Origin of the sequence: Streptomyces sp. NPDC052236 (assembly GCF_044548015.1) — a bacterium.
Taxonomy (GTDB): domain Bacteria; phylum Actinomycetota; class Actinomycetes; order Streptomycetales; family Streptomycetaceae; genus Streptomyces.
In genome coordinates this window covers 115,343-173,013 of sequence record NZ_JBIUBL010000018.1, presented here as the reverse complement: position 1 = coordinate 173,013, position 57,671 = coordinate 115,343, and the positions used below count along the sequence as shown (strand labels likewise).

Genomic DNA, 57,671 nt, shown 5'->3' with positions numbered 1-57,671 from the left:
CGTCACCGGAGGCGGCACCATCGCCGTGGCCGCGGACGGCTCGGCCGCGGTATGGGCACCGGCGGGCGCGGCGGTGCAGCGCACCACAACCCACGGAAGCTCCTGGACCGCCGCCTCGGGCATCCCCCAAGGCGCACAGGTCCGTGCCGACCGGGGCAACCCCCGGAAGTTCTACGGCTACGCGGCGGGGACGTTCTATCTCTCCACCGACGGCGGCGTCGGCTTCACCGCCACTGCCGCCACCGGACTGCCGTCCGACGAGGCGCTTTTCAAGCCGGTGCCCGGCAAGGAGGGCGAGATCTGGCTCACGGGCTCCGGCGGCCTGTGGCGCTCCGCCGACTCGGGGGCCCGCTTCACCAAGGCCGCGGGCGTCGACTCCGGCGTGGGCCTCGGCTACGGCAAGGCCGCCCCAGGCAGCACCTACCCCGCGCTCTACCTGGCCGGCAGCGTCGGCGGCGTGAACGGGGTGCACGCCTCCGACAACGTGGGCAGCACCTGGCGGCGCATCAACGACGACCAGCACCAGTTCGGCAACATGGGCGACGCCATCACCGGCGACCCCCGCATCCACGGCCGCGTCTATCTCGGCACCAACGGCCGCGGCATCCTCTACGCCGACGTCTCCGGCGGCAGCGGCCCGGGCGGCGACACGACGCCACCGACGGTCCCCGCGGGGCTCACGGTTGCGGCGGTGACCGGCAGCACGGTGTCTCTGTCGTGGACGGCCTCGACGGACGGCACGGGGGTGACGGCGTACGAGGTGCTGCGCGGCGGGGTCCCCGTGGGCACGAGCGCGACCACGTCGTACACGGACACCGGCCTGTCCGCCGCGACCAAATACGGGTACGCGGTCCGGGCGATGGACGCCGCCGGGAACGTCTCTGCGGCGTCGGCGGCCGTCACCGCCACGACCACGGGCGGGGGGAGCGGCACCGGCACGGCCAAGGTCCAGTACAAGAACAACAGCGCCAGCGCCGCGGACAACTCCATCGCGATGGGCCTGAAGCTCTTCAACACCGGCGGTGGGCCGATGGACCTGTCCGGCACCACGATCCGCTACTGGTTCGCGGACGCCCCGGGCTCCGCCACGTACCAGACCTGGTGCGACTGGGCGCGGTTGGGCGCAGGGACCATCACCCACCGGGTGGTCTCCGCCTCCGGTGCGCCCGCCGGCGCGAACAGGTATCTGGAGATCGGCTTCACGGCCGCAGCGGGCGGCCTCGCAGCCGGTGCGGACACGGGCGAGATCCAGGTGCGCCTCAACCGCTCCGACTGGACGAACTTCGACGAGACCGACGACTACAGCCGCGGCACCAACACGGCCTACGCCGACGCGCTGAAGGTCGGGGCGTACACCGGCGGCACCTTGACCTGGGGAACGGCTCCCTGAGGGCCCGCACCTCTCCACGTAACAGACCCCACCTCTGACAGGAGTCGCACCTGAGAGCGCGATCCCGCACGCCCGCGAGGCCGCCGCCTGCGCATCCAGGCCGCCGCGCTGCTGGGCGCGGCAGGCGCCCTGCTGGCGGCCGGCCTGGTGGCCGCCCCTACTGCGCAGGCCGCCCCCACCGGCATCCACGTCAGCAACGGCCGGCTCGGCCAAAACGACGGCAGCGATCTGATTCTGCGCGGCGTCAACCACGCCCACACCTGGTATCAGACCCAGACCTCCGCCCTCGCCCAGATCAAGGCCAAGGGCTCCAACGGCGTCCGCGTGGTACTCGCCTCCGGCCGGCGCTGGGCGAAGAACGACACCGCCGACGTCGCGGACACCGTCTCAGCCCCGCCGTCGGGCGGCGCTCGCCGCGGTCCCGGGCCACCGGTATGAGGCGGAGCCGGGAGAAGGCGGAGCCTTCCAGGGCGCTCAGAGCCAGGTAGGTGAGCATCTGTGAGCGGGCGACATCGAGCAGGGCGCTGTCGGTGCCGACCTCGTCGAGAGCCTCCTCCGCGGATCGCGCCCCTCCGGGCGGCGAACCGTCATTACTCGCGGAGTTGAGGGAGCCGCCCTGTGTTCCAGGGTGGTGCTCGTGGCGGATGGTGACGAACACGTCGTTCCTGGGGCCGATGCCGCGTTTGAGGGCGGTGCCGCACAACACGATGCGCAATGCCGCGGACTTGCCTCGGTCTTGGCTGGTCAGGAGTGCTGCGGCGCGACGCCAGTCGGAACGATCTACGTGGTGGAACCCGCGCGGTTGCCGCGGAGGATCGCCGGGACGCCACACATGAGGTCACGCGTGTGTCGACCATTCGCCGGCCATCCCCTGATTCGGCCACCGGCAGATGGTTACCCGGGTAGCCATGACGGAGTTCGTTGAAACCGAGGTGCTGCAGATCGCCTACGACGTGAGCGGCCCCGAACGCGGGCAGCCGGTGGTGGCGGTGCACGGCTGGCCTGATGACATCCACTGCTGGGACGAGGTGCTGCCGCACCTGCACCGGGCGGGCTGCCGGGTGTACCGGCCGTATCTGCGCGGCTTCGGGCCCACCCGGTTCCGCTCCGCGGACCGGCCGCGCAGCGGACAGATCGGGGCGCTCGGCCGGGACCTGGCCGACTTCATCGAGGCCCTGGAGCTGCGCGGCGCGGTGGTGGCCGGGCACGACTGGGGTGCCCGCGCCGGATACGTCCTCGGCGCGCTTTTCCCCGGCAGCGTCCACGCGCTGGTCGCGATATCGGCGGGCTACTCGACAAACCGCCCCGATGCCCCGGTCCCGTACCCGCTGGCCCACGCCTACTGGTACGAGTGGTTCGTCGCCACCGCCCGCGGCCGCCAGGCACTCGCCCACGACCGCCGCGGTATCTGCCGCTACCTGTGGACCACTTGGTCCCCGGGGTGGGACTTCACGGAATTCGCCTTCGGGCAGGCGGCCGAGGCCTGGGACAACCCCGACTGGGCCGAGGTGAGCGTGCACGCCTACCTGCACCGTTGGGGCGAGGCCCCCGGCGACCCCGCCTACCAGGGTATCGAGGACCGCCTCGCCGAACCGCCGCCGATCCGCGTACCGGCCCTGGTCCTGCACGGCGAACGCGACGGCGACAACTTCGCCGGCACCACCGAGGGCAAGGACGACTTGTTCGCGGACTCCTACCAGCGTGTGGTGCTGCCCGGCGTCGGCCACTTCCCACCCCGCGAGGCACCACGCGCCACCGCCGAGGCCATCCTGCGCCTCACCCCGGCGACGACCGCCTCATGACGGTGTCCCGCCGGTGGCGGAGGCCGGTGGCAGAGGCCAGGCGTTCGGTCCGGTGGCCCGGCGAAGGGGTGCGGTCCAGGATTTCTGGGGTACGGCGGAACGGGCGGCGCGCCCGTGTGTGGAGGTGACAGCCATGACCCTGACAGTCGGCAACAGCGCGTTCGGACCCGGCGGCGGAGAGTTCGCCAGCAGCGCGAGCGCGGGCAGGGCCCGGCATTCCGGTTACGTCTCCGCCCTTGGGAAGACCGACCTGCCGATGGACCCCGACCTGGTGGTGAAGACCCAGCTCACGCGCGAGCACGGGTACGCCGCCGCGCGGGAGCTGCTGTCTCGCCCCGATCGCCCCCACCGCCGTGTTCACCGCGAACGACATGCAGGCGCTCGACGTCTACCAGGCCGCGCGTGAGCTCGGATTGCGCATCCCGCACGACCTCAGCGTGGTGGGCTTCGACGACGTACCGGCCGTGGCCTGGATGGATCCGACCTTGACCTCCGTGCATCAGCCGCTCGCCGAGATGGCGACAGTCGCCACTGAGCCGGCCCTGGCGTTCGGCCGGGGCGAGGAAGTGCCGCAGGTGGGAATGGAGGTCGCCCGCAGGATTCCCCTCGACGGCCCCGGACGAGGTCACGCTGGATTGCGCCCGTTTCCAGGGAGCCCGGTTGGCGCGGTTCGCGACGCTGCTCGCGGCGGACAGGGCGCAGGCGTCCGCCGCACAGGGCTGAGCGGGCAGTCAGGACGCGTGACCGTCACACCGGTCCCGGAGGGCGCCCGACGTGAACCGACGACGCACCGCGCCCCGTGAGTTGGGACGTCGACTCCTCGCCGGGCGTGGCGGCGAGACGTCGGCGTGCGGCTGCGGCCCCGTCGCGGGGATCTGCCGTCCCGCGACGGGGCCTGCCCGTCGGTCACACGGAGTCGACGTCGGTGGTGGCGAGCTTCGCGTAGACCTCCGGCCGCTTGCGGCCGATCCGCACCGCGAGGACCGCGCCGATCGTGAAGACGACCGGGGTGAGCGCGATGAGCATCCAGTTGACGGCGGGCGGGGCGCCGGTGAAGAGATTGAGGCGGGTGCAGACCAGCCCTGTGATCACGGCCAGGAGGAGTGCGGCGGTCGCGGGTGCGGCGACCGTGCGCAGGTGTCCCGCCCCGCCGGCACCGGGGTTGCGGCGGAAGAAGGCGACCACGGCGCAGGCGGCCAGCGTCTGCAGCGCGAGGATGCCGACCACTCCAGGGGTGTTCACCCACAGCAGGAACTCGTTGTACGGGTGCGCGCCGATCGCGGCGAAGACGGCGGTGACGACGGCCGCCAGCACGGTCTGTGCGATGCCGGAGATCCAGGGCGAGCCGTGCCGGGGGTGGATGCGGCCCAGGCGGGCGGGGGCGGCGCCCTCGACGGACAGCGCGTAGCCGTAGCGGGTGATGGCGTTGTGGAAGGCGAGCAGGGAGGCCAGGAGGCTGCTGACGATCAGGACGCGCTGGAGGTCGGCGGCCCAGCCGCCGACGTACTGGGTCATGGCGGTGAAGAACATCTCGGCGGGGTTCTGTGCCGCGGTCCCGACGGCTTTGTCGTCGCCGAAGGCCTGGACGATGACCCAGACGACGAACGTGTAGAAGAGGCCGAGGAAGCCGACGGCCAGGTAGGTGGCGCGGGGCACGGTGCGGTCGGGATCGCGGGCCTCCTCGCGGTAGAGGACGGTGGCCTCGAAGCCGATGAAGGCGGCGGTGGCGAGGCCCAGCGGTGCGCTCATCTGCGAGGTGAAGACGTTGGAGGGGGCGAAGGAAGCCAGGCTCAGGCCGTCCGCACCGCCCTTGACGAGGATCGCGCCGGCCAGCAGCACCAGGATGGCGGTCTCCGCGATCAGCAGGACGGCGAGGACCTTGGCGCCCACGTGGATCGACCGGAAGCCGAGGAACCACACCGCGGCGATCGCGGCGAAGGCGTAGACCGGCCAGGGCAGGTCGATGCCCAGGAGGTCGTTCGCGGTGCCGGCGGCGAAGAAGCCGAAGGCGCCGTACGTGCCGATCTGCAGGGCGTTGTAGGAGAACACCGCCAGCAGCGCCGCTCCCAGTCCGGCAGGGCGGCCCAGGCCCCGGGCGATGTACGAGTAGAAGGCGCCCGCGTTGCGGATGTGGGGCGTCATGGCGGTGAAACCGATCGCGAACAGGCACAGCACGACGCCGACCGTCAGGTAGGCGACCGGGGCGCCGATGCCGCCGAAGAGGATGGCGAGCGGGGCGATACCGGCCATCACGGTGAGCGGGGCGGCGGCCGCCACGACGAAGAAGAAGATGTCGGTGACGCCGAGCGTGGCCCGCTGCAGCTGGCCGGTCGGCTCCGTCCCGGTGGCCGCTGGGGGCTGTTGGGGAGTGGTGGAGGTGTGGGGCTCGGTCATGGAGGTCTCCGCGTGATGCGTGAGGTCGACGGGTGGGTTACTGACCTGGTGCGCGGTCCGGCCGTGACGGCGTCTTTCGGCTACCGTCCTGCGGCAGGAACGGGGGAGGGGATGTGGGAGCCGTGCGTGCGCCGGCCGGCGAGCCAGGTGCCCAGGACGGGCAGGTGCGCGAGGCCGCGGGGATCCGTCTCGACCGGGTCGGCGGCGAGATGCACCAGGTCGGCGCGCATTCCGGGGCGCAGGACGCCCCACTTCTTCTCCTCGAACGCCTGGTAGGCGCATCCGGCGGAGTAGGCGGCCAGGGCGGTCGCGGTGTCGATCCGCTCCTGGGGGAGCCAGCCGCCGTCGGGGATTCCCTCGGGCGTCTGGCGGGTCACGGCGGTGGTGATGCCCCGCAGTGGTTCGTAGTCGGTGACCGGCCAGTCGCTGCCGAAGGAGATGCGGGCGCCGGAGGCGAGCAGCGCGGCGATCTGGTACTGCCGCGCGCCGCGTTCCGGGCCGATCTTCGGCAGGATGAGCTCGGTCATCAGCCTGTCGGGCTGGGCCCACAGCGGCTGGAGATTGGCGATCACCCCGAGTTCGGCGAAGCGGGGAAGGTCGGCGGGGTCGATCAGCTGGGCGTGGGCGATGACCGGGCGGCGGTCGTGGGTGCCGTTGGTGCGCACCGCGGCCTCGATCGCGTCCAGGGCGACGCGGACGCCGCCGTCGCCGAGCGCGTGGATGTGCGGCTGGAAGCCGAGGGCGTCGACCGCGGTGACGGCTTTCGCCAGTTCGGCCGGTGTCCAGTTGGCGATGCCGTGGGAGTGCGGGCAGTCGCTGTACGGCTTGAGGAGGGCGGCCGTGCCGGATTCGATGACCCCGTCGGCGAAGAACTTCACGGTGTGCGCGGTGAGCAGCCCGGGGGCGGCACTCTCCACCCGTTCACGCTCGGCAGCGAGCAGGGCGATCCGTTCGCGCCAGTGCTCCGGCCCCAGGAAGAAGCCGAGGTCGGCACGGATGGGAAGCCCTGGGCCGCTGGTCGCCGCTGTGATCCAGACATCGGCGTGGTGCGGTTCCACCCAGGCATCCTGCACCCAGGTCACGCCGGAGGCGGCGAATCGGGCGGCGGTCTCGCGCAGCGCCTCCACCTGCGCGTCGTGGGACGGCTGGGGTACGAGGTTGAGGACGGGCAGCACGGCACCGAACTCCCGCAGGGTGCCCAGCGGTTCGGTGGAGCCTTCCCGGCGCACGATCTCCCCGCCGTCCGGGTCGGGCGTGGCGGCGGTGAACCCGACCCGGCGCAGCGCCTCGCTGTTCACCCACGCCGTGTGGTGGTCCATCGTGCGCAGCACCACGGGCCGGTCGGGGACGGCCGCGTCCAGCCGGCGGGCGTCGAACCTGCCGCCGGGGGCGAGCCAGGCGTCGAAGCCGTCGCCGCTGATCCACTCGGCTTCGGGATGCTCGTCGGCCCAGTGGCGTACGGCCTCGACGATCCCCTCCACGGAGGTGCACTCGCGCACGGGTGCTCCGAGCAGGCCCAGACCGCCCATCACCGGGTGCACGTGTCCGTCGCCGAACGCGGGCAGCAGCGCGCCTCCTCGTAGATCGACCACGGTGGTGCCCCTGCCCCGGGCGGCGAGCGCCTCCGGCCCGAGCGCGCTGATCCTGCCGCCCGTGACGGCGAGCGCGTCGAGCACCGGGCCTTCGGCGGCCCCGGTCCTGACGGTCCCTCCGGTGAACACGATGTCAGCCTGCATGGCGGTGACGCCCTCCCGTCGTACGACGACCTAACTGAAACCGATTCGGTTTCGGTAATGTAGGGGTCACTCGAACAGCCGGGAAGAGTTTTACTGAAAGTCGTTCGGTAAAGTTCCGGTGACAACCCGCGGGCGGCCGTGCCGTCGCCCGGCGGAGGAGACGTACGAAGAGGAGCCCTCTTGGCAAGGCCGCGCACCCCTCTGCTGGACCGCCGACGTATCGGCGCCGCAGCGCTGAGACTCGCCGACGACCAGGGCGTCCTCACCATTCCCGCCCTGGCCGGGGCGCTCGGCGTCGCCCCCTCCGCGCTCTACCACCATGTGTCCGGCCGGGACGAGATCATCTCGCTCATGAGGGAAGTGCTGGCCCTGGAGACCAGCCCCGATGCCTGGGACTCGTCACAGCCCTGGGAGCAGGCCCTCGAGGAATGGGCCCGCTCCTATCGCGCCGCCTTCGCCGCGCACCCCGGGGCGGTACCCCTGCTCGCCACCGCCTCGCTCGCCGAACCCTTCATGCACGCGATGTACGAGAAGGTCGCCGAACTCCTGCTGACCGCCGGTTTCACCACGAGCCAGGTCATGCCCCTGATCAACGCGATGGAGAACTTCATCCTCGGCTCCGCCCTGGACCTCGTGGCTCCGCCGGTGATGGTCTCCGACGTGACCCGCGAAACCGCCCCGCACCTCACCGCCGTACTCGACGACACCCCCGCCGACCACCGCCGCGCCGAACTCGCCTTCGACGTTGGTCTCCGCGCCCTGATCACCGGCTTCCGGGCGCTCCTTCCCCGGTGACCGGCTCGCACCGCCCCACACCTATCACTCAAGGCCTCACCGGAGGAGCCCCGTCATGACCGCCTCGTTCCACGTCCTGACCACCGGCTACGCCGACACGCGGGTGGCTGGCACCGTCACCCTGCTCGTCGACGGCGCGACCGTCGCGATCGTCGATCCCGGCATGGTCGCGGACCGCCGGCTCATCCTGGACCCGCTGGCGCCCCACGGACTCGCCCCCGAGGACGTCACCGACGTGATCTTCAGCCACCACCACCCGGACCACACGCTGAACGCCGCCCTGTTTCCCGAAGCCCGCTTCCACGACCACATGGCCATCTACCACGACGACGTCTGGGAGGACCGGAACGCCGACGGATACCGGCTCTCCTCGTCGATCACGCTCATGACCACCCCCGGCCACACCGCCGAGGACGTCAGCACCCTGGTGACGGCGGACGAGGGCCTGGTGGTCCTGACCCATCTGTGGTGGACCGCCGAGGGGCCGGCCGACGACCCCTTCGCGCCCGACCGCGATCAACTGCGGGCGGCCAGGGAGAGGGTCCTGGCTCTCGGCCCGGCGCTGATCGTGCCGGGACACGGTGCGCCCTTCGTGCCGTCGTCGTCGACGCCCCTCTAGCCCGGCCTGTCCCCGAGGCCCGTCGGCCGCCTGGCCTGCTGCGGCCGGTTGAGCGCCGTGCCCCGCGGCGGGATGCTGGAGGCAGCACCCGTGACGGGTGACGCGGCGCCGTGCCGGGGCGCGGCAGGAACGAGGTCGGGATACCCCATGGACAATGAGCCCGACACGACCATAGGAGCAAGGGGGCCGCACGAGCGCCGGAGCCGGGCGGCTGCTCGGGTACGAGCCGGAGGAAGTGACGGGGAGGCCGGCCGCCGACCTGAGACCGTGTCACCGTGCAGCTCCGGGGAACGCCGCCGGCGGACGCGGACGGCAGGAACCACTGGGTCGTCACCCCGGCGGCGCTGACGTATTCCTCCCTGCCGACCGATGCGGGGACAGCGGAACTGTGGAACCTCACGCTCGCGCAGCTCCCGTTGCCCGTGGCCATCTATGACAGTGAGGCGCGGTTCGTTACCTGCAACCAGGTGATGAGCCAGGCTGCCTTTTCGAGCCTCCGGTGAGGTCCGCGATCACGCGTGGTCTCTGTTCCTCTCCCCGCTGAAGGACCGGGCGGGCGCGGTGCTGGGGTTGTCGGCGCTGGCGATCGACATCACCGAGCAGTACTGGGCCCGGCGTCGCCTCGCCTCGCCTCGCCGTGCTGAACGACGCCGGCGTGCGCATCGGCAGCACCCTGGACGTGACTCGCACAGCCGAGGAACTGGTCGAGGTGGCGGTGACGGGGTTCGCCGACTTCGCCACCGTCGATCTGCTGGAGTCGGTCGTCCAGGGACACGAGCCGCAACCGACACCTCACGCCACGCCGGTCGTCTGCCGCCGTACCGCGCAACGGTCGGTGCTCCCGGGGTGCCCGGAATCCGTGGTCCCGGTGGGCGACACCGACCTCTGCCCACCCGGCTCACCACCGGCCCAGGCACTGATCACCGGCCGGGGGAGCCACCACGCTGTGGGCGACCCGCTGCTGCGCGAGTGGTCGACGGCATCCCCGGCCCGTGCCGAGAGCATCAGGCGATTGGAAGATAAGATCCATTCGGTGATGATGGTGCCGCTGAGCGCGCGGGGCGTCACCTTGGGCGTGATGCACCTCCTGCGGGGTCAGATCGAGCGAGGGTAAGTGTCCATCAGGGGGCGCTGAACGTCGCGGCCCGCGGCCTCGACGCGGGACTCGTACGCTCCACGCGAACCTGCGCCCCGTGTCGTTCCAGAACAAGGCGGGCCGTACGGGCCATGGCCTCGTCGACCATCTCACCTTGGAATGTCACGGCGCCCGTCCCTTCTCTCTGTGCCGCCTCGACCGCCGCGATCAGCTCTGCGCAGCGGGCGAGTTCGGCGGAGCTGGGAGAGAACACCTCGTTGATCACGGGGACATGGGAGGGATGGATCGCCATCATGCCCTCGTAGCCGAGGGAGCGGTTCTGTTCGGCGAAGGCGCGTAGCCCCGGCAGGTCGGTGATGCGCGTCCACAATCCGCTGACCGGGCATGGCACTCCGGCTGCCCTGGCGTCCAGCAGCACGCGGGAGCGCAGTGCCACCGTTTCGGTTCCCTCAGGGCTCCAGCGGTAGCCGACGGCGCGTTCCACGTCACCGCCGGGGGCGGTGAGAGCGCCCAAGTAGGCGATGCGCGAGGCGGCTTGCGCGATGTCGTAGGCCTCGCGAAGGCCGCGCGCCGTCTCCAGCAGGGGCACCAGGGCGACCTGTCCCGGCGGCAGGCCCTGTTCCTGTTCGCACCAGCCCAGCAGCCGGTCGGCAAGCTTCACGTCCTGGGCGCAGTGGACCTTGGGAAGGATTACACCGGCGAGCCCGGGCCGTACGACCGCCCGCAGTTCCTCGGCCCCCGCCCAGTCGTCCAGCGGATTGACACGGACGAACAGCGCCATCCGTCCCGCCTGCTCGGCCGACGTGGCGGCGGCCTGTGCGACGGCGTCGGCCACCTGCGCACGGGCGGCGAGCTTGCCCGAGGCGGGCACCGCGTCCTCCAGGTCGAGGATGGCCGCGTCGGCGCCCGCCGCCCGGGCCTTGGGCAGCCAGTCGGTTCTGGTGCCGGGGACGAAGAGCAGGGAGCGCAGCGGGGGCCGGTCGACCGCTCCCGTGTCCACCTCGGCAGGGCTCTTCGAAGACTCCCTAGATGACATCGCTCTTCTCCAGGTCGGCCAGCTCGTCCGCACTGAGTCCGAGCCACTGCCCGTAGACGAGGTGGTTGTCCTGCCCGAGGGCGGGCCCCGTCCGCCAGACCCGGCCGGGCCGCTGCCGGAAGTGCGGGATCACCGCCTGCATACGTACCGGACCGAGATCGGGGTCATCGACGGTGATGATGTCTTCGCGTTCGGCGTACACGGGGTCGGCGGCGATGTCCGCGGCATCGAACACCCGTGAGGCCACGACTTCGGCGCGGGTGAACTCCTCCAGGCACTCGCCGGTGCCGCGCTCCGTCACCCAGTTCCGCAGGCTCTCGTCCAACTGTTCGCGTCGGTCGTACTGTTGCTGAGCCGTGGTGAACTCCTTCTCGGGGAGTCCCAGCAGCCGGACGATGTTGCGGACCGAGCGCAGCGTCGCGGAGGTCACCGTGATCCACTCGCCGTCGCGGGAGCGGTAGGTGTTGATCACGGCCCCCGGGGCGACCGCCAACTGGTTGCCGGAGCGTTGGGGTACTTGTCCCAACTGGTCGTGGACGATGACCTGCCACTCGACGAGACGGAACAGGGACTCGAAGAGAGCGAGGTCGATCCACTCGCCGTCGAAACCGGGGTCGTGGTCACGGCGGTGGAGAGCGGCCAGGACGGCGTAGGCGCCCATCAGGCCGGTCACGGCATCGCCGTGGGAGAAGCCGGTGTGGACGGGCGGGCCGTCGGGAAAACCGGTCAGGTGGACGACTCCGCTGCGCGCCTCACCCATCTTGCCGAAGCCGGGGGCGTCTGCCTGCGACGAGGTGGCGCCGAAGCCGGAGATCTGCAGCAGTACGGCCCGGGGGTTGATCCGGTGCACGGAGTCCCAGTCGAGTCCCCAGCTGCGCAGGCGTCCCGCGCGCAGGGTGACGATGACGACGTCCGCCCAGGCGACGAGTCGGCGGGCGACGAGTCGGCCGGCCTCGTGGTGCAGGTCGAGGGTGACCGAGCGTTTGTTGCGGCCGGCGACCTTGAACCACAGGGGAACACCGTCACGTTGAGGTCCCATGGCGCGGGCCGCGTCTCCGGCGCCGGGGGGTTCTACGTGTACCACGTCGGCCCCTTGGTCGGCGAGCATCGAGCCTGCCAGCGGCCCGGCGACCACATGGGCGAACTCGACCACTTTCAGCCCCTGCAACTGCCCGCTTCCGGTGGTGTTCCGCTCGTCGTCCGACACCGATGCGCTCCTTTGCCCCTGCTGTTTCGCGTGGGTCCCCGACAGCGTCGTCCGCGTTGGTGCGGCACGGCCGTCGCCGTCCGGGTCTTCAGACTGCAGGAGCGGGGAAATGCTTGTCGAGCAACAGAAGGCCATCAATCAATGCGAAGAACGCATGAATGGGGGAGGGGTTGGTACGCGGCCTCAAGCCCACGAAACCCCGGGCGGAAGTGGACGCCCCTGGAGGCGGAACTCTTCGAGCGTCTCCAAGAACCGCTCCGTCACGGTCGGGAGCGTTCGCCGAGCGCGCAGCGCGATGTCCAGGCGCCGGTCCACCACGGGGTCCACCAGAGGACGGCAGACGACGGGTCCGGCACCCATGAGCGGGAGCACGAGGGCGGGCATCGCCGACACCCCGAGGCCGGCGGTCACCAGTCCCCCCACGGTCGCGATACTGCCCGCCTCGGCCGCCGGTACCGCGTGCGCGTCGATCTGGGCGAACGCCGCGTCGGTGAGCCGGCGCACGCTCGAGTCGCGCCCGACGGCCAGGAACGGCTGACGAGCCAGGTCGTCCCAGGCGATCTCGTGGCGGTCGGCGAGCGGGTGGCCTTCCGGCAGCACCGCGACGAAGCGGTCCCTGACCAGGGGGCGGTGCTCCAACTGCTCCGGTGGGTTACCGACGGTGGTGATCGCGAAGTCGGCGTCGCCGGACAGGACCCGGTCCAGTACCGACCGCTCCAGGCCGTCGAGGAGTCGTACCGACACCTGTGGCCGCCGCTCGCGGAAGTCGGAGATCACCTGCGGCAGGAGCACCGCGGCGACGGAGGGAAGGGTGGCCACGGCGACCGTTCCCGATTCGCCGAGCAAGTATCGCCTGAGCTCCTTCATGCCCGCCCGGTGCGCGGTGACGATCTGCTCGGCGACACGCAGGGCCTCGACGCCCGCCGCGGTCAACTGCACGTTACGGGTGTCCCGTTCGAGGAGTTGCACGCCGAGCTGTCGCTCCAGATCCGCGACCGCGCGGCTGAGCGAGGACTGGGACACGTACATCTCCGCGGCGGCCGCAGTGAAGCTCGCGGCCCGGGCGACGGCCGCGTATGCCGCCAGTTGACGCAGGGTGGTGGGCTCCATGACCGACGAGCATAGGGCTTGCCCGCTGAATTGATGCGCTTATCGCATGGACAGATCTCGGTTTGATGCTGGACACCGATCCGGTAATGCTCCGAAACTCTCGCGTAACACCTCGGCCTGCCCCCGCCCAGCTCCCGCCCCGCCGCCGAGGGCCCTCCCCGAGAAAGTGAGCGCCGCCATGCTGGCAGCCCTGGGCTTCGCCACGATCGCCGTTCTCCTGCTGCTCACCATGACCAAACGCGCCTCAGTACTGGTCGCTCTGATCCTGCTTCCGGTGCTGGCGGCGCTCATCGGCGGCTTCGCGGGCGATCTGGGCGAGCTGATTCTCGGTGGGCTGTCCAAGGTGGCCCCCACCGGCATCATGATCGCCTTCGCGGTCCTGTACTTCAGCCTGATGGTGGACGCCGGGCTCTTCGACCCTCTGATCCGCGGTCTGTTGCGCGTGGCGCGCGGCGACCCGTTGCGGATCACCGTCGCCACGGCCGTCCTCACCCTGTGCGTGGCCCTGGACGGCGACGGCGCCTCCACCTTCCTCATCACCGTCTCCGCACTGCTGCCGGTCTACAAGAGGCTCGGCATGAACCCCCTGGTGCTGTCCGGAGTGGTCTGCCTGGGCGCGGGCGTGATGAACATGGTCCCCTGGGGTGGCCCGACCGTACGCGCCATGGCGGCGCTGAAGCTGGAGAGTTCCGAGGTCTTCAACCCCGTGCTGCCCGCGATGGGATTCGGTGTCGTCTGGGTGCTGGTGGCCTCGTACCTGCTCGGCCGCCGGGAGCGCAACCGTCTTGCCGCGCTGTCCCCGCAGGGTCCGGCCACGGACGTGCGCGAGAGCGAGGACGAGCGGGACGGCCGTGAACCCGCCGCTTCGACGACGGTCACGGCGACCATGGAACCCGAGTCGAGTCGGCACGCCACTCCCGCGACGGCTGACGGGGAGCGTCAGGCCCTTTGGGCTCTTGGGGACGGGCCCGGCACCGTCCGGGTCCCGCCGCTGCCGCAAACCTGGCTGAACATCTTCAATCTCCTGCTCACCATCGCCCTCGTGGTCTGCCTGATCCAGGAAGTGCTGCCGCTTCCGGTGCTGTTCGTCCTCGGGTTCGCGATCGCGCTGCTGGTCAACCACCCCACCTGGGAACAGCAACAGGCGCTGCTCGACAAGCACGCCAAGAGCGTGGTCCTGGTCACCACGATGATCTTCGCGGCCGGCGTCCTCACCGGGATCCTCACCGGCACCAAGATGATCGACGAGATGGCCGAGGCGCTCGTCTCCGTCGTCCCCGACTCCTTCGGCTCGCACCTGCCCGTCGCGGTGGCCGTCACCGGCATGCCGCTGAGCCTGGTCCTCACTCCGGACGCCTACTACTTCGGCGTACTGCCCGTACTCGCCGAGACCGCGCAGGGCTTCGGCACGGACCCGGCCGAGGTCGCCAGGGCTGCCATTCTCGGCCAGATGACCACGGGGTTCCCGCTCAGTCCGCTCACCGCGTCCACGTTCATCCTGGTCGGCATGAGCGGTGTGTCGCTCGGCGAACACCAGCGCTTCATCTTCCGCTGGGCCTTCGCCACCACCCTGGTCATGACCGCGGGCGCCCTGCTGACCGGTGCGTTCCCCCTGTGACCGGTGTCCCGGTCCTGAGCAAAGTCCCCGCCGGCCGTGGGCTCCCGGCAGCCACCGCACCTGCCGCTCAGACCTCCAACGTGCCGCCCGCTTCCGGGAGTCCGGTGAGGGCGAACACCTCCACACACACCAGGCACCCGGCCCGGGTGTCCCACCGACCGAGACGAGGACCCATGAGAGGGATCACCAGACGTACGGCGCTCGCAGTCACAGCAGGTGCGGTCGCGGCGCCGGCCGTGAGCACGGCAACCGCCGCGGCCGCCGACACCACGACAGCCACATCTCAAGGACGACGAGCGACCTCCGGGCGCAATCCGGTCCTGCGAACGGACCTCGTCACGCGGGTGACGCCGAGCAACAACTGGCTGGTCACAGCCGTCGCCATCCAGTACTCGTACCGCATCGACCTACGCGGCGGGGTGATCCCGCCCTCGGCCTTCCAGGTGAAGGCCACTGTGGGCGGGAAAACAGCGGCTCGCACGGTGACCCGGGTCTACTCCAGCACCACCGCCGAGGTGGACGACCGATCTCACCCCGGACGGCCGGGGGACCGCCTGATCATCGAACTCGACCCGAACGACTCCAACGCACGGGCCGCAGGCACCGACCCCCTTCCGCTCGACCGCGCATACTCCGTCAGACAAGTGGCGGACGTGCATACCCCGGAAGGCGAACCAGTGCTCAAGGCCGGCCCGTTCGCGAGCCGGAACGACGACGTCCTCACTCCCGTGGTCGACGACTTCGCCGCCGGTTCCTTCACCGACTCCGCAGGTTTCGAACTGGACTTCCGGCTGTACCGGCCCGAGGGATTCGTACGGAACCCGCAGACGCGCAAGCGGTACCCACTCGTCGTCACCCTGCACGGCGGTGGCGAAGTCGCGGACAACAACATGACCCAGCTCACTTCCAACCGGATCGCGGTCACGTTCGCCAAACCGGAACGACAGCGCCGCGACCCTGCGTTCGTCCTCTCTCCGCAGATCCCCCTGCCCCGTCCCATGGACGGACCCGACGGCACGGACTGGACCGACGCCAAGGTCCAGGCCGCTCTGATCGAACTCATCGACACCTTCGTGAGCGAGCACTCCCGTAACGTGGACACAGCCCGGCTCTATCTCGTCGGCCTGTCCTCGGGTGGGCGCGGTATCTACAGCCTGCTGGGGAAGCGACCCGACGTGTTCGCGGCTGCCCTGCCCACGGCCGGCTGGGGCGACTCGGCCACCATGGACAGGATCACGCACATCCCGATGTGGGCCGACCACTCCATCGACGACGCGGTCGTCCCCTACCGGGAGGGCCGGTTCGGTAATCCCGGCACCTGGACACTGATGAACGCGCTGGAGACCGCCGGTGCTCGGGTCAGCCGTGGGGAGTGGGCCAACGATCTGCCGAAGGCACAGTTCGAGGCCCGGTCCCGGGCGCTGCTACGGCAGGCCCGGGCCACGCGCAGTCACGTACTGTTCACGAGCTACACGCCCGGAACGACACCGGTGAACCCACACCTCGCATGGGCCCAGACGTATGAGAACGACGTGGTCATCGACTGGCTCTTCGAACAGTCCCGGTAGCCGCCGCACCCCGCTGTCCGATTACCGCGCTCTCACCGCTTTTCGGAGGTAAATCAATGGATCCAACCAGCCGTTCAACCCACACGACCGTGCAGTTACGGACCCGATCCCGTGCCATGTCGGCACTGATCTCTCTGGCAATCACCATCGGCTTGGCGCTGACTCTGCTGACAGCCGCCGCCCCGCCGGCGGCCGCCGCCGACCTGCTGTCCCAAGGCAAACCCGCGACCTCCTCGTCCACCGAGAACGCGTCCACTTCCGCGTCGGCGGCGGTGGACGGCAACACCGGGACGCGCTGGTCGAGCACGTTCAGCGATCCGCAGTGGCTGGGAGTGGATCTGGGCGCCACCGCCACCATCAGCCGAGTGGTGCTGCGCTGGGAGGCCGCGTACGCCCGCGCGTTCCAGATCCAGACTTCCGACAACGGCACCACCTGGACCACCATCTACTCGACCTCGACCAGCACCGGCGGCGTGCAGACCCTCGACGTGAACGGCGACGGCCGGTACGTTCGCTTCCAGGGCACCCAGCGGGGCACCGCCTACGGCTACTCGCTGTGGGAGTTCCAGGTGTACGGCTCCGGTGGTGGCACCCCTCCGGGCAACGGGATCCCGGACCCGACGGCCGCTTCCCTAGAGGCCACCAACGGGCCGCTGACCACCGCCACCTACACCGTTCCCAGCCCAACCGGGTACGGCTCCGGCACGGTCACGTACCCCACGGACAGTGGCTCGTACCCGGGCGTCGTACTGATGCCTGGCTATCAGGGCACACAGCAGAACCTGCAGTGGCTCGCACCCCGCCTCGCCTCCTGGGGCTTCGTCGTCATCAACGTCGGCACCAACACACTCACCGACGATCCCGCATCGCGCGGCCGCCAGATCACCGCCGCCGGCACCCAGTTGCTCGCGCTCGGCGGCGCCGCCGGTAACCCGATATCCGGGAAGGTCAACGGCACGCTCGGCGCGGTCGGTCACTCGATGGGCGGCGGTGGTGTCATGGCGGCCCTCCGGGACGACGCGCGCTTCCGGGCGGGCGTGCCCACGGCCCCGTACTACCCGAACGCGAACTTCTCCGCAGTCACCGAGCCCACGTTCTTCCTGACCTGTCAAAGCGACCCTGTCGCCCACGGCAACAGCTACGCGGTGCCCTGGTACAACTCCATGTCCCAGGCCGAGAAGCTCTACATCGAGGTTCCGGGCGACCATCTGTGCCCGATGACGGGCTCCGGCAACAAGGCCAAGCAGGGCAAGTGGATCGTGTCGTTCCTCAGCCTCTGGCTGCGTGCCGACGCCCGTTTCAGCCCGTTCCTGTGCGGTCCCGTACGTGACGCCGACAAGAACAACACATCCCTGGTCACGCGCTGGACGGACACCTGCCCGTTCTGACCGGCTCGCTCGGAGCGCTCCGCGGCCCGCCGGCGCAGTGCTCCGAGCCTGCTGCCGGAGCCGTCGACGTCCCGCCCGTTGGACCTGGCAGGCCGACGTCACGCTCGGTGGCCGCAACTGGATCGCCTACACCAAGGGCTGGATGCCCGGCAACGAGATCCCCGGCGGTGAGCGGAGGCACCATGCGGTCGGCTTCATAGCGTGCCGGCGGTGGGATCAGTGCCGGGCAAACTGGACCTGGGTGGGTTGCACGACGTTCGGCCGCACCGCGATTTCGGTGATGGTCAGCCGTTCGCCGTAGATGTCGGTGAGTCTGATCGCCCTGCCGCACCCGCCGCCGTCTGCGGAGATGAAGTAGTTGTATTCGGTGCGGGGCAACTGCCGCCAGCCCCCGCTGGTCCGGACCTCCAGGCGCGCGACCGGGTTACGGTGGCCGATCGCCTGGATGGCGCACCAGTAGGGGCTGGAGCCGGTCTTGTACCGGATGGAGATCGTGTCGGAGTTGCTGGGGCTCACCAGGCTCCAGGTGATGGGGATCCGGCCGACCTTGAGGTCGGCGAGTTTGGCGAAGGCCTGTTGGCTGAGGTCGAGTTGCCCGGGTGCGCAGGGCAGGGGGCATTCGTTGGTGATCCGTACCGTGATCGACTTGCCGTTGGCCGCGCGGACGAGCACGTACGCGCCGCACGCCTTGGACGTCTCGTAGTCGGTGGTGTTCATGGCCGCGATCATGAGGTCGGGGCTCGGGCCGAACAGGCAGGCGCCGTCTCCGTTCCCGGCCTCGTAGGCGGTGGCGACGCCCTGATAGGTGGTGTTGGGCTGAAGCCGTCCTGCCTGCGAGGTCGTGGCGGACTTTCGCTGGGGCCGCGGGGTGTCAGTGGGTGACGGCCGTGCTGACGTGGTGGTCGCGGCACCCGTCGGGGTGGGGGAGCCAGTCGGGCTCGCCGTCGCCGTCGGGGTGCCTGTCTCGCTGGCGGCGGTGGCTTTCACTTGGGTGGTGGCGAGGGGTGTGGCTGCGGCAGGTCCTGCATCGGCGTCGCGGTCGGGGAGCAACGCCATGACCAGGTAGGCGAGAACGCCCGCGGCGATCAGCGCCGATGTGGCGCCCAGTATGAGCCTGCGTCTGTGTCTGCGCTGCCGCGCGGCCTGCCTCGGTGTGTTCATTTCCTGTCCGTTCGCAAGATCGAGCCGATGGTGCACTGCTGAGTGACCGCCGGAAGCGCAAAGGTTGCCAACGATTTCTCACAGGAAGTGGCCGAGTCTCGCGGGAGGACGGCTACGGGCGGCTTGGCACGGTCGCGCGCGTGCCCATGAGCTGCGGGCTACCGGTGGTGAGTACGGACTGCCACCACGGGCCTCGCGAGCTCATCACGCACGGCTGGGACAGGCGCACCGGCCCGGTGCGGGCGCCGTATTTCCGGCGCTGCGGTGGTGGGGCACGTCCGACGAAGCAGGCCCGGAAGTGTCTGATCAACGGCGGATCTGCTGGACGAGGGCCTCGGCCAGGGCCCCGTACTCGTCTCGCAGTGCATGTTCGGCCCGGCGCACTCCGGTGTGCCCGAACGAGGCGAGCGGGGCGTCAGGCCTTAAGGACGCAACCGGGCGCTCGACCTGGCACTGGCTGGGAGAAACGACATCCTGGCCGACCAACCGGCCATCGCCGACACGGTCCGCGCCTACGCCGACACCGGCTACTCCGTCTCGGCGTGCGCTCGCCGGCTGCACATCCACCCCGGCACAGCGGCATATCGCCTTGAGAGGTGGCGCACATTCACTGGACTCACTGGCCTGCGTGAACCGCCTCGAAGCGCGGCCTCGGCCAGAGAACGATCAGGATTGACCGAACGCGGGGCGCGCGCCTGGATCGGGTCGCCCAAGGGCACAGAATCAACTTTCCCCGAGCGTGCCCGGACTCGCTCTGCTCGTGAGCCCGGAGAGCTTCGGCAAGCGGCCAGGCTCGCGGAGCCGACGGGTTGGCGGAGGGAGCGTGGGCATGGGCCCCGCACGAGCGGCGGGGCCCACATGGTCAGCAGGTCGAATTGGTCTGGGTGAGCAGGCTCAGCCGCCACGGCAGGCTGTTGTAGTCACCGCCGGCGTTGGGGTCCTTGCCCTGGTACAGGTACTGCAGCTTGCAGGCCGGGATCGTGAGCGTCTGGTCGTAGCCCGCGCGGATCATCTCGCCGTGACTGATGTCCCGGGTCCAGGTTCCGGCGGGGAACGTCACGTTGCTCGACTTGGCGAACGGGTTGCCCTCGGACGCGGCCAGTGGTGACCACGAGCCGGCGAGGCTGCTCGCGGTCCAGGAGCGGAAGTAGCGCCGGCCGTCCGAGCCGATGGCCTCGACGAGGAGCAGGTACTGGTTGCTGCCCTGCACCTTGTACACGTTGCTCGCTTCGAACAGGGCGTATTTGGAGTCCTGGGCCGCGATGACGGTGTTGGTGAAGCCGTTAGGGAACTGGCCGACGGTCGTCTGGGAGCGGTACAGGTGCCCGTTGTCGTCGGAGGAGAACAGGTAGCAGTTGGCGCTGTCGCAGATCACCCACATGTCGACCCAGTAGCCGTTGCCGATGTTCTGCCGGATGATGTCCGGCATCGACGAGTAGAAGTTGCGCGGGGCGCTCCACCCGTTGGGGTTGCTGATGTCGGGGTTGGTGGAGTACGAGGCGTTGCCGGTCTGGTAGACGAGGTACCACAGGCGTTGCGGTGCGTTGTAGAAGACCTGCGGCGCGGCCCGGTAGCCGGCCCCGATGGCACTGCGGTCGAGGTAGTGGTGGGTGGCCGACCCGGCCTGCGACCAGTCACTGAAGCTCAGGTACACCAGGTTGTACCCGGAGGAGCTGCCGACGCTCGCGAACACGTGGTACTTGCCGTTGTAGTAGACGACCGACGGGTCCTTGATCCCGGCGATCCTGTGGGTCGCGTCCGGCTTGGGGGAGATCAGTGCTCCGCTCGAGTTCCAGCGGAAGGAGGAGGGGAGTGCGGCGGCGGACCGGGCCGAACGGGCGTCCGTCCGCTGTGCCGCGGCCCTGCCGCCCAACGCGGTGAGGGTTGACTGATAGGCGGGCTTCTTGTTCCCGTTGCGGTCGAACAGCAGCGGGTTCTCTCTGCTGCGCCAGGAGTCGCTGTCTCGGATGCCCCAGACGGTGATGCCGGTGCAGCGCGCCACGTTCATGCAGGCCCTGACGGTGTTCGCGTACGCGGCCGTCGGCGCCTGCGCGATGTCCAGTTCGGTGATCTGTACGTCCACGCCGAGGGCGGCGAAGTTCGACAGCGTCGTCTGGAAACTGGCGGGTGGACCGCCGGTGCCGAAGTGGGCTTGGAGGCCGACGCAGTCGATGGGCACGCCGCGCGCCTTGAAGTCGCGCACCATGCGGTAGACACCCTGGGTCTTCGCGGCGTTCCAGTCCTCGATGTTGTAGTCGTTGTAGCAGAGCTTGGCCGCCGGGTCGGCCGTGCGAGCCGTGCGGAAGGCCTGCTCGAGGAAGCCGTTGCCCAGCACGTCCCGGAAGACCGAGCTGCGCAGCTGGCCGCTGCCGCCGTCGGCGAAGGCCTCGTTGACCACGTCCCAGGAGTGGATCCGGCCCTTGTAGCGGTTCATCACCGTGGTGATGTGGTTGTTCATCACGCCGCGCAGCGTGTTCGCGTCCCTGATGGAGCTGACCCAGCCAGGCAGCTGGGAGTGCCACACCAGCGTGTGGCCCCGCACGCGCTGACCGCGGGCCGTCGCAGGGTTGACGATCTGGTCGGCGGCGCCGAAGGTGAACTGTCCGCGGGACCGCTCGGTCGCGTCCCACTTCATCTCGTTCTCGGGGGTGACCGAGTTGAACTCGCGGCCCAGGATCCCGGTGTACGTTCCGTCGCCGAGCCGTCCGGCGGCCACGGCGGTCCCGAAGTACCGTCCGGACTCGGCCGCTTGGGCCCCGAGAGTGGAGGCCCGGACGGCGTCGGGTGCGGCGGTCGCGGCGCCGGGCGTCACCAGGGCGCCGACGGCCAGCAAGGATAACAACACCGACGCTCGGCGACGGCCGAGCCGCGTCAGCGGGTTCATGGTTCTCCTCTACGGATGGCGGGGGGTTGGGTGGTGCGGTCGGTGGGATCGGGTCAGGGCGTGGACAGCTCGAACCGCGGGATGCGGACCGCGCCGCCGAGTGCCTGGGTGGCGTGGTTGAAGAGGGCGAATCGGTAGCCCATGAAGAACCGCCAGTCGTTGCCCATGGAGAAGGCGGGCCCGAGGCGGGTGAAGTTGGTGCCGTCGGTGCTGTAGGAGAAGGTTCCGGGGCGTGCCGCGCCGGGACGGATGTCCGCGGCCGCGCGCAACCGGACGCGGCTGCCGGTCAGGGGCGCGCTCGCGACCTCGGTGCCGGTGCCGGTGGTGTTCCAGTTGCCGTCCATGGTCAGCCCGTTGACCATCACCACCCGCGTCGCGCCGCCGTCGCGTTTGACACCGATCCAGGCGGAGGAGTCCCGCAGCAGCGCGAGTCCGGCCCGGTCGCCGTCGCGCATCGTCGAGAAGTCGAGTTCGACGGTGGCGGTGGAGGTGGGGCCCTGGATGCGGTGGGTGAGCGTGTTGCGGGCCCAGTACAGGTCGTTGGTTACGGTCGCGGTCCGCAGGGTCAGGCCGTTGTTCACCGACCACTTGGTGTTGTCCGGGTTGTGGTTCCACTCCCACTTCGGCTTGAGGGTCGTGCCGTCGAAGGTGTCGACACCGACCATGGGGGTGACCTGGCGGGGTGGAGTGGGCACGGTCGGGCTGGGATACGAGGTGCCCCATGCGCCGTTCACGAGTTGCACGACGGGCCAGCCGTCCGAGGTCCAGGTGACCGGCGCCAGGGCAGGCATCCGGCCGCCGGGGTACGCGTCCACGAAGGCCATGTAGTACCAGGCGCCGCTCTGCGTCTGGACCAGCCCGCCCTGGTGCGGGACGCCACCGCCGGGGATCGGCCCGCGCAGGTCGAGCAGGACCTGGCGCAGCGTGTACGGACCGAAGGGGCCGCTCGACGACTTCAGAATGTACTGGCCGTTGGCGGGGCGGGTCAGGAAGATGTAGTACTGCCCGTTGATCTTGTAGAAGCGGGCGCCCTCAAGGGTGCCGACGCTCGGCGGTGTGGTGAAGACCTGCTGCGTGCGGACCTGGTTGCGCCCGTCGGGCGAGAGCTGGGCCACGCTGATGGTGGTGTTCCCGTACGCCACGTAGAGGGTGTCGTCGGTGTCGACGAGCAGTCCCGCGTCGTAGTAGGGCGTGCTGATCGTCGTGAGTCGGCTCCACGGACGCTCGACGTCGGTGGCGGTGTAGATGTACGTCCTGGCGAAGTCGATCTGGCCGAGCCAGTAGAAGGTCCTGTTGCTCGGGCGATAGGCCAGCGACGACGCCCAGATGCCCCGGACGTAGCCACGGGCGCCGTTCAGGTCGTACTTGGCGCCGAAGTCGAGGACGGGCACCGAGTGACCGGCGATCTCCCAGTTCACCAGGTCGTACGAACGCAGGAGGGGCGCGCCCGGCGAGTAGTGCATCGTCGAGGCGGAGGCGTAATAGGTGGCGCCGACGCGGATGACGTCGATGTCCGCGAAGTCCTGCCAGATGACCGGGTTCGTGTACGCCGGGGCGGCCGCGAGGGGCGACTCCCGGGCGGGGGCGGCCACGGCGGTCCGGGAGGCTCCGGCCAGAGGCAGGAAGGCACCGGTGACCAGGCCGGTGCCGGCGGCGAGCGCCCGGCGGCGGCCCATAGCTTGACGAGAGCATGACATATCCATGTGTCGTTCCCTCTGCGGGTGATGCGCTTCGGTGGGTGGATCCCGCGGTGTTCGAGATTTCGAACGGTAATCGACTGGCCAGCATTTTGGATGGTAGGTGGTTGAGAGCTCCCGTCAATACGTCTCGCATGTTTCGTTAGGAATGCCGAAATATTTCGCCGTTCTGTGCGCCCGTACGGGTGGTGCCGATAGAAATTTGAACGGCTGAAGGAGTTGACAAGCTCGGGAATCTCCCTAATATCCGTGACGTCGGCGATCCGAAAGTAGATCGAAATTTCGAACCATCCGTAAGTGTCATGCACCTGCCATAGGTCGGCGGCAGTGGAGCAGTCATCCGCTGTTTTGTGTCGGCCTGCCGACGACCGCATCACCCGCCAAGCCCCTCGCGAGCGCCGTAGGTGTCCAGCCGACGGTGCCGCCCCGAAAGGAGCCCACGGTGCCCAGACGATCAGGCAGACGACTGCTTCGTCTCTTCGCGGCCGTCGCGCTGACGGTCACCGCGTCCTTCACGGCCGCAGTCCACTCCACCGCTTCGGCCGCGCCCGGCAGCCCGGCGCTCACCCCACCGTTGGGCTGGAACAGCTGGAACAGCTTCGGATGCGGGATCACCGAGGCTCAGGTCCGTCAGGCCGCCGACGCGATGGTGTCCTCGGGCATGCGGGACGCCGGCTACCGGTACGTGGTGGTCGACGACTGCTGGTTCGACCCGCAGCGCGACGCGGCAGGCAACCTGCGGGCCAACCCGACCAAGTTCCCCAGCGGGATGAAGGCGCTCGGGGACTACATCCACGGCAAGGGCCTGAAGTTCGGGATCTACCAGGTGCCGGGCGAGCGCACCTGCGCGCAGACCAGCGGCGCCTATCCCGGGTCGACGGGCAGCAGGGGGCGCGAGGCCCAGGACGCCGCCACGTTCGCCTCGTGGGGCGTCGACTACCTCAAGTACGACTGGTGCTCCTCCAGCGGCACCCGCGACGAGCAGATCGCGCGCTTCGCGCTGATGCGCGACGCCCTGCGCGCCACCGGGCGGCCGATTGTCTACAGCATCAACCCCAACAGCTTCCACGCCATCACCGGTGCCACCTACAACTGGGGCGAGGTCGCCGACCTGTGGCGGACGACCGAGGACCTGCTCGACATCTGGCAGAATGGCAACACCAACAGCTATCCGATGGGCGTCGGCAACGTCCTGGACGTCACCGCGCCGCTGGCGGCGCAGTCGGGTCCAGGGCACTGGAATGACCCCGACATGCTGGTCGTCGGCCGCCCCGGCCTGTCACTGACCGAGTCCCGCTCGCACTTCGCCCTGTGGGCGCTGCTGAGCGCACCGCTCATGGCCGGCAACGACATCCGAACCATGTCCGCCGACGTGAGCGCGATCCTGCGCAACCCCCGTCTGCTGGCGGTGAACCAGGATCCGCTGGGCGCGGGCGGGCGCAGGGTGCGCGACGACGGGGGCACCGAGGTGTTCGCCAAGCCCCTGTCCGACGGCTCAGTCGCGGTGGGCCTGTTCAACCGGGGAGGCGGCACGGCGACGGTCACCACCACGACGGGACAAGTCGGCCTGTCCGGCGGGCCGTTCACGCTCACGGACCTGTGGACCGGCGGTACGGCGAGCACGTCCGGGCAGATCTCGGCGAGCGTCCCCGCGCACGGCGTGGCCGTGTTCCGGGTGAGCGGTGGCAGCCCGCTGGCCGCCACCACCTCGCGGCTGCGCGGCAACGCTTCCGGCCGCTGTCTGGACGTCGACAACGCCTCCACCGCGGCCGGGGCCACGGTACTGATCTGGGACTGCCACACGGCCGCCAACGAGCTGTGGACCACGTGGGCCGGCGGCGAGATCCGCGTCTTCGGCGACAAGTGCCTCGACGCCTACAACCAGGGCACCGCCAACGGCACCCGGATCACCACCTGGCCGTGCAACGGCCAGAACAACCAGAAGTGGACCGTCGGCGCCGACGGGTCGATTCGCAACGTCCACTCCGGACTGTGCCTCGACGTCGACCGGGCCGGTACCACCAACGGAACCCCGCTGGTCCTGTGGACCTGCAACGGCCAGGCCGGCCAGAAGTGGACCCGCGCGTGAAGGACGTCGCGCCCCGTCCGGCGGCTCAGCCGCCGGACGGCTCTCTCCGGAGGGCATAGTGATCACGGCTCGACCGTTCCCCACCACCGGCACGAGGCTCACCCGGGCAGCCGCCTGGGTCCATGACGGACGGTCCACCTCTACACCGGGCACGTCGAGGACGGCTCCACAGGGCGGACGTACGGTCGAGCCATGAAGGCAACTGCACACGACGCGACGGTCCTCGGCATGGCGGGGACCGTCGTCTACCGGCTGGCGCGGTCCGAGGACGGCGAGGCCCTTGCGAGGCTCGACGGGTCGTTTCACAACGGATTCCGTGTTCGAAGTGGCCATGACGGACGAGGGTTTCAGGATCTGTGAGACTCCGGTGGAACCTCCCATCCACAAGGTCTTCCCCGCTGAGGACGACAGTGAGGACGACGGCGATCCCGAGCTGCGCCGTACGGTTGATCCGGCCGCGCCACGGGAGGCCTCGGCGGTGGCGGGTGCGGTCAGCGGGGTGGGTCCACCGGCCGCAGCCGTGGGCAATCGCACCGCTGCAGCGACGCCCCGACACACCGCGCTGGGGCTGCCCGATCCGGACAACGAACCCGCCGTCGACCGGATCGCCCGGCTTCCGGCCGACCGGCGGACCCTGCTTGTGCTGGACAACTGCGGGCCCTAGTTCCCCAAGATGCGCCAACGGTTGTCGGCAGTGCCATTGTCCGAGTCCTGGACTGCGAACGCGCCGACAGCGGTGGAGTTGTTCGCGATGGCGAGCAACTTGCCGCTGTGCGCGTTGCGGATCTTGTGGGTCCCGTCTCCCTGGTCGAGCAGCGTCCATCTGTGGTCGGCGGTGCCGTTGTCCGACCACTGCAGGACGGTCGCGTTGTCTGTCGTGGACATGTCCTGGACGCCGAGCACCTTGCCGCTGTGGGCATTGCGGAAGCGGACCGCGTTTCCGTCGGTGATCATTTGCCAGTTGTGGTCGGCGGTGCCCGAGTCGTTCCACTGCAGAGCGCGGCCACCGTCGGCCGTGGACATGTTCTGGACGCCCAGCACGAGACCGCTGCCCACGTTGGTGAGACGGACGGTGCTGCTGCTGGGGTTCCAGTAGACGGTGTAGTTGTGGCCATGCGCGTCGTGGAACGGGCCGAGGTTGACGGTGGAGCCGTTGGCGGTGGCGGTAAAGGCGAGCGAACTGCTGCTGGTCCGTGTGATCGAGGACGTGTTCAGCGACGGGAGGGAGCTGAGCGAGGAGTTGCCGTAGTTGCCGGACAGGACCACCGGGCCGTAGGTGATCGCGGCGACGTTCGCGTTGTCGTTGGCCGCTCGCATGATGATCCGCATGGGCAAGCGGACGGTGACCGTGTCGCCGGAGGCCCACGAGCGGCTCAGAGTGGCGTAGCTGCCGGGGGTGGTGGTGATGGTTTGCGCGACGCCGTTGACGCTGACAGTGGCCTCGGTGGTCCAGCTCGGGATGCGGATGCGCATCGCCCAGGTTCCGCTGACGTTGCCGGTGACCTGAAGGGTCGTGCTGTCGCTGTTCGGGTACGACGTGGTCTGGGTGACCGTGATTCCGCGCTGTGACCAGTTGAGCACCGAGGGCACGAACAGGTTCACGATCAGCGTGTTGTCACTGCGGAAGTAGATGGAGTCCATCAGCCTGGTGTGCATCTCCAGGCCCGTGCCCTGGCAGCACCAGAAGGTGCCGTAGTCGGTGCTCCAGGTGCCGCCGCCCCACGCCGGGCCCACACCGCGTCGGCCTCCCGGTTTGAGCGGGGTGAAGTAGGTGACGTGGCCGTGGTCGTCGGCTGGGTTCTGCTGGCCGATCATCTGGTTCAGCCACGCCCGCTCGTAGTAGTCGAACAGCGCGACCCGGTTCGGGTCCAGCGCGAACAGTTCCCGGGTGAGGGTGAGCATGTTGAAGGTGTTGCAGCTTTCGCACGTGTCCTGGTTCAGGTAGCCGGCGATGGCGTTCGGGGCGCGGAAATGCTCCGCCTGGCTGTTGCCGCCGATGGCATAGGTGTGCGTGTTGACGCAGATGTTCCAGGCGTTGGTGGCGATGTCCCGGTAGCGGGTGGTGCCGGTGGCCTTGTACTCCCGGGCGGCCCCGATCCACTTGGGTACCTGGGTGTTGGCGTGCAGTCCGTTGAGCTGATCCTGGCTGGACGCCAGAGGGTCGAACACCGCGGCGTGGTCGAACCGCCGGGCGACGGTGAGCCAACGCGCGTCGTTGGTCTGCTGGTAGAGATCGGTCAGCACGGTGTTCATGCCGCCGAACTCGGTTCCCAGCATGGTCTGCATCTGCTGGCTGCTCAGCCGGCCGGTGCGCCAGTCGACCCATCCCGCCAGGGCAAGCAGCACGTCCCGGGCTTGTGTGCTGCCGATGTGGCGCCATACGTCCAGCAGGCCGACGAGGGTCTTGTGGATGGTGTAGTACGGCACGTTGCCGTTGGTCAGGGTCCGCTGCTCGAGAGCGGTGAAGTCGGACTCGGGGTAGCCGGAGAGGTACCCGGCGTTGAAACCGGCGGCACTGTTGTTGGCCTGGCATCTGGCCAGCTCCGCGACCATGGTGGTTGCCTTGTCCCGGCAGGTGGTGTCCCCGGTCACGGCGTACAGCTGTGCCCATGCCGTGAGGAAGTGCCCTTGGGCGTGGGTGCGGAAGGGGAACGTCGGCGCGTCCCAGCCGCCGTTCGCAGCCGCGCCGTTGGTGGACAGCCGATGGTTGGCGCGGAAGTTGTACAGCAGCCGGTCGACATCGACGAACCGCAGGTAGTTCCGCGTACGGTTCTGGTTGTCCAGCCACCGGCTTGCGGTGAGGCGGACCTGGTCGAGTTCGAAGGGGTGCGCGGAGACCCCGATGTCGGCCCTTGCGGGGGGGATGGCCGCTCGGGCGGGAGAACTGCCGATGAGGGACCCGGTGGCAGAGGCGACGGCGGTGGCCCCGGCTACTTGCAGGAGGCGCCGTCTGCTGACGGAGGAGGACATCTTGCACCCTTTCGGTGACGGGAGAGCGATTGCTCGGTCGTTGGTGCGTTGGGTCACGTGTCCGGCGGTCGGGGGGGACCTGTCGGGCGTGGGACGGCTGCGCGCGCAGCGGCACCCGCGCTGCGGGCGCTATCGACCACAGCTGGGCGCTGTGCCGCGCGGCCGAACGACTGCTGTGGAACCCGAGACCGGAAGGGGCTCGGGTCCCGGGGGCGCGGGTCATCCGGCGGTCAGAGTGGTCCACTTCTGGTTGGAGCCGCCGTGGCAGTCCCACAGGTGGAGCTGCGTGCCGTCGGCCGTGGAAGAGCCCGGAACGTCGAGGCAGCGGCCGGAGGCGGGGTTGCGGTAGCCGCCGTTGTAGGGCTGCCAAACCTGGTTGGAGCCGCCGTTGCAGGCCCAGGTCTGCACCTTGGTGCCATTGGCGGTGCCCCGGCCGGCGGCGTCGAGGCACTTGCCCATGGAGCGCAGGGTGCCGTCCGTGTAGGCGGACCAGAGCTGGTTGGCGGTGTCGCCGCAGCTCCAGATCTGGACGGCGGTCCCGTCGGCGGTGTTGGCGCCGTTGACATCCAGGCACTTGCCGGCGATGCCGGACTGCACGCGTGAGGCGGCGGGGGCGGGGTTCCTCAGCCACCCGGCGCCATCCGCGGCCTGGATGCCGCGGTGGAAGGCGTCGGCCATTTTCTGGTATCCCGCGTCGTTGGGGTGCAGGGCGTCGGCCAGGTCGGCCGTGGTCAGGCTGCTCATATCCACGTATGCGACGTGCTTGCCCGCGGCCTGTGCCTCGCTCACGATTTGGGGGATGGCCTGGTTGTACGCGGCACGGTACTGCTCCTCCGAGCCGCTGGTGGACACGACCAGGGAGGCCACGAGGACGGTTGCGTCGGGGACGTCGGCGGTGATCTGGTTGACCAGCGACTTCAGCCGGGCGGTGGCGGTGGAGACCTGGTAGCTCTCGTTGAGGTCGTTGGTGCCGATCATCAGCGTCACGACGTTGGGCCGGTAGCGGGTCAGCGAGGCGTCGGCGAGTGCGGCGATCTGGTGGATCTTGTATCCGGAGTGACCTTCGTTGTCGGGGTCGGACATCGAACCGCCCCGCAACGTGCCCACGAAGTCCAGCGGCTGGCCGCTTGTCGCAAGCTTGTTCCGTAACGGACCCCGGTAGCCGTTGCCCGTACTGCTTCCCACGCCCCAGGTTATCGAGTCGCCCAACGGCATGACCCGCAAGGGCGTGGTCGAGGCAGCGGAGGCAGGGGTCACACCAGCCGCCGTCACCCCGAGCGCGGCAACGACAAGCGCGATCAGGGGTAGAAGCCAAGGCTTTCTCATGCAGACGTCCTCTTCTGCGAGTGATTGCTCAATCAACGGGGGCTGAACGCCGTTCCCTCCGCAGTCCGGCTGCAGCGCCTTCCCGTCGGCGTCGGCGGCCGGCTGACGTGCTGGCAGAACGGCGTGGGTGGGGAGCCTCTTGCGCTGTGAGCGTTGACAACACCGAGCCTGCCCGGCGTCCCGTCTGCCCCGGCCCTCCTGTACCGAGCGGTTCGGCCCTGACCGGCCCCTCAAGCGCACTGGTACAGATACCACGCAGATCCCTGCCTGGACATCCCATGGATGCCAGAACTTAGGGATCGGCGGCACAGAGGCGAGTTCTGTGTCGTTTCGTCCCGTCGAGGGCGCCGTACCCGGCGGCGACCGCTGCTCCGACGGCCTGCTCGCCGCTCTCTCCCTCTCCGGCGCTGACCCATTAACATCCCATGTCTGGTTGTTGGTGTTCGACCCCGCCGATCGCGCCCGGCCCACGATCGGCTCCCCGTCGTGCTGGGTCAGCACACGGTCCCCGCCCTCCAGCACCGCGTCTGGTCAGGCCGTTGGTTGGAGTAGCGCTGCCGAGGCCGCAGCTCGTTCCGCGTCAGTGGGCTCGAAGCACATCGAGTGCTGTGAGAGCCGCGTGGAGTTCGGTGCGCTGTTCGCCGGACTCCAGGTCGCGGTCGAGGAGACTCTCGATGGTGCGCAGGCGTTGGTACATGGTTTCGCGGGAGAGGCCGCCCCGGCGTGCGGCGGTGGTCTTGTTGCCGGCCGCTTCGAGGTAGTGGCGCAGGGTCGTCAGCAGTTCGGTGCCGTGCTGGGTGTCGTAATCGATGAGTCGCCCGAGCTGCTGTTCGGCGTACTCCTGGATCCGGGTGTCCTCGCGGAGGGCGTACAGCAGGCGGTGCAGGCCGATGTCGGACAGCTCGTGGAAGGACCGGTCCGGGGGGAGGGGCTGGCCGGGTGGGGTGGCCTCGGCGACGCGGGCCGCCTCGCGGAACGAGCGGGCGGTGTCGGAGAGGTCCGTGATCTCCGAGCCGACGCTCACCACTGCTTGCGGGGCCAGGCTGAGTGCGGTGCCGCACAGTCGTTCGACGATGGGGCGCCAGGGTTGGGAGGGACGCAGAGCCAGCAGGATGCCGAGGCGGTCGGGGGCCAGCTCGCCGACGAGGGCCGGGATGCCTGCCGTCCGGAGGTCCTGGAACAGGCGGGTCTCGGGCTCGGTTCCCCCTCTGCCGGTGCGGAGGTCCACCAGGGTCGCGACGAACCGGCTTCGGTCGGTCGGCAGGCCCAGTGCGGCGCAGCGGGCGTGGGCGTCCTCGGCGGAGCGGTGGCGCTGGTCGACCAGGTCGCGCAGGGCGTTTCGGTGTGCGGTGCGTTCCCAGGGGGTGGGATGGATGAGGCGGGCGACGGTCAGTGCCATCGCGGTCCTCTCCAGCACGGTGGTGTCCTCCGGCCCGAAGGCGGGGCCGTCGGTGCGGGCCGGGAGCATGACCACACGGCCCCAGCGCTCGCCCTGGTACTCGACGGGTGCGGTGAGCCAGCCCGCCGGGCCGCGTGTCGCCGTGTGGTCGTCAGCCCCGGTGGCTCTGGAGCGCTGTTCCCAACCGGTGAGCGCCTCCTCCACCGTGCCTCCGGACGGTTCGCAGATCAGTGCCTGGTGCACCAGGTTCTCCAGGATGACCGTGCGGCCGCACATCTCCGCCGCCGCACGCACCACGTCCTCCGGGCCGGCACCGCGCAGGGTCAGGGCGGTGAACACCTCGTGGATGCGCTGGGTGCGGCGCATCGCGTCCGCCTGGTTGCCGAGCAGGAGGGCGTGCACGACCTGGGTGACCTCCAGGAAGTTGACGTCCTTGGCGAGCGTGACGAGGGGAAGGCCACGCAGGCGGCAGGCGTCGACGAGTGCGTCCGGCGGGCGGTGATAGCGACGTACGAGTTCGATGACCAGCGCCGCGGCCCCGATGTCGGCGAGTTCGTCGACGTACCGGCGCACGCCGGCCACGTCTTCCGGGAGCGGCATTCCGGTGGTCAGGACGAGTTCGCCGCCCTTGAGGAAGGACGCGGGGTCGGTCAGTTCGGTGATGTGGACCCACCTGACCGGCCGGTCCAGGTGGGGCACGCCGGTGACGACCTGGGGCTGTCCGGCGGCCAGGACGGGAAGGGCCAGGACGTCGGCGACGGTGACTGCGCGGGTGGGCCCATGGCCGGCCGGGTGGTTGTCGTTCACGGTGTCTCCATGGGGTCCCTTGCTCGAGCACGGCTCAGCGCCCGGGAGTGCCCGGCCACTGTGACAAGCGTCGCTGACCTGCGCAAGAGCGGTCCGTGAGCGATCGGCACCCGGTATGCCCCCGATGAGGCTGACACAACGTCCGGATGTCGCGGCCCGGCCGGACAGATCGTACGTTGGCGCACCCCCGCTCCGCGGAGATGCTCGGGATACCGCAGCAGACCGAACACCGAGGCCGGGAGACGAACATGACCGCACTGTCGCCGCACCTTCGCCAGGCCACGCCCGTGGTGGCGGTCCGGGGCGAGGGCGTCCACCTCTACGGCGAGGACGGCCGCCGCTATCTCGACTTCACCGCCGGCATCGGCGTCACCAGCACCGGACACTGCCACCCCAAGGTCGTGGCGGCCGCGCAGGAGCAGGTCGGCACGCTGATCCACGGCCAGTACACGACGGTCATGCACCAGCCCCTGCGCCGCCTCGTCGACAAGCTCGGCGAGGTACTGCCGGCCGGCCTGGACAGCCTGTTCTTCACCAACTCCGGCAGCGAGGCCGTCGAGGCCGCGCTGCGCCTGGCCCGCCAGGCCACCGGCCGGCCGAACGTCATCGTGTGTCACGGCGGCTTCCACGGCCGTACGGTCGCCGCCGCCTCCATGACCACCTCCGGCACCCGCTTCCGGTCCGGCTTCTCCCCGCTGATGAGCGGTGTCGTCGTCACCCCGTTCCCGTCGGCCTACCGCTACGGCTGGGACGAGGAGACCGCCACCCGCTTCGCCCTCCAGGAGCTCGACTACACCCTCCAGACGATCTCCTCGCCCGCCGACACTGCCGCGATCATCGTCGAGCCGGTGCTCGGTGAGGGCGGTTACACGCCCGCGACCCGCGCGTTCATGGAGGGTCTGCGGGAGCGTGCGGACCGCCACGGCTTCCTGCTGATCTTCGACGAGGTACAGACCGGCGTCGGCCGCACCGGCCGCTTCTGGGGCCACGACCACTTCGGCGTCACCCCCGACATCCTCGTCACCGCGAAGGGCCTGGCCAGCGGCTTCCCCCTGTCCGGCATCGCCGCCTCCGAGGAGCTGATGACCAAGGCGTGGCCGGGCTCGCAGGGCGGCACGTACGGCGCCAACGCCGTCGCCTGCGCCGCGGCCTGCGCCACCCTCGACGTCGTACGCGACGAGAAGCTCGTCGAGAACGCCGAGGCGATGGGGGCCCGCCTGCGGCAGGGCCTGGAGGCGGTGGCCGACCGCACGCCGGGCATCGGGGATGTGCGGGGCCTGGGGCTGATGCTGGCCACCGAGTTCGTCACCGAGGACGGCAGCCCCGACCCCGAGACCGCCGCCCGCGTGCAGCGCGCCGCCGTTGACGAGGGCCTGCTCCTGCTGCTGTGCGGGGCCTGGAACCAGGTCGTGCGGATGATCCCGGCGCTGGTCATCGACGAGACGGCGGTGGACGAGGGCCTTCAGGCGTGGGCGACCGCGGTCGAGGCCGGCACATCGGGAGCGGCACGGCGATGACGGACACCACCACGGCCCTGGAGCCGCTGGTCGCGCGGCTGACTGAGACCGCTCCCGGGCTGCGGGTGGAGACGGGCCCGGGCTCCACCGGTCCGTATGCCTACGACGCCTCCAACTACCGGGTCCCGCCGCGGGCCGTGGTCTTCCCCCGCAGCGCCGACGACGTGGTCGCGGTGGCGCGGGCCTGCCGGGAGGCGGGCATCCCGGTCACCGCGCGCGGCGGCGGCACCAGCATGGCGGGCAACGCGGTCGGACCGGGGGTCGTCCTGGATTTCTCCCGGTACATGAACCGGATCCTGGACATCGACCCGGTGGCGCGCACCGCACGTGTCGAGGCCGGCGTGATCCTGGACGCGCTGCGCGGCGCGACCGCCCCGCACGGGCTCACCTTCGGCCCCGACCCCTCCTCGCACAGCCGCTGCACCCTCGGCGGCATGATCGGCAACGACGCGTGCGGCAACCGGTCGGTGCGGCACGGACGCACCAGCGGCCACGTCGAGGCGCTGGAGATCGTCACGGCCGCCGGCGTGCGGGCCGTCGCCGACCGCACCGGACTGCGGGCCGCCGACCCGGACGACACGGACGCGGTCCGGCGTGTCGCCCGCCTCGAAGCGGACGTACGCCACCTGATCGATGCCAACCTGGCGCCGATCCGCACCGAGCTGGGCCGCATACCGCGCCAGGTCTCCGGCTACCAGTTGCACCACCTGCTGCCCGAGCACGGCTTCGACATGGCCCGCGCCTTGGTGGGCACCGAGGGCTCCTGTGCGGTCGTCACTGCCGCGACGGTCCGCCTGGTGGCGACCGCACAGGCTTCAACACTCCTCACCCTCGGGTACGACGACGTGGTCGACGCCGCCGAGGACGTCCCCGAGATCCTGCGCTGGGATCCCACCGCCGTGGAGGGCATGGACGAGGCGATCGTCGCCACCATGCGCGCCCGGCGGGGACCGGACTCCGTGACCGGCCTCCCCGAGGGACGGGCCTGGCTCTACGTCGAACTCGACGGCGACGACCAGGCGGAGCTCGACGCCCGCGCCGCCGAACTGCTGCACGTGCTCAAGGCGCGGGCTCGGATGACCGGTGGGCGGGTCGTTCAGAGCCCGGCCGAGCGGCGTTCGCTGTGGCGGGTCCGCGAGGACGGGGCCGGGCTCGCCGCCCGTCTGGTGGACGGCGGGGAGTCGTGGCCCGGCTGGGAGGACGCGGCGGTCGCGCCCGAGAACCTGGCCTCCTACCTGCGCGACTTCCGCAAGCTGCTGGCCACGCATGGCTTGACCGGCGTGCTGTACGGCCACTTCGGCGCGGGCTGCGTCCACGTGCGCATCGACTTCGACCTGGCCACGGACACCGGCCGGGGCGCCGCCCGCCGCTTCCTCGGCGAGGCGGCCACGCTCGTGGTCTCGCACGGCGGCTCGCTGTCGGGCGAGCACGGCGACGGGCGGGCGCGTGGTGAGCTGCTGGAGGTCATGTACAGCCACCGGCTGATCCGGGCGTTCGCCGCGTTCAAGGAGATCTTCGACCCCGAGGGGCTGCTCAACCCCGGTGTCATCGTGGCCCCGGCGCGACTGGACGCCGACCTGGCGCTGCACACGCCCTCCGATGTGCTGCCCGTCGAGACCCTCTTCTCCTTCCCGCACGACGAGGACGGCTTCGCCGGCGCGGTACGCCGCTGCGTCGGCGTCGGCCGCTGCCGCAGCGACGCGGGCGGTGTGATGTGCCCCAGCTACCGGGCCACGGGCGAGGAGAACGCCTCCACCCGGGGCCGGGCCCGCCTCCTCCAGGAGATGGTGCGCGGCGGGGCGGTCCAGGACGGCTGGCGCTCGACGGAGGTGCGCGACGCCCTCGACCTGTGCCTGTCCTGCAAGGCGTGCTCCAGCGACTGCCCGGTCGGCGTCGACATGGCCACGTACAAGGCGGAGTTCCTGCACCAGCACTACAAGGGCAGGATCCGGCCGCGCTCCCACTACTCGCTGGGCTGGCTGCCGCTGACCTCGGCCCTCGCCGGATTCGCCGCCCGCCCGATCAACGCGCTGCTGCACGGCCCCGTCGGCAAGCTGCTCGCCCGGCTCGGCGGCGTGACCACGAAGCGCCGGATCCCAGCCTTCGCCTCCCGGCACGCGCTTCGCCAGGCCCTGCGCAAGGCGAGCACCGGCGAACCGGCGAAGGCCCTGCTCTTCGTCGACAGCTTCACCCGCGCCTTCCGCCCCGAGGTGGCGGGCGCCGCGAGCCGTGTGCTCGCCGACGCCGGCATCCCCTGCACGGCGGAGGACGGCCTGTGCTGCGGCCTGACCTGGGTGAGCACCGGCCAGCTGTCCACCGCGCGCCGCATCATGGCCCGTACGGTCGCCCACCTGGACAACGGCGACGACCGGCCCATCGTCGTGGCCGAACCCAGCTGCGCCGCCGCCCTCAAGCGTGACGTGCCCGAACTGCTCGGCACCGACGCCGCCCAGCGCGTCGCGGCCCGCGTCCACACCCTCACCGGCGCCCTGACCGACCTGGCCGCGCCGGACTGGACCCCGCCGGAGCTGCCGGACCAGGTCGTCCTGCAGACCCACTGCCACGAGTACGCCACCTTCAAGGGCCGCCATCCCCGCGATCTGCTCGGCCGCCTCGGCGTACGGAAGGTCGACGAGGCGGAGGGCTGCTGCGGACTCGCCGGGAACTTCGGCTTCGAGGCCCAGCACTACGACACCTCGATGGCCGTCGCCGACCTGGCCCTGAAGCCACGCCTCGACGACATCTACGCCATCGACGGGGCCACGCCGACGGTCGTGGTGGCCGACGGCTTCAGCTGCGCCACCCAGATCGACCACCTTGCCGGTGACCGGGGCATCCGGGCCCTGCACCTCGCGGAACTGCTCGACCCCACCGCCGATCAACCAGGAGGAACCCCATGACCGACACACCCACGCAGTTGTTCATCGGCGGGGCCTGGGCGGACGCCGCGGACGGCGCCACCATGCCCGTGGACGACCCCGCGACCGGTGAGATCCTCTGCCGTGTCGCCGACGCGGGCGCCAAGGACGCCCAGCGCGCGGAGGACGCGGCCGTCCAGGCGCAGGAGGAGTGGGCCCGTACGGCGCCGCGGGTCCGCAGCGAGATCCTGCGCCGGGCGTACGAGATCATCGTCGAGCGCACCGACGAGCTGGCCCACCTGATGACGGCCGAGATGGGCAAGCCGCTGGCCGAGGCCAGGGGAGAGGTGGCGTACGCGGCCGAGTTCTTCCGCTGGTTCTCCGAGGAGGCGGTCCGTATCGAGGGCGGCCACGGCGTCCTGCCCGACGGCCGCAACCGCATGCTGCTCTCCCGCCGCCCGGTCGGCCCCTGCCTGCTGATCACCCCGTGGAACTTCCCGCTGGCCATGGGCACCCGCAAGATCGGCCCGGCGATCGCCGCCGGCTGCACGATGATCCTCAAGCCGGCCCCGCAGACCCCTCTCTCCAGCCTGGCCCTCGCCGCGATCCTCAAGGAGGCCGGACTGCCGGACGGCGTGCTCAACGTCGTCACCACCTCCCGTGCGGGGGAGGTGTGCGAACCGCTCCTGCGCGGCGGGCGGATTCGCAAGCTCTCCTTCACCGGCTCCACCAACGTCGGACGCCTGCTGCTCGCCCAGAGCGCGGAGGCGGTCGTGCGGACCTCGATGGAGCTGGGCGGGAACGCGCCGTTCATCGTCTTCGAGGACGCCGACCTGGACAAGGCGGTCGACGGAGCGATGGTCGCCAAGATGCGCAACATGGGCGAGGCCTGCACCGCCGCCAACCGGTTCTTCGTCCACAGCTCCGTGGTGGAGGAGTTCGGGCGGCGCCTGGCCGAGCGCATGGGCGCGCTGGTCGTGGGCCCCGGCACCCGGGGCGGTGTCGACGTCGGCCCGCTGATCGACAGGGTCGGACGGGCCAAGGTCGAGGAACTGGTGGCCGACGCGGTGGAGCGCGGCGCCCGGGTGCTCGTCGGCGGCCGTACGCCCGAGGGGCCGGGCTGCTTTTACCCGCCGACCGTGCTCGCGGACGTCGCCTCCGACAGCCGCCTGATGGACACGGAGATCTTCGGCCCGGTCGCGGCGATCCTCACCTTCGACGACGAGGATGAGGTGATCCGCCGGGCCAACGACACCCCCTGGGGCCTCGTCGGCTACGTCTTCACCGAGGGCCTGGATCGCGCCCTGCGCGTCAGCGAACGCCTGGAGGTCGGCATGGTCGGCCTCAACACCGGCCTTGTCTCCAACCCGGCCGCCCCCTTCGGCGGCGTCAAGCAGTCCGGGCTGGGCCGCGAGGGCGGCCGGGTCGGGATCGACGAGTTCCTGGAGTACCAGTACCTCGCGGTGCCTGTGCGATGACGGCGGTCCTGCCCTGACATACGCCCCATCGCGCACCGCGCGGGCCACCCCGTGCCCGGCCGAACCGTCCTCCTGGCCGGGTACGGGGTCAGGTCGGCCCCGCCGCAGAGGGGTGGGCCCGCCCTCAGCGCAGGTGGCGCGCGGTGATCTCCGCCGCCGTCTCGGTCACCAGCCGCCCCAGCTCCGCGAGCCGGCCGGGCTCGAAGCGCGAGTCGGGCAGGGAGACGGCCACGGCGGCCAGCGGGACGCCGTCACCGTCCAGGACGGGGGCCGCGATGGCGCAGACACCCTGGAGGTACTGGTTGTGGTTCACGGCGTATCCACGCTCTTTGACCCGGTGCAGCTCCGTGCGCAGCTCCTTCGGGTCGGTGATGGTCTCCTCGCCGTACCCCTCGAATGTGCCCGTCGCGAACTCGTCGACCTCGGGATTCGGGAGATGCGCGAGGATCGCGTGCCCGGCGGCCGTGGCGTGCAGGGGTGAGGTGTCGCCGATGGTGTGGAAGGTCCGTACGGCGTGGTCGCAGTCGACGCGGTCGACGACGACCATGCTGTGCAGGGCGTCGGGCACCGAGAGATGGATGGTCTCGTTCACCGTGTCCCGGAGGCGGATCATGGGTTCGCGGGCGGCGGCGAACAGGCTGGAGCCCTGGAGGGCGGCGGGTCGTACGGCGAGGATGCGGGCGCCGATCTCCCAGCGCGTAGTGTCCCTGCGGTTGGCCCGGAGCCAGCCCGCCTCGTTGAGCGTGACCAGGGTGCGCTGCACGGTCGACTTCGGCAGGCCGAAGAGCTTCGTCAGCTCACCCAGGGTCACGGGCTGATGCCGGGCGACCGCCTCCAGGATGCGCAGTGACCTGGTGACGCTCTTCATTTCCATCCGGGCCCCCGCCAGTCGTGGTTTCGTCGTGCTCACCTCATGACTCCCTTCCGGAGTCATGGGCATGATCCGTGCCGGATTCTAGCACGGCGTTCCACGATGCGGCATGGCGGTGGAGTGGGTCCGATGACCTTTGCGGCGATGAACGGCGGGAGCGCCCTGGCCCCGCCCCGCCGTGCCGCGCGGGGCGGCCGCCCTGGGCCCGGGACCTCCCCCCGGCCGGCCTCAGGGCGAGGGCTGCCCTGACATGCGGCAAGGGCCGGCCCGCACGCTCCGACGCGTGCAAGCCGGCCCTTGCCGGTCCGGGGCCCTCCTGGGCCCCGCCTTCCGTCAGGCGTCCAGTAGGCGCCCGCTGATCTCCGCTGCCGTGCCGGCGACGAGGCCGCCCCACTCGGGCACCCGGTTGGCGTCGTACCGGGAGTCGGGCATCGAGACCGCCACGGCGGCCAGCGGCGTCCCGCTTTCGTCGAGCACGGGGGCGGCGAGGGCGCAGACGCCCGGCCGGAACTGGTTCCGGTTGATCGCGTAGCCGTCGGTGCGGATCCGGTCCAGCTCGGCGCGCAGTTCGTCGGGGTCGGCGGGGGTGGTGTCGCTGAAGCGCTCCAGTCCCCGCGTGATGAGTTCCTCGACGTCCTTCTTCGGGGCGTGGGCGAGGATGGCGCGCCCGACGGCGGTGGCGTGCAGCGGAGAGGTGTCGCCGATGGTGTGGAAGGTCCGCACGGGGTGGTCGCAGTCGACGCGGTCCACCACGACCATGCACTGCAGTGCGTCGGGCACCGACAGGTGGATGGTCTCGTTCACCGTGTCCCGGAGGCGGATCATGGGTTCGCGGGCGGCGGCGAACAGGCTGGAGCCCTGGAGGGCGGCGGGTCGTACGGCCAGTACCCGGGCGCCGATCTCCCAGCGGGTGGTGTCCCTGCGGTTCGCGCGCAACCAGCCCGCCTCGGCCAGGGTGACCAGGGTGCGCTGCACGGTCGACTTGGGGAGACCGAAGAGTTTCGTCAACTCCCCGACGGTGACCGGCTGATGCTGGGCGACCGCCTCCAGGATGCGCAGCGATCTGGTGACGCTCTTCATTTCCATCCAGTTTCCCCCTGTTAATCCTCGGAATTTCTGATGAACACCCTCTTGACTCCCGCCCGAGCCACTGTCATTGTCTGTGCCAGATTCTAGCACGGCGTGCCACAATGTGGCACGACCCAAGGGATCCCGAAGAAATGGGCCGACATCGCGAGACATGGCGGCTGTGAGCCGAGGGCCCGAAGAAAGGGCCCGGCCCCCGTCCAAACCACCTCGAATCGACCAGCCTCACGTCGGGCGCCCAGCATGCGCCCCGGCGATACGAAAGGAAAGTCCTGTGTCAGCTGCCAGGAAGCGCGTCGCCGTCGTCGGCGTCGGAACGATGGGCAGCCAGGCCGCCTGGCGGCTGGCGGCCCGCGGCGCCGAGGTCGTCGGGTACGACCGGTTCGCCCCCGGCCACGACCGCGGTGCCGCCGGCGGTGAGACCCGGATCTTCCGCAGCGCGCACTTCGAGGACTCCCGGTACGTTCCGCTGCTCAAGCACGCCGACGCCCTGTGGGAGCAGCTCCAGGAGGAGACCGGCCGTGAGCTGCGCCGACTGACCGGATGTCTGCTGATGGGGCCGACCGGGCACCACCAGATGTCCACCGTCCTGCAGTCCATCGCGGAGCACGACCTCGACCACGAGGTGCTCGACGCCGAGCTTCTCGCGAAGCGATTCCCCCAGTACCGCATCGAGGACGGCGACGCGGCCGTGCTCGACCGCCGCGCCGGTTTCATCCGCCCTGAGCTGACCATCCAGACCGCCGCCCGCCGCGCCGAGCAGCTGGGTGCCGTGATCCACCGCTACAGCACGGTCCGCGAGATCGTCCCCGTCGCGGGCGGTGTCGAGATCCGCACCGACGCCGGCAGCGAGCGCTTCGACACTGCCGTCGTCACCCCCGGCCCCTGGGTCAACGACCTGCTGCCCGACCTGCCGTGGGAGGTGGACGTCCGCCGCCTGGTCAGCGCCTGGTACGTGCCCACGACCCCCGAGGCCTGGTTCGGCGAGGAGCGCCCGGCGTTCATCCGTACCGCGCCCACTCACTGCTACGGCCTGCCCTCCCCGGACGGCATCTCGGTCAAGCTCGGCCTCTCTCGCGCCCTGCACCGGCCCGCGGGCGATCCGAACCAGCTGGAGCGGACGGTGCGGCCCGAGGAGCTGGAGATCTTCTCCGAGTTGATTGGGCGTCACATGCCGGACCTGTACCCGGACCCGACCCGGCTCTCCGTCTACATGGAGGGCTACACCGAGAGCAGCCGCCCCTTGGTCGGACCGCTGCCCGGCGCCGAGAACGTGATCCTGCTCGCCGGTTTCTCCGGCCACGGCTTCAAGCTCTCGCCCGCTTTCGGCGACATCGCCGCCGACCTGGCGCTGGACGGCACCTCGCCCCAGCCCATCGACTTCATCTCCACCGTCGGCCGTACGGAGGCATGACCATGAACGACGCCACCCTCTCCGTCGGCGCCCTGCACGCCGAGCCCGGCACCAAGGCGCGCGGCACTGTCCGGGCCGACCTCGGCACCCTCACCCCGGACATCCCGCTGACCCTGGTCAACGGCTCCCGCCCCGGCCCCCGGGTCGTCATCACCGCGGGTGTGCACGGCGGCGAGTTCACCCCCATCGACGCCGTCGTACGACTGGCGGACAGGCTGGACCCCCGCGAGGTGCACGGGCAGGTGATCATCTGCCCGGTCGCGAACCCTCCCGCCGTGTACCAGGGCCGGCTCAACGTCTCCCCGGTCGACGGCGTGAACATCAACCGCGTCTTCCCCGGCGACCCGGACGGCAGCCCCACCGAGCGGCTGGCCGCCTGGCTCTTCACCCACCTCGTCGACGGCGCCGACGTCTACATCGACCTGCACTGCGGCGGCATCGACCAGGTCCTGCGGGACTTCGTCGGCTACCGCCTCACCGGTGCCCCGGACCTCGACAAAGCGACGGCCGAACTGGCAGGCTCCTTCGGCATCGAGGACGTCATCATCGGGCTGACGGCCGAGGGCGGCAACAGCCACGCGGCCGCCGCCCGCCGGGGCATCTCGGCGGTCCTCGTCGAGGTGGGCTCACTCGGCCAGCGGGACGAGCCCACGGCCCTCCGCCGCGTCGACGGCCTCCTCACAGCACTGCGCCACCTGGGCGTCCTCGACCAGGACGGCTCCGCCCCGGCGCCGATCCGCGAGTGGGTCTGGTCCGCCGGAGTCACATCCGAGGCCACCGGCCTGTGGTACCCGGAGTTCTCCTTCGACGCCGACATCATCGGCGACGTAGCCGAAGGCGACGTTCTGGGCCGCATCGTCGACCCGGCCGACGGCACGGAGCACACGGTCCATGCCCCGGCCGGTGGACGGATCTTCTACGGCATGCACGGCCTCACCGTCGCCCCCGGCACCGAACTCGCCGCCCTCGCCGTCCCGTGGGACCCCGACACGGTCGCGCACCTCGACACCCTCCGGGCCCCCGGTATGGGTGCCGGATCCGACGAGGCGGGTCCCCGCATCTAGCCCCCCTTCAAGCCCCCCTTCCCCCGTCCCCAGCCGCTCCTCTTCGCGCGGCCGGCACCACCAGGAGGCACACCATGAAAGACGCCCGGATAGACCGCAGACTCTTTCTGCGAGGAATAGGCGGGGTCACGGCGGGTGTCGCCGCCGCGACCACCCTCAGCGCCTGTGGCACCGGCACCAGCCGTGTGTCCGGCGGAGGCAAGGGCGGCGGTAAGACGGTGATCGTCCGTGACAGCGGCGGTTCCTACGGCGCGGCTCTGCAGAAGGCGATCTACACGCCGTTCACGCAGGAGACCGGGATCGCCGTCAAGGTGCTCAACTTGGACGACGCCCCGCTGCTGGCCCAGATCAAGCAGGGCCGCCCGCAGTGCGACCTCATCAACAACTCGATGATGTCCCACACCAAGTACGTGGCCCAGGACGCCCTGGAGACGCTGGACCCCGAGCGGGTCAAGAGCGTGAAGAGCGCGAAGATCCCCGACAACCAGATCACCGAGCACGCCATCGGCAGCGCCTTCTACGGCCAGTGCATCGCCTACCGCACCGATGCCTTCGGTGGCCGCAAGCCCGAGTCGTGGGCGGACTTCTGGGACACCAAGGCGTTCAAGGGCGGCCGTTCGATGTGTAACCCGGACGGTGACCTGCCCGAGCTGGAGTTCGCGCTGCTGGCCGACGGCGTCCCCATGGACAAGCTGTACCCGCTCGATGTGGACCGCGCCTTCAAGGTGCTGACCCGGCTGCGGTCCGACATCAAGAAGTTCTGGGACAGCGGCCCGCTGCCCGGTGTGCTCCTCAGCCGCCAGGAGGTGACGATGTCCACCGTCTGGGACGGCCGGATCGCCGATCTGCAGAAGCAGGGCGTCCCGGTCGCACGGCAGCTCAACGGCATGCGCCGCCAGTTCCAGGGCTACGCCATCGCCAAGGGCGCGGCCAACGCGGACAACGCCTACCAACTCATGGACTTCGCGCTGCGTGCCGAGATCCAGGCCAGCCTGGCCAAGGCCTTCCCGTCGAACCCGTCCTCTCCGCTGGCCTACGCCAAGCTCACCGAGGACGAGCGCAACGCGCTGGCCGGTGCGCCGAAGTACTACGACAAGGGCTTCGACACCGACATCGACTGGTGGCTGAAGAACGAATCCGCCGTCACCAAGCGCTGGCTGGAGTGGGCTCGTGGGTGAATTCGGTGTGGTCACACCGTCGGTGAAGGTGGTCGGCGGCAAGCCGGCCGCCTCGACCGGCAAAGCACTGTCGGTGGTGGGCCTGCGCAAGACGTACGGGGATGTCGTCGCGGTCGACGAGGCGTCCATGGAGATCGCGGCGGGGGAGTTTGTCACCTTCCTCGGCTCGTCGGGGTCGGGCAAGACCACGACCCTGATGATGATCGCCGGGTTCTGCGAACCCGACTCCGGCACCATCACCGTCGGAGGCCGTGATGTGACCCGGCTCGCGCCGCAGAAGCGGGGCCTGGGGTTCGTCTTCCAGCAGTATCTGCTCTTCCCGCACATGACCGTGCACGAGAACGTCGCCTTCCCGCTCACGCTGCGCGGGGTGCCGAAGGCCGAGATCCGCAAGCGGGTCGGGGAGACGCTGGAGATCGCCGGCCTGTCCGGGTTCGGCGGCCGCAAGCCGCGTGAGCTGTCCGGCGGTCAGCAGCAGCGTGTCGCCCTGTGCCGGGCGCTGGTCTACCGCCCGCCGGTCATCCTCATGGACGAGCCGCTGGGCGCCCTGGACAAGAAGCTCCGCGACCAGCTCCAGGTCGAGATCAAGACCATCCAGCAGGAACTCGGCCTGACCGTCATCTACGTGACGCACGACCAGGAAGAAGCGCTGGTCATGTCCGACCGCATCGCGGTGATGCGCAACGGCCTGATCGAGCAGTTCGACACGCCCCGGGAGCTGTTCGAGCGGCCGAGGACTCCCTTCGTCGCGGACTTCCTCGGCGCGGCCAACTTCCTGCCCGGCCGGGTGGAGAAGCACACCGACGAGCACACCCTGGTCCGCCTCGACAACAGTGGCGGCCTGCTGAAGGCGCGCCGCCATGACCTCGCCTCCGGCGCGCAGGTCAAGGTCGCGGTCCAGCCGGGCCGGCTGCGGGCCTGCGCCACCGACGACGGCGTCTGTACCGGCACGGTGGAGACCGCCACGTACGTGGGCACTCTGGTCCGCGCGGGTGTGCGGGTCGATGGCGGTGACGCGCCGCTGCTGCGCCTGGAAGTACCGGCCGGCCGCGGCCCCGTCGCCGGCGAGCGGGTCGGGATCACCGTCCACCCCGAGGACGTCAACCTCTTCCCCACCGAACAGGATGGGTGAGCCATGGCCGCCCTCACCGCCACCGCCCCCGCCCGTCCGCGCAAGCTCCTGGCCTCGCGCAAGACCCGCGTCGGCATCCTCTACGCGCTGCCCGTCGTCGTCTACCTGCTGGTGCTGTTCGTCTACCCGATCTTCAGCACGCTCTTCCTCAGCCTGCAGGACGCCGGCGGATCGCTCACCCTGCACTGGTACGTCGAGGCGCTGACCGGGGTCAACCTCGCGGTGCTGTTCACCACGCTGCGGATCTCCGCGGAGACGGCGCTGTTCAGCCTCGTCTTCGGCTTCGTCCTGGCCAACGCGATCACCCGGCTCAAGCCCCTGTGGGCCGGACTGGCGATGCTGGTCGTCGTCGTCCCGCACTTCATCAGCGCCCTGGTACGCACCTACGGCTGGATCATCATGCTCGGCGACAAGGGCCTGGTGAACGAGACCCTGGGCAACCTGTGGATACCGGGGGCGCCGTATCAGCTGCTCTACAACGAACTCGGTGTGGTCATCGGCACCACCTCCATGATGCTGCCCTACACCGTGCTGCTGCTGTACGGCGTGATGCGCGGTGTGGACCGGCGGCTCCTCGCGGCCGCCTCCAGCATGGGCGCGGGACGCGTGACGATCTTCCGCCGGGTCTACCTGCCGCTGGTCGCCCCCGGCCTGGCCAGTGCCGGACTGCTCAGCTTCATCCTCTCCCTGGGCTACTACATCACCCCCGCCCTGATGGGCGGACCCAACCAGACGATGATCGCCACCCTCATCAACCAGCAGGTGACGAAGGACAACCAGTGGAACGGGGCGGCCGCTCAGGGCGTCATCCTGCTGCTGCTCACCTTCGCCGGACTGCTGCTGGTCAAGCTCATCAGCTCCCTGGGCGCCAGCCGTAAGAAGAGGAGCGCGTCATGATGGAGCTGCGCAGCACCCTCCTGGGACGGATCGTCCTGACCGCCGTCGCCACCGTGATCCTGCTGTTCCTGGCGCTGCCGATCGTCGTCATCCTCGTCACCTCCTTCAGCAACAACGCCTTCGCGGATTTCCCGCCCGAAGTGTGGACACTGAACTGGTACAAGGCACTGTTCGCCGACGGCAGCAAATGGCCGGCCGCGCTCTCCCTGAGCGCCCTGATCGCCTCCCTGAGCACCGTGTTCTCACTGATCATCGGTGTCACCGCGGCAACCGCCCTCACCCGAAGCGAACTCCCGCTGCGCTCGGCGGTCTTCGCCCTGGTCCTCGGACCGCTGGTCATCCCGCAGATCGTCACCGCGCTGGGCCTGTTCCTGCTGTTCGAGCCCGCCGCGATGCTGGGCAGCCCCATCGCCATCGCCCTGGGCCACACCGTCCTGGCCTCGCCGATCGCGGTACTGATCCTGATCGCGACCCTGCGCGGGATCGACGAACGCCTGGAGGACGCCGCCGCCAGCATGGGCGCCGGCCGCCTGACCATCGCCCGGCGGATCACCTTCCCCCTCGCCGCCCCCGGAATGATCGCCGCGGCGATCTTCTCCTTCATCACCAGCTTCGACGAGTTCTACATCTCCCAGTTCCTCTCCTCCGTCGACACCGTCACCCTGCCCGTGCAGGTCTACAACTCCCTCACCTTCGAGATCGACCCCAGCGTCACCGCGGTCAGCGCCATCCTCATCGCCATCGCGATCCTCGCCCTCGCCCTGGTGGCCCTGGTGCGCTGGCTCGGCTCCGGACGACAGGACTCCCTCCTCTCGGTCGAGAACACGGCAGGCATCGCCAACCCCGGAGGCGAGGCCGTATGACCACCGCCACCGCTCAGCGGCACCTGCTGCTCCACATGACCCCCAACGGCTCGTTCGGCCCGGACGGCGAGGACCTCCTGGTCGTCCGGCGGGGGGAGGGCCCGTACGTCGAGGACGCCGACGGCAGGCGCTACATCGACGGCCTGTCGGGGCTGTACTGCTGCCAGCTCGGCTACTCCTACGGCCCCGAGTTCGCCGAGGCGGCGGACAAGCAACTGCGCGAGCTGTGCTACAGCCCGCTGTGGACCGGCTCCGCGCACCCGACGGCGATCGAACTCGCCGAGCGGCTGTCCCGGATCGCCCCCGTCGGCATCGAGCACACCTTCTTCTCCGGCGGCGGCGCCGAAGCCGTCGAGACCGCCTGGAAGATCGCCCGCCGGTACCACGCCCTGCGGGGCGAAGCGGACCGCACCAAGGCCATCGCCCGGCGCGGCGCCTACCACGGCCTGACCATCGGGGCCCTGTCCCTCACCGACGACCCCGGCCTGACGGACCCGTACGGTCCGCCCGCGATCGACACCCGGTTCGTGTCGAACACCAGCCGCTTCGGCCTCGCACCGGAGTTCGCCGACGACACCGCTTTCACCGCGCACCTGCTGGCCGAGCTGGAGGCCGAGATCCTGGCCGAGGGCCCGGAGACGATCGCCATGCTGATCGCCGAGCCGGTGCAGAACCGCGGCGGCTGCATCACCCCGCCTCAGGGCTACTGGCAGGGGTTGCGGGCGCTGGCCGACCGGTACGGCTTCCTGCTCGTCGCCGACGAGGTGATCACCGCCTTCGGCCGCGTCGGCGAGTGGTTCGGCGGTGACCTCTACGGCGCCCGCCCGGACATGGTCACCGTCGCCAAGGGCATCACCGCCGGATACGCCCCGATGGGCGCCACCTTGGTGAGCACCAAGGTCACCGAGGTCATCAACCGGCCCGGCGCGGTCCTCAACCACGGCTACACCTTCGCCGGGCACCCGCTGAGCGCGGCCATCGCCCTGCGCAACCTGGAGATCATGGAGCGGGACCGGATCCTGGACAACGTCCGCGGCCTCCAGGACGACCTGGCGCAACGCATGGCGGCCCTCACGGACCTGCCGATCGTCGGCGATGTCCGCGGCACCGGGTTCTTCTACTCCTGCGAACTCGTCGGCGACCTCGACGGCGGCGGTTTCAGCGACCGCGTCCGGGCCGATCTGATCGCCGGCCTGATCCCGCGTCGGCTGCGTGAAGCCGGCCTGCTGGCCCGTGTCTACAACCGTTCCGCGCCGCTGGTCCAGATCGCGCCCCCGCTGATCAGCGACCGCGCTCTGCTCGACCGTATCGCCGCGATCGTCGCCGGCACCCTCGCCGAGGCGTCCGCCCGCATCTGATCCACGTATTGGGAAGGAACCACATGTACTCCATCGGTCCGCTGACCGTCGCCCCCGGCGAGCGCGCCCAAGGCCTCATCCCGGTCGGCACCAGCACCTACGGAGTGGAGCTCGGCATTCCGCTGATCGTCGTCAACGGCGTGCAGGACGGCCCGGTCCTGTGTGTGGACGCGGGCGTACACGGCGACGAGTACGACGGCCAGGAGGCCGTCCGGCGCGTGCTCGCCGAGATCGACCCGGCCACCCTGCGCGGCACCGTCGTCGGCATCCCCTGCCTGAACACCCCCGCCTTCGAGGCAGCCGCCCGCGCCAGCGGCATCGACCACCTCAACCTCAACCGCATCTTCCCCGGTGACGCGGAGGGCTCGTATTCCCAGCGGCTGGCCGCCACCTTCGTCGAGCAGGTCGTGCCGGCCGTCGACGCCCTGGTCGACCTGCACACCGGTGGCGCCTACGGCGAGATCGCCCCGCTGGTCATCCTCCAGGGCGGCTACGAGGACCTGGCCACCGACCTGGCGCTGGCGGCCGGTCACGAGCTGGTCTGGAAGGGCGGCAAGTGGGGCGGCACGATCCGCCACCCCGCTCTCGCGGCGGGCAAGCCCGCCATCACCATCGAGGTCGGCGGCGGCACCTACCGTGAGACCAACGTCGAGACGCACATGAACTCGATCCGCAACGTCCTGCGCAGCCTCGGCATGATCGACGGCGAGGCGGAGCTGCGGGACACCTACACCACCGTCTCCGGCACCTTCGCCCGCTCCGCCTCCGGCGGCTTCTTCGTCGCTCGCGCCGAGCCGGGGGAGAACTGCAAGGAAGGCGACCTGATCGCCACCATCGTCGACCACTACGGCAACACGCTGGAGGAGGTCCTTGCCCCGCAGGACGGCATCGTGCTCTGGGTCCGCCGGATCCGTACGGTGCGTCCCGGCGACGAGGTCGTCATCTTCGGTGAGGTACTGGGGGAGATCCGGCCATGACCGGCGAACTGCAGCTGACCGAGCTGCTCATCGACGGCAAGCAGGTCCCCGCCGCCGACGGCCGCTCCTTCACGGTCCTCGACCCCTCCGACGGGACGGCCATCGCCCAGGTGGCGCTGGCCGGCGAGGCGGACGTAAACCAGGCGGTGGCTGCCGCACGGGCGGCGTTCACCTCTCCCGAGTGGGCCGGGATGCGCGCCGCTGACCGGGGCCAGATCCTCTACCGGATCGCGGAGGCCATCCGCTACCAGGGTGAACGGCTGGCGCGTCTGGAGAGCCAGGACGTCGGCAAGCCGCTCCGCCAGGCGAAGGCCGATGTCGAAGCGGCAGCCCGGTACTTCGAGTTCTACGCGGGCGTCGCCGACAAGCTCGGCGGCACCACGATCCCCCTCGGGCCCGGCCTCATCGACTACACCGTCCGCGAGCCGATCGGTGTCTCCGGCCAGATCATCCCTTTCAACTACCCGCTGCAGAACACCGCGCGGGGCTCCGCCCCCGCGCTGGCGGCAGGCTGCACGGTGGTGCTCAAGCCCTCCCCGGAGGCGCCCCTCACCCCGCTGGAGATCGCCCGGATCGCCCTGGAGTGCGGCCTCCCGCCGGGCGTCCTGAACGTCGTCCCCGGCGACGGCGAGACCGGCGCGGCCCTCGCCGGGCACCCGGACATCAACCAGGTCACCTTCACCGGCTCGGTGCCGACCGGCATCAAGGTCGCCCAGGCCGCCGCGGCCAACGTGGTCCCCTCGGTCACGGAGCTGGGCGGCAAGTCCCCGGTCGTCGTCTTCGCCGACGCCGACTTCGACCTGGCCCTCGGTGCCGTCGCCGCCTCGGCTTTCGGTAACGCCGGCCAGACCTGCTCGGCCGGCACCCGGCTACTGCTCCAGCGCGGCGCCGAGGAGTTCCTCGACAAGCTTGTCGCCCACGCCGCCGCACTGCGCGTCGGCCCGGGTCTCACCGACCCGGACATCGGCCCGCTGGTTGCCGCCCGGCAGCGCGACCGGGTGCTGGGCTACCTGGACCTGGCCCGCGAGGAGGGCGCCGTGGCACGGGCCGGCGGCCGAGCGCCGTCCGACCCGGCCCTGGCCGACGGCTACTACGTCGAGCCGACCGTCCTGACCGGCCTGACCAACGACGCCCGCTGCGCCCGCGAGGAGATCTTCGGCCCCGTCGTCACCGTCATCGAGTTCGACGACGCCGACGAGGCCCTGGACATCGCCAACGACAGCCCGTACGGCCTCGCCTCGTATGTCTGGACCCGTGACATCGACAAGGCGATGCGGCTCGCCGAGGGCATCCGGGCCGGCCAGGTCTACGTCAACGCCACCGGTGTCGGCACCGGCGTGGAACTCCCCTTCGGCGGCTACAAGCACAGCGGCTGGGGCCGCGAGAAGGGCCTCGCAGCACTCGACAGCTACACGCAGACCAAGAACGTCTGCATCGGCTTCGGGAGCCGGTCATGAGATACCGCACGCTCGGTGAACGCGGCCCGGCCGTCTCCGTGGTGGGCGTCGGCGGCAACAACTTCGGCTCCCGCCTCGACGAGGACGGAACGAAGGCCGTCGTCCACGCGGCCCTCGACGCCGGGATCACCCTCTTCGACACCGCCGACATGTACGGCGGGTTCGGGGAGAGCGGCACCGGGCGCGGTGACGGTGAACGGCTCCTCGGCGCCGCCCTCAAGAGGCGCCGCGACGAGGTCGTGCTGGCCACCAAGTTCGGCATGGAGATGGGCGGGGACGCCGACCTGTACGGGCCGCGCGGAGCCCGCGCCTACCTCCGGTACGCGGTGGAGGCGTCGCTGCGCCGGCTCGTCACGGACCGGATCGACCTGTACCAGTACCACGAGCCGGACGGCGTCACCCCGCTGGAGGAGACGGTGGCCGCGCTCCGAGAGCTGGTCGACGAGGGCAAGATCCGGTACATCGGCTGCTCCAACCTCCCGGCCGAGGACCTCACCGACGCCTTCGTCTCCACCCAGGCCCGCTATCACCTGCTCGACCGCGGCGTGGAGCGGGACCTGATCCCGGCCTGCCTGCGCCACGGCGTCGGCCTGCTGCCGTACTACCCGCTGGCCAACGGCCTGCTCAGCGGCAAGTACCGGCGCGGCGAGCGGCCCCCGCCCGGCAGCCGGCTGTCCTGGCGGCAGGGCTGGCTCACCGACGCGGCCCTCGACAAGGCCGAGGCGCTCACCGCGTACGGCACCGAACGCGGCCTGACCTTGCTCCAGGTCGCGGTCGGCGGCCTGGCGGCCCTGCCCGCCGTCGGCTCCGTCATCTGCGGCGCCATGACCCCCGAGCAGGTCACCGCCAACGCGGCGGCGGCCGACTGGACCCCGAGCCCGGCCGACCTGGCCGCACTGGACGTGATCGTCGCCCCCGGCGAACGCGTCGTCTGAAGCCCCCACCCCACCCCCTGGAAATCCGGAAACCCGCGAGACTGAGGCGAACACCATGCGAGAGATCGTCACCTTCGACGCCTATGCGACCCTGATCAACTTCGAGCTCGCCCCCACGACCCTGAAGGTCCTCGAGGACCGGCTGGACCTGGACAACCTGGACGTCGACGAGTTCCTCGACGACTTCCGCGTCATGCGGTTCCAGGCCGTCCTGGAGGCCTACCGCCCGTACCACGAGATCCTGCACTCCAGCCTGCGCAACGCCATGCGCCTGCACGGCCTGGAGTACCGCGAGTCCGACGGCGACGCACTCGTCGAGGCCGTCCCCACCTTCGGTCCCTGGCCGGAGGTCCCGGACGCGCTGCGCCAGCTGAAGACGAAGTACGAGATCGCCATCATCTCCAACACCGACGACAACCTGATCGCGCGGAACGTGGAGAACATCGGCGTCGAGTTCGACTACGTCATCACCGCCCAGCAGGCCGGCGCCTACAAGCCCGACCGCCAGACCTTCGAGCACGCCTTCAAGACCATGGGCGTCGAGCCCTCCCAGGTCATCCACACCGCCCAGGGCTGGGAGTACGACCACATCCCGACCCGCGACCTCGGCCTGAAGCGCCGGGTGTGGATCAACCGGTACGGCCGCCTTGGCAGCGCCGACTACCAGCCGTACGACGAGCTGCCCGACCTGTCGGGCCTGCCGAAGCTGCTCGGCTGCTGACCGACGGCGCACCGGCGAAACAGACCGAGAACACAGAGGACGCACGCCATGAAGCAGATCCCCTACTGGCTGGACACAGCCCCCGCCCTGCCCGACCGTTCCGGAAAGGACCTGCCCGACGAGGCGGACGTGGTGGTGATCGGCGGCGGTCTCACCGGCCTGTCCACCGCCTACCACGCCGCCCGTAAGGGAGCCAGGGTCGTCCTGGTCGAGAAGGACAAGGTGGGCTCGGGCGCCTCCGGGCGCAACGGCAGCATGTGCACCCAGGGCATCACCATCAGCCCCGCCGAGGCGCGCAAGCGCTTCGGGCCGGAGCGGGCCCGTGAGCTGTACGACGCCTTCCGCGAGGCGGTCGACGTCGTCGAGGAGCTCACCCACACCGAGAACATCGACTGCGACTTCAACCGCTCCGGGCGCCTCGGCGCGGTCTGCAAGCCCCAGCACTTCGAGGGCCTGCGGGCCAAGCAGCGCGACCTGGCCGAGAACTTCGGCCACGAGATGGTCGTCCTGAGCAAGAGCGAACTGCGGGCCGAGCTCGGCACGGACTACTACCACGGCGCCCTGCTCGACCCGCTCAGCGCGGGCCTGCACGTGGGCAAGTTCGTCGGCGGCCTGGCAGACGCCGCCGAGCGTGCCGGCGCCGAGATACACGAGCGCAACGCGGCCACCGACCTCACCCGCCTGCCCGGCGGTGGCTTCCTGGTCGAGACCCTGCACGGCACCATCCGTGCCAAGCAGGTCATGGCGGCGACGGACGCCTACACCGACAAGTCGATGCCGTGGTTCCGGAAGCGGCTGATCAACGTCGGCAGCTTCATCATCGTCACCGAGCCGCTGGGGGAGGAGCGCGCCAAAGAGCTCATCCCCAATGGCCGCCTGCTGGTTGCCCACAAGAACGTCGGCCACTACGTCCGCCTCACCCCCGACAACCGCCTCGCCTTCGGCGGCCGGGCCCGCTTCGCCCCCTCCAACCCGGCCTCCGACATCAAGAGCGGAGACATCCTGAAGCGGGAGATGACCGAGATCTTCCCGCAGCTCGCCGGGGTGCGAATCGACTACGTGTGGGGTGGCATGGTCGGCTTCTCCTGGGACCGCATCCCGCACGCCGGTGAAGTCAACGGCCTGTACTACTCCATGGGTTACTGCGGCCACGGCGTCCAGATGGCCACCTACATGGGCCGGGCGGTCGCCGAGATGATGGACGGCAAGCCCGAGGCCAACCCGCTGCGCGGATTCGGCTTCCCGAAGGTCCCCGTCCCGTTCTACAACGGCACGCCCTGGTTCCTGCCGTTCGGCGGCGCCTACTACAAGGCGAAGGACAGACTGCTCTGAGCCGATGCCGATGCCGATGCCGATGCCGACGGCGTCGAAGCCGCGGGGACTTCCCAAGCAGTGGTCCTGGGACGTCCCCGCGGCTTTCCGGCCTCGCGGCCTGTTGCCGCACCTCACATACGTCCACGCCTGAACCGCATCGAAAGAGGGCCCGCTCCGCCATGACCGCCGTCACCCGCAGCGAACACGATCTGTTTGGCGACCTGGACGTTCCCGTCGACGCCTACGGGGGTTCACACCCTGCGCGCCACGGAGAACTTCCCCATCACCGGGACGCCGATCTCCGCCTGCCCGCACCTCATCGACGCCCTCGCCGCCGTCAAGGAGGCCGCCGCCCTCGCGAACAAGGAACTCGGCCTTGCTGGAGCCGGAGAAGGCCGCCGCGATCGTCGCGGCCTGCCGCGAGATCCGCGACGGCAACCTGCACGACCAGTTCGTCGTCGACGTCATCCAGGGCGGTGCCGGTACCTCGACCAACATGAACGCCAACGAGGTCGTCGCCAACCGGGCGTTGGAGCTGCTGGGGTTCGAGAAGGCCAGTACCAGCACCTGCACCCCAACGAGACGTCAACCTCGGGCAGTTGACCAATGACGTCTACCCGACCGCCGGTACGTGGACTGCTCAAGGCGACGGCTGTACTGCAGGACTCCTTCGCCCGCAAGGCGGTCGAGTTCCGCGATGTGCTCAAGATGGCCGTACACAGTTGCAGGACGCGGTGCCGATGACGCTCAGTCAAGAGTTCTCCGCATACGCCGTCATGATTGACGAGGACCGTAGCCGTCTTGCCGAGGCCGCCGAGTTGATCCATGAGATCAACCTGGGCGCCACGGCGATCGGCACCGGACTCAACGCCCCCGCCGGATACGCCGAGTCGGCCCGCCGCCACCTCGCCGAGATCACCGGCCTGCCGCTGGTCACGGCCGCGAACCTGGTCGAGGCCCCCAACACCGAGGCGCTGCGCGCCAGCGTGGAGAACTCCATCGGTCTGGTCACCGCCCTCAACCCGTACATCGGGTACAGGGCCGCCACCGACATTGCCAAGGAAGCCCTCGTGACCGGCCGAGGTGTGGCCGAACTCGTCCTGGAGAAGGGCCTGTTGCCAGCCGAGCGGCTCGCCGACCTGCTGCGCCCGGAGGCCGTCGCGGGCAACGGCCAGGTCCTGGTCTGACAGGGGCGGTGCGGCGGGGGACCGGCGCGGAGGTGAAGACAAGGCCGACCGCTGTGATGACATGGCGCCTGTGCGCGCCGCCCGAGGCACATGCGGGTGGTGTGCCGATGGGGAGCGCCGCCTTCATGCAGCCTGAGGGGGCAGGCGCCATGATTCCCGGTTCGCGCTCATGCTTCCTCACAGACGGCCGCCGGCAGAGGTCGCCAGGTCCAAGATCACCGCACTTCACCGGGTATCCACGAGAAGTTCAATTCCCGCGCCCCAAGGCAGGCCGATACTCTCGCCATGATCGATGCGAACAACCTGCGTTCTGCGGACGGCTTGGACGTGGGTGACGGACGGCCTCAACACAAGCTGCGGGACGTCCGGAGCGTCAGACCATTCGACAGGGAGAGAGCAATGACCGTTCTCGACGGAATCCTCGCGGGAGTTCGCGAAGACATGGAACAACGTAAGCGTGCGACGCCGTTGGCGGAGTTGCGCTCCCGGGCGGCAGACGCGGCACCCGCGCTTGACCCCCTGCCCGCTTTCCGCGCGCCTGGGGTGTCCATCATCGCCGAGGTGAAGCGAAAGAGCCCCAGCAAGGGCGCGCTGGCGGACATCCCCGACCCTGCGTCCCTCGCAGCCCAGTATGCGGCCGGCGGTGCCGCTGCGATCAGCGTGCTCACCGAGAGCAGGCGTTTCGGCGGCTCCCTCGCCGATCTGGACGCCGTACGTGCCCGGGTCGACGTGCCCGTCCTGCGCAAGGATTTCATCGTCGACTCCTATCAGCTGTGGGAAGCTCGCGCACACGGCGCCGATCTTGCGCTTCTCATGGTCGTGTCGCTGGACGACGGCCGGCTCACGGACTTGATGGGGCTGTGCAAAGAGTTGGGTCTCACGCCGCTCGTGGAGGCGCATACGGCCGACGAAGTGCGGCGCGCTGCCGCCGCAGGAGCTGAGCTCCTCGGAATCAACGCGCGAGACCTGACAACGCTGGACGTGGATCGCACCGTGTTCGCCGACCTCGTGACGGGCATCCCCGAAGGCACGGTCAGGGTCGCGGAATCAGGAGTGACGGGCCCAAAGGACGTCGCGGAGTACCGCGGTTGGGGAGCCGACGTGGTACTGGTCGGCGAGGCACTGGTCCGCTCGGGGGACCCGCGCAGCGCCGTGCGCGAGTTCATCGGGGCTGCCGGGGCGTGATGGCGTATGGCTCGGCCAGTGGCACGCCTGGAAAGTGGCCGAGCCTCTCACCGCCGAACCGGCTGAAAACGGCCCCGGCCTACACCGCAGCGGGAGCACGACCCCGCGCAAGTGGCCGCTGTTCGTAAGCAACTGGGCGTGGGCGAAGGGCCATTCATGGCGGTTCCTCTCCGCGCAGCACCTCGTCGAAGAGATCGACGGTGACGAGGTCGGCGAATCCCGGCACCGGGGTCGGGGCCAGTTCCTGGGCGGTGCCGAGCACGTCGAGCGTTCCGGCCGATGCCGCCGACCGCGTGGTCGGGGCCGCTGCCGTAGCTCTCGGGGAAGCCGGGTGGTGGGGGAGCGGCCAGCAGGTCGGTCACGGGGCGCCCGACGGCGTCCTCCGCCGTCCAGCCCAGCAGCAGCCGCCCGCTCTCGCTCCAGCCGCTCACCACGCCGTCCGGGCCCACCACAAGCGCGGCAGTGCGGACATCCTGCTTGTCGGCCATGTCCACGTGCTACGCCTCCGTCCGGACAGCTGTGCCCGTCAGGGCTGGTTTCCAGCCGCCAGCTTTCAGCCTAGGTGCGCTTCCGCTCCACGGCGCCCCGGCCGGTGCGTTCCTGACCGCCGGGTGCAGGGCTGAGCGGGGCCGGCGCCTGCGCGCCCCGCTCGACAACAAGCGCAGCACGTCCGGCGAAGGAGCTCCTGCCACACGCGGTAGGGGTGAGTAGGGGACGGCGTGTCAGCGTTCCCGGCACCGTCCCAGCACGGGAAGGAATCAGGGGACCAACCCGAAGAGTCGGGCCGCCGTGGGTGGGAACGCGTCACGGTCAAGGCTGACGCCCCGATCGTGCGTGCGCACAAGGGGCGGCGGACCGGTGTTCGCCAACCCCGGTCCGCCGCACGGCCTGGTCGACAGGGCCGCGTACCAGTTCTGCGTCTCGAACCCGAGTGCAGCATGCACGGCACAAGGTTGCCGACACACCGACAGCGCGAGCAACGCGTGGCGGGGAGTCGGTCCGGCTCTGCCGCGCATCGTCGGACTCGTTCGCCGTCGGCACGCCGGTATTCCTTCCTGTGCGCTCGGGCGCGGTGGCGGGAGTCGGCATTTTCGACCGTCGGGTCGAGCCGCACCGCATCAGGAGTCGGATGTCCCGTAGCCGGATCTGTGGTGCTCCTGGGCGGTCGGTGCCGTCACCAGCCTGTCGGCAGACCGGCGATGAACGAGGTGAGCCGGTCGGAGATGACTCGGTCGTCGTGGGCCGAGTAGTGCCAGTCGCAGCCGAGGAAGTCCAGGCCCGAGTCGTCGAGGAACCAGTGGCGGACCCGCCTGTCGCCGGCGTCGTTGCGCGTCTTGACCACCTGCTGGACATGGCCGGCGTACTGGCCGGCGCCTACCGCCACGATGGTCGTGTCGGCCCCGTAGCGCGTGCGCAGCTTCTGGATGAAGTCGCCGTAGGCGCTGCGGTAGGCGGCCGCGAGGCTGTCCGGCGTCCATGGCTCACCAGGGTTGATGGCGGTCGAGAAGTCGTTGGTGCCGAGGTTGACCACCACGACCCGGGGGCGCCAGGCGCCCCGGTTCTGCCAGACGTCACCGGACACGTTCAGCAGGGCACGATCGTAGAAGGTCCGGTACGTGACGTCCGACGAGCCTCCGTTGTAGTTGCGCACCATGCCAAGGCCCGAGTAGCCGTTGATCTGGTAGTCGGCGTTCAGCTGCCGGGCGGCGAGGGCGCCGTAGCTCACATCGGAGTTGGTGTTCCGCTTGACCTGGTCCCAGGTGCAGGTGCGAGAGGTCGAGAGGTTGCCGTAGCCCACCGTGAGGGAGTCGCCGATGAACTCGATCTGGCGATTGCGGGCGGCCGGTTTGCTCAGTACGGCACCGCCGGGCGCGGCGACGAAGCCTCCGAAGGTGCTGGTGTCCCCCGGGGTGTCGTTGCGCTTGACGAGCCGGACGGTGTGTGTGCTGTTCGACAGGCCGTTGATCCAGTGCGTGGTGTTGCCGGGCGTGACGAGTGTGGCGACGGTGGTTCCGTCGACCTGGACGTCGTAATCGGCGGCCGAGTCGTTGAGCACGATGCCCACGCCGGTGCCGCTGACGCGGCCC

46 protein-coding genes and 2 pseudogenes (2 of these 48 running past the window's edge) are annotated in these 57,671 nt (G+C 70.1%); 33 read left to right on the top strand and 15 right to left on the bottom strand.

What is annotated here, in order from left to right; translation table 11 throughout:
• The 5 genes from ACIHCQ_RS27680 to ACIHCQ_RS27660 all read left to right on the top strand — a co-directional run.
• On the top strand, window positions 1-1,390 hold the end of the coding sequence (locus ACIHCQ_RS27680; RefSeq protein ID WP_399667775.1) for a cellulose binding domain-containing protein. It extends 1,673 nt beyond the left edge of the window; only the last 1,390 of its 3,063 coding nucleotides appear in the window; the start codon falls outside the window, past its left edge; it ends in the stop codon at window positions 1,388-1,390.
• Window positions 1,391-1,537: 147 nt separating this feature from the next.
• The gene (locus ACIHCQ_RS27675; protein WP_399667772.1) at window positions 1,538-1,828 is read left to right on the top strand and encodes a hypothetical protein; all 291 of its coding nucleotides are present in this window, start codon (window positions 1,538-1,540) and stop codon (window positions 1,826-1,828) included.
• A gap of 470 nt (window positions 1,829-2,298) precedes the next feature.
• The gene (locus ACIHCQ_RS27670; protein ID WP_399667769.1) at window positions 2,299-3,192 is read left to right on the top strand and encodes an alpha/beta fold hydrolase; all 894 of its coding nucleotides are present in this window, start codon (window positions 2,299-2,301) and stop codon (window positions 3,190-3,192) included.
• Between the two features lie 133 nt (window positions 3,193-3,325).
• On the top strand, window positions 3,326-3,598 hold the full coding sequence (locus tag ACIHCQ_RS27665) for a hypothetical protein (RefSeq protein ID WP_399667766.1): 273 nt from the start codon (window positions 3,326-3,328) through the stop codon (window positions 3,596-3,598).
• Window positions 3,564-3,995, top strand: coding sequence for a substrate-binding domain-containing protein (locus ACIHCQ_RS27660; RefSeq protein ID WP_399667763.1), 432 nt, complete (start codon window positions 3,564-3,566; stop codon window positions 3,993-3,995). The genes ACIHCQ_RS27665 and ACIHCQ_RS27660 overlap by 35 nt, the downstream gene beginning before the upstream one ends.
• A gap of 103 nt (window positions 3,996-4,098) precedes the next feature.
• Here the strand turns inward: ACIHCQ_RS27660 and ACIHCQ_RS27655 are convergent, their stop codons facing one another.
• Window positions 4,099-5,586 (bottom strand): APC family permease, encoded by a 1,488-nt coding sequence (locus ACIHCQ_RS27655; RefSeq protein ID WP_399667760.1) that lies wholly within the window; start codon window positions 5,584-5,586, stop codon window positions 4,099-4,101.
• Between the two features lie 80 nt (window positions 5,587-5,666).
• Window positions 5,667-7,322: an amidohydrolase gene (locus ACIHCQ_RS27650; RefSeq protein ID WP_399667757.1), complete on the bottom strand. Its 1,656-nt coding sequence runs from the start codon at window positions 7,320-7,322 to the stop codon at window positions 5,667-5,669.
• 180 nt (window positions 7,323-7,502) lie between these two features.
• On the opposite strand from ACIHCQ_RS27650, the gene ACIHCQ_RS27645 reads away from it, so the two are divergent.
• The 4 genes from ACIHCQ_RS27645 to ACIHCQ_RS27630 all read left to right on the top strand — a co-directional run bounded on the left by ACIHCQ_RS27645 (window position 7,503) and on the right by ACIHCQ_RS27630 (window position 9,850).
• Entirely contained in the window at window positions 7,503-8,117 is a 615-nt protein-coding gene (locus tag ACIHCQ_RS27645; RefSeq protein ID WP_399667754.1) for a TetR/AcrR family transcriptional regulator C-terminal domain-containing protein, read from the top strand.
• A gap of 55 nt (window positions 8,118-8,172) precedes the next feature.
• A complete protein-coding gene (locus tag ACIHCQ_RS27640; protein WP_399667752.1) occupies window positions 8,173-8,736 on the top strand; it encodes an MBL fold metallo-hydrolase in 564 nt (187 codons plus the stop codon).
• 275 nt (window positions 8,737-9,011) lie between these two features.
• The gene (locus ACIHCQ_RS27635; protein WP_399667749.1) at window positions 9,012-9,239 is read left to right on the top strand and encodes a hypothetical protein; all 228 of its coding nucleotides are present in this window, start codon (window positions 9,012-9,014) and stop codon (window positions 9,237-9,239) included.
• A 134-nt stretch (window positions 9,240-9,373) separates the two neighbouring features.
• Window positions 9,374-9,850, top strand: a complete 477-nt coding sequence (locus tag ACIHCQ_RS27630) for a hypothetical protein (protein WP_399667746.1) — start codon at window positions 9,374-9,376, stop codon at window positions 9,848-9,850.
• 7 nt (window positions 9,851-9,857) lie between these two features.
• Here ACIHCQ_RS27630 and ACIHCQ_RS27625 read toward each other — a convergent pair whose 3' ends face one another.
• From ACIHCQ_RS27625 to ACIHCQ_RS27615, 3 genes are all read right to left on the bottom strand, one after another.
• Window positions 9,858-10,868 (bottom strand): HpcH/HpaI aldolase/citrate lyase family protein, encoded by a 1,011-nt coding sequence (locus ACIHCQ_RS27625; protein ID WP_399667743.1) that lies wholly within the window; start codon window positions 10,866-10,868, stop codon window positions 9,858-9,860.
• Complete coding sequence (locus ACIHCQ_RS27620; protein ID WP_399667740.1) at window positions 10,858-12,075, bottom strand: CaiB/BaiF CoA transferase family protein; 1,218 nt, start codon at window positions 12,073-12,075, stop codon at window positions 10,858-10,860. Before ACIHCQ_RS27620 ends, ACIHCQ_RS27625 begins: the two co-directional genes overlap by 11 nt.
• A 183-nt stretch (window positions 12,076-12,258) precedes the next feature.
• Window positions 12,259-13,185, bottom strand: a complete 927-nt coding sequence (locus ACIHCQ_RS27615; RefSeq protein WP_399667738.1) for a LysR family transcriptional regulator — start codon at window positions 13,183-13,185, stop codon at window positions 12,259-12,261.
• Window positions 13,186-13,363: 178 nt separating this feature from the next.
• Between ACIHCQ_RS27615 and ACIHCQ_RS27610 the strand changes: the two genes are divergently transcribed.
• From ACIHCQ_RS27610 to ACIHCQ_RS27600, 3 genes are all read left to right on the top strand, one after another.
• Window positions 13,364-14,803, top strand: coding sequence for a CitMHS family transporter (locus tag ACIHCQ_RS27610; protein WP_399667735.1), 1,440 nt, complete (start codon window positions 13,364-13,366; stop codon window positions 14,801-14,803).
• Between the two features lie 173 nt (window positions 14,804-14,976).
• A complete protein-coding gene (locus ACIHCQ_RS27605; RefSeq protein ID WP_399667732.1) occupies window positions 14,977-16,371 on the top strand; it encodes a prolyl oligopeptidase family serine peptidase in 1,395 nt (464 codons plus the stop codon).
• Between the two features lie 116 nt (window positions 16,372-16,487).
• Entirely contained in the window at window positions 16,488-17,759 is a 1,272-nt protein-coding gene (locus tag ACIHCQ_RS27600) for a discoidin domain-containing protein (protein ID WP_399667729.1), read from the top strand.
• 216 nt (window positions 17,760-17,975) lie between these two features.
• Here the strand turns inward: ACIHCQ_RS27600 and ACIHCQ_RS27595 are convergent, their stop codons facing one another.
• On the bottom strand, window positions 17,976-18,920 hold the full coding sequence (locus ACIHCQ_RS27595) for an expansin EXLX1 family cellulose-binding protein (RefSeq protein ID WP_399667726.1): 945 nt from the start codon (window positions 18,918-18,920) through the stop codon (window positions 17,976-17,978).
• A 447-nt stretch (window positions 18,921-19,367) separates the two neighbouring features.
• On the opposite strand from ACIHCQ_RS27595, the gene ACIHCQ_RS27590 reads away from it, so the two are divergent.
• Window positions 19,368-19,808, top strand: coding sequence for a helix-turn-helix domain-containing protein (locus ACIHCQ_RS27590; protein WP_399667828.1), 441 nt, complete (start codon window positions 19,368-19,370; stop codon window positions 19,806-19,808).
• Here ACIHCQ_RS27590 and ACIHCQ_RS27585 read toward each other — a convergent pair.
• Both ACIHCQ_RS27585 and ACIHCQ_RS27580 read right to left on the bottom strand, forming a co-directional pair.
• Entirely contained in the window at window positions 19,783-21,804 is a 2,022-nt protein-coding gene (locus ACIHCQ_RS27585; protein ID WP_399667722.1) for a non-reducing end alpha-L-arabinofuranosidase family hydrolase, read from the bottom strand. The two genes, ACIHCQ_RS27590 and ACIHCQ_RS27585, sit on opposite strands and share 26 nt — an antisense overlap.
• A 53-nt stretch (window positions 21,805-21,857) precedes the next feature.
• A complete protein-coding gene (locus ACIHCQ_RS27580; RefSeq protein ID WP_399667719.1) occupies window positions 21,858-23,480 on the bottom strand; it encodes a glycoside hydrolase 43 family protein in 1,623 nt (540 codons plus the stop codon).
• Between the two features lie 463 nt (window positions 23,481-23,943).
• Between ACIHCQ_RS27580 and ACIHCQ_RS27575 the strand changes: the two genes are divergently transcribed.
• The 3 genes from ACIHCQ_RS27575 to ACIHCQ_RS27565 all read left to right on the top strand — a co-directional run bounded on the left by ACIHCQ_RS27575 (window position 23,944) and on the right by ACIHCQ_RS27565 (window position 26,254).
• On the top strand, window positions 23,944-25,590 hold the full coding sequence (locus tag ACIHCQ_RS27575; RefSeq protein WP_399667716.1) for a glycoside hydrolase family 27 protein: 1,647 nt from the start codon (window positions 23,944-23,946) through the stop codon (window positions 25,588-25,590).
• A gap of 192 nt (window positions 25,591-25,782) precedes the next feature.
• Window positions 25,783-25,950 carry a hypothetical protein gene (locus ACIHCQ_RS27570; RefSeq protein WP_399667713.1) on the top strand — a complete coding sequence of 56 codons (168 nt, stop codon included), beginning with the start codon at window positions 25,783-25,785 and terminating at the stop codon, window positions 25,948-25,950.
• Window positions 25,951-25,957: 7 nt separating this feature from the next.
• Window positions 25,958-26,254, top strand: coding sequence for a hypothetical protein (locus ACIHCQ_RS27565; RefSeq protein WP_399667710.1), 297 nt, complete (start codon window positions 25,958-25,960; stop codon window positions 26,252-26,254).
• On the opposite strand, the gene ACIHCQ_RS27560 is transcribed toward ACIHCQ_RS27565, so the two are convergent.
• The 3 genes from ACIHCQ_RS27560 to ACIHCQ_RS27550 all read right to left on the bottom strand — a co-directional run bounded on the left by ACIHCQ_RS27560 (window position 26,251) and on the right by ACIHCQ_RS27550 (window position 32,092).
• The gene (locus ACIHCQ_RS27560; RefSeq protein ID WP_399667707.1) at window positions 26,251-28,560 is read right to left on the bottom strand and encodes a beta-L-arabinofuranosidase domain-containing protein; all 2,310 of its coding nucleotides are present in this window, start codon (window positions 28,558-28,560) and stop codon (window positions 26,251-26,253) included. The two genes, ACIHCQ_RS27565 and ACIHCQ_RS27560, sit on opposite strands and share 4 nt — an antisense overlap.
• Window positions 28,561-28,779: 219 nt before the next feature.
• Complete coding sequence (locus ACIHCQ_RS27555; protein ID WP_399667704.1) at window positions 28,780-29,886, bottom strand: ricin-type beta-trefoil lectin domain protein; 1,107 nt, start codon at window positions 29,884-29,886, stop codon at window positions 28,780-28,782.
• A 580-nt stretch (window positions 29,887-30,466) separates the two neighbouring features.
• Window positions 30,467-32,092: a PucR family transcriptional regulator gene (locus ACIHCQ_RS27550; protein WP_399667701.1), complete on the bottom strand. Its 1,626-nt coding sequence runs from the start codon at window positions 32,090-32,092 to the stop codon at window positions 30,467-30,469.
• A 248-nt stretch (window positions 32,093-32,340) separates the two neighbouring features.
• Here ACIHCQ_RS27550 and ACIHCQ_RS27545 point away from each other — a divergent pair, with 248 nt between their 5' ends.
• The 3 genes from ACIHCQ_RS27545 to ACIHCQ_RS27535 are packed head-to-tail and all read left to right on the top strand — an operon-like array spanning window position 32,341 to window position 37,945.
• Window positions 32,341-33,609, top strand: coding sequence for an aspartate aminotransferase family protein (locus ACIHCQ_RS27545; protein WP_399667697.1), 1,269 nt, complete (start codon window positions 32,341-32,343; stop codon window positions 33,607-33,609).
• The gene (locus tag ACIHCQ_RS27540; protein WP_399667694.1) at window positions 33,606-36,509 is read left to right on the top strand and encodes an FAD-binding and (Fe-S)-binding domain-containing protein; all 2,904 of its coding nucleotides are present in this window, start codon (window positions 33,606-33,608) and stop codon (window positions 36,507-36,509) included. Before ACIHCQ_RS27545 ends, ACIHCQ_RS27540 begins: the two co-directional genes overlap by 4 nt.
• Window positions 36,506-37,945: an NAD-dependent succinate-semialdehyde dehydrogenase gene (locus tag ACIHCQ_RS27535; RefSeq protein WP_399667691.1), complete on the top strand. Its 1,440-nt coding sequence runs from the start codon at window positions 36,506-36,508 to the stop codon at window positions 37,943-37,945. The genes ACIHCQ_RS27540 and ACIHCQ_RS27535 overlap by 4 nt, the downstream gene beginning before the upstream one ends.
• Before the next feature lie 124 nt (window positions 37,946-38,069).
• Here ACIHCQ_RS27535 and ACIHCQ_RS27530 read toward each other — a convergent pair whose 3' ends face one another.
• Both ACIHCQ_RS27530 and ACIHCQ_RS27525 read right to left on the bottom strand, forming a co-directional pair.
• Window positions 38,070-38,813 carry an IclR family transcriptional regulator gene (locus ACIHCQ_RS27530; protein WP_399667826.1) on the bottom strand — a complete coding sequence of 248 codons (744 nt, stop codon included), beginning with the start codon at window positions 38,811-38,813 and terminating at the stop codon, window positions 38,070-38,072.
• Window positions 38,814-39,149: 336 nt separating this feature from the next.
• Window positions 39,150-39,896: an IclR family transcriptional regulator gene (locus ACIHCQ_RS27525; protein WP_399667823.1), complete on the bottom strand. Its 747-nt coding sequence runs from the start codon at window positions 39,894-39,896 to the stop codon at window positions 39,150-39,152.
• 280 nt (window positions 39,897-40,176) lie between these two features.
• Here ACIHCQ_RS27525 and solA point away from each other — a divergent pair, with 280 nt between their 5' ends.
• From solA to trpC, 14 genes and pseudogenes are all read left to right on the top strand, one after another.
• A complete protein-coding gene (gene solA / locus ACIHCQ_RS27520) occupies window positions 40,177-41,316 on the top strand; it encodes an N-methyl-L-tryptophan oxidase (protein WP_399667688.1) in 1,140 nt (379 codons plus the stop codon).
• 2 nt (window positions 41,317-41,318) lie between these two features.
• Window positions 41,319-42,380 carry a succinylglutamate desuccinylase/aspartoacylase family protein gene (locus ACIHCQ_RS27515; RefSeq protein ID WP_399667686.1) on the top strand — a complete coding sequence of 354 codons (1,062 nt, stop codon included), beginning with the start codon at window positions 41,319-41,321 and terminating at the stop codon, window positions 42,378-42,380.
• A gap of 74 nt (window positions 42,381-42,454) precedes the next feature.
• Window positions 42,455-43,558: an extracellular solute-binding protein gene (locus tag ACIHCQ_RS27510; protein WP_399667683.1), complete on the top strand. Its 1,104-nt coding sequence runs from the start codon at window positions 42,455-42,457 to the stop codon at window positions 43,556-43,558.
• Window positions 43,551-44,690, top strand: coding sequence for an ABC transporter ATP-binding protein (locus tag ACIHCQ_RS27505; protein WP_399667681.1), 1,140 nt, complete (start codon window positions 43,551-43,553; stop codon window positions 44,688-44,690). The genes ACIHCQ_RS27510 and ACIHCQ_RS27505 overlap by 8 nt, the downstream gene beginning before the upstream one ends.
• A 3-nt stretch (window positions 44,691-44,693) precedes the next feature.
• Entirely contained in the window at window positions 44,694-45,587 is an 894-nt protein-coding gene (locus ACIHCQ_RS27500) for an ABC transporter permease (protein WP_399667677.1), read from the top strand.
• On the top strand, window positions 45,584-46,450 hold the full coding sequence (locus ACIHCQ_RS27495; RefSeq protein ID WP_399667673.1) for an ABC transporter permease: 867 nt from the start codon (window positions 45,584-45,586) through the stop codon (window positions 46,448-46,450). Before ACIHCQ_RS27500 ends, ACIHCQ_RS27495 begins: the two co-directional genes overlap by 4 nt.
• Window positions 46,447-47,808, top strand: coding sequence for an aminotransferase class III-fold pyridoxal phosphate-dependent enzyme (locus ACIHCQ_RS27490; RefSeq protein WP_399667671.1), 1,362 nt, complete (start codon window positions 46,447-46,449; stop codon window positions 47,806-47,808). The genes ACIHCQ_RS27495 and ACIHCQ_RS27490 overlap by 4 nt, the downstream gene beginning before the upstream one ends.
• A 23-nt stretch (window positions 47,809-47,831) precedes the next feature.
• Window positions 47,832-48,785 (top strand): succinylglutamate desuccinylase/aspartoacylase family protein, encoded by a 954-nt coding sequence (locus ACIHCQ_RS27485; RefSeq protein WP_399667668.1) that lies wholly within the window; start codon window positions 47,832-47,834, stop codon window positions 48,783-48,785.
• On the top strand, window positions 48,782-50,242 hold the full coding sequence (locus ACIHCQ_RS27480) for an aldehyde dehydrogenase family protein (RefSeq protein ID WP_399667665.1): 1,461 nt from the start codon (window positions 48,782-48,784) through the stop codon (window positions 50,240-50,242). Before ACIHCQ_RS27485 ends, ACIHCQ_RS27480 begins: the two co-directional genes overlap by 4 nt.
• Window positions 50,239-51,177 carry an aldo/keto reductase gene (locus tag ACIHCQ_RS27475; RefSeq protein WP_399667662.1) on the top strand — a complete coding sequence of 313 codons (939 nt, stop codon included), beginning with the start codon at window positions 50,239-50,241 and terminating at the stop codon, window positions 51,175-51,177. The genes ACIHCQ_RS27480 and ACIHCQ_RS27475 overlap by 4 nt, the downstream gene beginning before the upstream one ends.
• 55 nt (window positions 51,178-51,232) lie before the next feature.
• Window positions 51,233-51,898, top strand: a complete 666-nt coding sequence (locus ACIHCQ_RS27470) for a haloacid dehalogenase type II (protein ID WP_399667659.1) — start codon at window positions 51,233-51,235, stop codon at window positions 51,896-51,898.
• Between the two features lie 48 nt (window positions 51,899-51,946).
• Entirely contained in the window at window positions 51,947-53,230 is a 1,284-nt protein-coding gene (locus tag ACIHCQ_RS27465) for an NAD(P)/FAD-dependent oxidoreductase (protein ID WP_399667656.1), read from the top strand.
• A 161-nt stretch (window positions 53,231-53,391) separates the two neighbouring features.
• Window positions 53,392-54,399 (top strand): annotated as a pseudogene (locus ACIHCQ_RS27460) (lyase family protein).
• Window positions 54,400-54,798: 399 nt separating this feature from the next.
• The gene (gene trpC / locus ACIHCQ_RS27455; protein ID WP_399667653.1) at window positions 54,799-55,584 is read left to right on the top strand and encodes an indole-3-glycerol phosphate synthase TrpC; all 786 of its coding nucleotides are present in this window, start codon (window positions 54,799-54,801) and stop codon (window positions 55,582-55,584) included.
• A gap of 401 nt (window positions 55,585-55,985) precedes the next feature.
• Here the strand turns inward: trpC and ACIHCQ_RS27450 are convergent.
• Together ACIHCQ_RS27450 and ACIHCQ_RS27445 are read right to left on the bottom strand one after the other, a co-directional pair.
• Window positions 55,986-56,072, bottom strand: a pseudogene (locus ACIHCQ_RS27450) (hypothetical protein); the annotation flags it as partial.
• Between the two features lie 686 nt (window positions 56,073-56,758).
• A protein-coding gene (locus tag ACIHCQ_RS27445) for an RICIN domain-containing protein (protein WP_399667821.1) crosses the window boundary here: on the bottom strand, window positions 56,759-57,671 show its 3' portion. Its footprint extends 641 nt past the window's final position; the window shows 913 of its 1,554 coding nt (coding positions 642-1,554); the start codon falls outside the window, past its right edge; it ends in the stop codon at window positions 56,759-56,761.

Coding starts and splice junctions, on each gene's coding strand:
- ACIHCQ_RS27670 (WP_399667769.1), top strand. CDS start 2,299: ATGACGGAGTTCGTTGAAACCGAGGTGCTGCAGATCGCCTACGACGTG.
- ACIHCQ_RS27665 (WP_399667766.1), top strand. CDS start 3,326: ATGACCCTGACAGTCGGCAACAGCGCGTTCGGACCCGGCGGCGGAGAG.
- ACIHCQ_RS27660 (WP_399667763.1), top strand. CDS start 3,564: ATGCAGGCGCTCGACGTCTACCAGGCCGCGCGTGAGCTCGGATTGCGC.
- ACIHCQ_RS27655 (WP_399667760.1), bottom strand. CDS start 5,586: ATGACCGAGCCCCACACCTCCACCACTCCCCAACAGCCCCCAGCGGCC.
- ACIHCQ_RS27650 (WP_399667757.1), bottom strand. CDS start 7,322: ATGCAGGCTGACATCGTGTTCACCGGAGGGACCGTCAGGACCGGGGCC.
- ACIHCQ_RS27640 (WP_399667752.1), top strand. CDS start 8,173: ATGACCGCCTCGTTCCACGTCCTGACCACCGGCTACGCCGACACGCGG.
- ACIHCQ_RS27625 (WP_399667743.1), bottom strand. CDS start 10,868: ATGTCATCTAGGGAGTCTTCGAAGAGCCCTGCCGAGGTGGACACGGGA.
- ACIHCQ_RS27615 (WP_399667738.1), bottom strand. CDS start 13,185: ATGGAGCCCACCACCCTGCGTCAACTGGCGGCATACGCGGCCGTCGCC.
- ACIHCQ_RS27610 (WP_399667735.1), top strand. CDS start 13,364: ATGCTGGCAGCCCTGGGCTTCGCCACGATCGCCGTTCTCCTGCTGCTC.
- ACIHCQ_RS27605 (WP_399667732.1), top strand. CDS start 14,977: ATGAGAGGGATCACCAGACGTACGGCGCTCGCAGTCACAGCAGGTGCG.
- ACIHCQ_RS27600 (WP_399667729.1), top strand. CDS start 16,488: ATGTCGGCACTGATCTCTCTGGCAATCACCATCGGCTTGGCGCTGACT.
- ACIHCQ_RS27595 (WP_399667726.1), bottom strand. CDS start 18,920: ATGAACACACCGAGGCAGGCCGCGCGGCAGCGCAGACACAGACGCAGG.
- ACIHCQ_RS27585 (WP_399667722.1), bottom strand. CDS start 21,804: ATGAACCCGCTGACGCGGCTCGGCCGTCGCCGAGCGTCGGTGTTGTTA.
- ACIHCQ_RS27580 (WP_399667719.1), bottom strand. CDS start 23,480: ATGGGCCGCCGCCGGGCGCTCGCCGCCGGCACCGGCCTGGTCACCGGT.
- ACIHCQ_RS27570 (WP_399667713.1), top strand. CDS start 25,783: ATGAAGGCAACTGCACACGACGCGACGGTCCTCGGCATGGCGGGGACC.
- ACIHCQ_RS27560 (WP_399667707.1), bottom strand. CDS start 28,560: ATGTCCTCCTCCGTCAGCAGACGGCGCCTCCTGCAAGTAGCCGGGGCC.
- ACIHCQ_RS27555 (WP_399667704.1), bottom strand. CDS start 29,886: ATGAGAAAGCCTTGGCTTCTACCCCTGATCGCGCTTGTCGTTGCCGCG.
- ACIHCQ_RS27545 (WP_399667697.1), top strand. CDS start 32,341: ATGACCGCACTGTCGCCGCACCTTCGCCAGGCCACGCCCGTGGTGGCG.
- ACIHCQ_RS27540 (WP_399667694.1), top strand. CDS start 33,606: ATGACGGACACCACCACGGCCCTGGAGCCGCTGGTCGCGCGGCTGACT.
- ACIHCQ_RS27535 (WP_399667691.1), top strand. CDS start 36,506: ATGACCGACACACCCACGCAGTTGTTCATCGGCGGGGCCTGGGCGGAC.
- ACIHCQ_RS27530 (WP_399667826.1), bottom strand. CDS start 38,813: ATGAAGAGCGTCACCAGGTCACTGCGCATCCTGGAGGCGGTCGCCCGG.
- ACIHCQ_RS27525 (WP_399667823.1), bottom strand. CDS start 39,896: ATGAAGAGCGTCACCAGATCGCTGCGCATCCTGGAGGCGGTCGCCCAG.
- ACIHCQ_RS27515 (WP_399667686.1), top strand. CDS start 41,319: ATGAACGACGCCACCCTCTCCGTCGGCGCCCTGCACGCCGAGCCCGGC.
- ACIHCQ_RS27510 (WP_399667683.1), top strand. CDS start 42,455: ATGAAAGACGCCCGGATAGACCGCAGACTCTTTCTGCGAGGAATAGGC.
- ACIHCQ_RS27500 (WP_399667677.1), top strand. CDS start 44,694: ATGGCCGCCCTCACCGCCACCGCCCCCGCCCGTCCGCGCAAGCTCCTG.
- ACIHCQ_RS27495 (WP_399667673.1), top strand. CDS start 45,584: ATGATGGAGCTGCGCAGCACCCTCCTGGGACGGATCGTCCTGACCGCC.
- ACIHCQ_RS27490 (WP_399667671.1), top strand. CDS start 46,447: ATGACCACCGCCACCGCTCAGCGGCACCTGCTGCTCCACATGACCCCC.
- ACIHCQ_RS27485 (WP_399667668.1), top strand. CDS start 47,832: ATGTACTCCATCGGTCCGCTGACCGTCGCCCCCGGCGAGCGCGCCCAA.
- ACIHCQ_RS27480 (WP_399667665.1), top strand. CDS start 48,782: ATGACCGGCGAACTGCAGCTGACCGAGCTGCTCATCGACGGCAAGCAG.
- ACIHCQ_RS27475 (WP_399667662.1), top strand. CDS start 50,239: ATGAGATACCGCACGCTCGGTGAACGCGGCCCGGCCGTCTCCGTGGTG.
- ACIHCQ_RS27470 (WP_399667659.1), top strand. CDS start 51,233: ATGCGAGAGATCGTCACCTTCGACGCCTATGCGACCCTGATCAACTTC.
- ACIHCQ_RS27465 (WP_399667656.1), top strand. CDS start 51,947: ATGAAGCAGATCCCCTACTGGCTGGACACAGCCCCCGCCCTGCCCGAC.
- trpC (WP_399667653.1), top strand. CDS start 54,799: ATGACCGTTCTCGACGGAATCCTCGCGGGAGTTCGCGAAGACATGGAA.